Annotated in this window: 41 protein-coding genes and 1 tRNA gene (1 of these 42 only partly in view); 9 read left to right on the top strand and 33 right to left on the bottom strand. The window is 55.7% G+C overall.

Going from position 1 to position 57,671, the window contains the following annotated elements:
- The 9 genes from rffC to trxA form a co-directional block, all read right to left on the bottom strand.
- Nucleotides 1-533 carry the 5' portion of a dTDP-4-amino-4,6-dideoxy-D-galactose acyltransferase gene (gene rffC / locus ACJY2L_RS14680; protein ID WP_439214000.1) on the bottom strand. It extends 157 nt beyond the left edge of the window, so only the first 533 of its 690 coding nucleotides appear in the window; it begins with the start codon at nucleotides 531-533; its stop codon lies beyond the left edge, outside the window.
- On the bottom strand, nucleotides 511-1,392 hold the full coding sequence (rfbA, locus tag ACJY2L_RS14685) for a glucose-1-phosphate thymidylyltransferase RfbA (RefSeq protein WP_439213999.1): 882 nt from the start codon (nucleotides 1,390-1,392) through the stop codon (nucleotides 511-513). The genes rffC and rfbA overlap by 23 nt, the downstream gene beginning before the upstream one ends.
- A 20-nt stretch (nucleotides 1,393-1,412) precedes the next feature.
- The gene (gene rfbB, locus ACJY2L_RS14690; RefSeq protein WP_439213998.1) at nucleotides 1,413-2,486 is read right to left on the bottom strand and encodes a dTDP-glucose 4,6-dehydratase; all 1,074 of its coding nucleotides are present in this window, start codon (nucleotides 2,484-2,486) and stop codon (nucleotides 1,413-1,415) included.
- Nucleotides 2,483-3,745 (bottom strand): UDP-N-acetyl-D-mannosamine dehydrogenase, encoded by a 1,263-nt coding sequence (gene wecC, locus ACJY2L_RS14695; protein ID WP_439213997.1) that lies wholly within the window; start codon nucleotides 3,743-3,745, stop codon nucleotides 2,483-2,485. The genes rfbB and wecC overlap by 4 nt, the downstream gene beginning before the upstream one ends.
- On the bottom strand, nucleotides 3,742-4,872 hold the full coding sequence (gene wecB / locus ACJY2L_RS14700) for a non-hydrolyzing UDP-N-acetylglucosamine 2-epimerase (RefSeq protein ID WP_439213996.1): 1,131 nt from the start codon (nucleotides 4,870-4,872) through the stop codon (nucleotides 3,742-3,744). Before wecB ends, wecC begins: the two co-directional genes overlap by 4 nt.
- Nucleotides 4,873-4,882: 10 nt before the next feature.
- Nucleotides 4,883-5,932 (bottom strand): ECA polysaccharide chain length modulation protein, encoded by a 1,050-nt coding sequence (gene wzzE / locus ACJY2L_RS14705; protein ID WP_439213995.1) that lies wholly within the window; start codon nucleotides 5,930-5,932, stop codon nucleotides 4,883-4,885.
- A 33-nt stretch (nucleotides 5,933-5,965) separates the two neighbouring features.
- Nucleotides 5,966-7,048 carry a UDP-N-acetylglucosamine--undecaprenyl-phosphate N-acetylglucosaminephosphotransferase gene (gene wecA / locus ACJY2L_RS14710; RefSeq protein WP_067434656.1) on the bottom strand — a complete coding sequence of 361 codons (1,083 nt, stop codon included), beginning with the start codon at nucleotides 7,046-7,048 and terminating at the stop codon, nucleotides 5,966-5,968.
- A 316-nt stretch (nucleotides 7,049-7,364) separates the two neighbouring features.
- On the bottom strand, nucleotides 7,365-8,624 hold the full coding sequence (gene rho, locus ACJY2L_RS14715; RefSeq protein WP_067434659.1) for a transcription termination factor Rho: 1,260 nt from the start codon (nucleotides 8,622-8,624) through the stop codon (nucleotides 7,365-7,367).
- A gap of 341 nt (nucleotides 8,625-8,965) precedes the next feature.
- Nucleotides 8,966-9,295, bottom strand: a complete 330-nt coding sequence (gene trxA / locus ACJY2L_RS14720; protein WP_067434661.1) for a thioredoxin TrxA — start codon at nucleotides 9,293-9,295, stop codon at nucleotides 8,966-8,968.
- Between the two features lie 132 nt (nucleotides 9,296-9,427).
- Between trxA and rhlB the strand changes: the two genes are divergently transcribed.
- Together rhlB and gppA are read left to right on the top strand one after the other, a co-directional pair.
- A complete protein-coding gene (gene rhlB, locus ACJY2L_RS14725) occupies nucleotides 9,428-10,717 on the top strand; it encodes an ATP-dependent RNA helicase RhlB (RefSeq protein ID WP_067434664.1) in 1,290 nt (429 codons plus the stop codon).
- A gap of 6 nt (nucleotides 10,718-10,723) precedes the next feature.
- The gene (gene gppA, locus ACJY2L_RS14730; protein ID WP_439213994.1) at nucleotides 10,724-12,208 is read left to right on the top strand and encodes a guanosine-5'-triphosphate,3'-diphosphate diphosphatase; all 1,485 of its coding nucleotides are present in this window, start codon (nucleotides 10,724-10,726) and stop codon (nucleotides 12,206-12,208) included.
- Between the two features lie 102 nt (nucleotides 12,209-12,310).
- Here the strand turns inward: gppA and rep are convergent, their stop codons facing one another.
- Entirely contained in the window at nucleotides 12,311-14,335 is a 2,025-nt protein-coding gene (gene rep / locus ACJY2L_RS14735) for a DNA helicase Rep (protein ID WP_439213993.1), read from the bottom strand.
- A 105-nt stretch (nucleotides 14,336-14,440) separates the two neighbouring features.
- Here rep and ppiC point away from each other — a divergent pair, with 105 nt between their 5' ends.
- Complete coding sequence (gene ppiC / locus ACJY2L_RS14740) at nucleotides 14,441-14,722, top strand: peptidylprolyl isomerase PpiC (protein ID WP_187486604.1); 282 nt, start codon at nucleotides 14,441-14,443, stop codon at nucleotides 14,720-14,722.
- A gap of 1 nt (nucleotide 14,723) precedes the next feature.
- Here the strand turns inward: ppiC and ACJY2L_RS14745 are convergent, their stop codons facing one another.
- Together ACJY2L_RS14745 and pdeH are read right to left on the bottom strand one after the other, a co-directional pair.
- The gene (locus ACJY2L_RS14745; RefSeq protein ID WP_439213992.1) at nucleotides 14,724-16,760 is read right to left on the bottom strand and encodes an AsmA family protein; all 2,037 of its coding nucleotides are present in this window, start codon (nucleotides 16,758-16,760) and stop codon (nucleotides 14,724-14,726) included.
- 61 nt (nucleotides 16,761-16,821) lie between these two features.
- Nucleotides 16,822-17,589 carry a cyclic-guanylate-specific phosphodiesterase gene (pdeH, locus tag ACJY2L_RS14750; protein WP_439213991.1) on the bottom strand — a complete coding sequence of 256 codons (768 nt, stop codon included), beginning with the start codon at nucleotides 17,587-17,589 and terminating at the stop codon, nucleotides 16,822-16,824.
- Between pdeH and ACJY2L_RS14755 the strand changes: the two genes are divergently transcribed.
- From ACJY2L_RS14755 to ACJY2L_RS14765, 3 genes are all read left to right on the top strand, one after another.
- The gene (locus ACJY2L_RS14755) at nucleotides 17,569-17,733 is read left to right on the top strand and encodes a hypothetical protein (RefSeq protein ID WP_439213990.1); all 165 of its coding nucleotides are present in this window, start codon (nucleotides 17,569-17,571) and stop codon (nucleotides 17,731-17,733) included. The genes pdeH and ACJY2L_RS14755 overlap by 21 nt on opposite strands.
- 112 nt (nucleotides 17,734-17,845) lie before the next feature.
- Entirely contained in the window at nucleotides 17,846-18,778 is a 933-nt protein-coding gene (locus ACJY2L_RS14760) for a sugar kinase (protein WP_439213989.1), read from the top strand.
- A gap of 467 nt (nucleotides 18,779-19,245) precedes the next feature.
- Nucleotides 19,246-20,115 carry an alpha/beta hydrolase gene (locus tag ACJY2L_RS14765; protein WP_067434683.1) on the top strand — a complete coding sequence of 290 codons (870 nt, stop codon included), beginning with the start codon at nucleotides 19,246-19,248 and terminating at the stop codon, nucleotides 20,113-20,115.
- Between the two features lie 32 nt (nucleotides 20,116-20,147).
- Here ACJY2L_RS14765 and ACJY2L_RS14770 read toward each other — a convergent pair whose 3' ends face one another.
- The 8 genes from ACJY2L_RS14770 to bcsR all read right to left on the bottom strand — a co-directional run bounded on the left by ACJY2L_RS14770 (nucleotide 20,148) and on the right by bcsR (nucleotide 34,831).
- On the bottom strand, nucleotides 20,148-21,641 hold the full coding sequence (locus tag ACJY2L_RS14770) for a M16 family metallopeptidase (RefSeq protein ID WP_067434685.1): 1,494 nt from the start codon (nucleotides 21,639-21,641) through the stop codon (nucleotides 20,148-20,150).
- 226 nt (nucleotides 21,642-21,867) lie between these two features.
- Nucleotides 21,868-23,154, bottom strand: a complete 1,287-nt coding sequence (locus ACJY2L_RS14775; RefSeq protein WP_439213988.1) for a dicarboxylate/amino acid:cation symporter — start codon at nucleotides 23,152-23,154, stop codon at nucleotides 21,868-21,870.
- Nucleotides 23,155-23,394: 240 nt separating this feature from the next.
- Nucleotides 23,395-25,401 carry a biofilm formation regulator HmsP gene (gene hmsP, locus ACJY2L_RS14780; protein ID WP_439213987.1) on the bottom strand — a complete coding sequence of 669 codons (2,007 nt, stop codon included), beginning with the start codon at nucleotides 25,399-25,401 and terminating at the stop codon, nucleotides 23,395-23,397.
- A gap of 143 nt (nucleotides 25,402-25,544) precedes the next feature.
- Nucleotides 25,545-29,018, bottom strand: a complete 3,474-nt coding sequence (gene bcsC / locus ACJY2L_RS14785; protein WP_439213986.1) for a cellulose synthase complex outer membrane protein BcsC — start codon at nucleotides 29,016-29,018, stop codon at nucleotides 25,545-25,547.
- Nucleotides 29,011-31,272, bottom strand: a complete 2,262-nt coding sequence (bcsB, locus tag ACJY2L_RS14790; protein ID WP_439213985.1) for a cellulose biosynthesis cyclic di-GMP-binding regulatory protein BcsB — start codon at nucleotides 31,270-31,272, stop codon at nucleotides 29,011-29,013. Before bcsB (ACJY2L_RS14790) ends, bcsC begins: the two co-directional genes overlap by 8 nt.
- A gap of 15 nt (nucleotides 31,273-31,287) precedes the next feature.
- On the bottom strand, nucleotides 31,288-33,906 hold the full coding sequence (gene bcsA, locus ACJY2L_RS14795; protein WP_439213984.1) for a UDP-forming cellulose synthase catalytic subunit: 2,619 nt from the start codon (nucleotides 33,904-33,906) through the stop codon (nucleotides 31,288-31,290).
- Nucleotides 33,903-34,634, bottom strand: a complete 732-nt coding sequence (gene bcsQ / locus ACJY2L_RS14800) for a cellulose biosynthesis protein BcsQ (protein WP_439213983.1) — start codon at nucleotides 34,632-34,634, stop codon at nucleotides 33,903-33,905. Before bcsQ (ACJY2L_RS14800) ends, bcsA (ACJY2L_RS14795) begins: the two co-directional genes overlap by 4 nt.
- Entirely contained in the window at nucleotides 34,634-34,831 is a 198-nt protein-coding gene (gene bcsR / locus ACJY2L_RS14805; RefSeq protein WP_439213982.1) for a cellulose biosynthesis protein BcsR, read from the bottom strand. The genes bcsQ (ACJY2L_RS14800) and bcsR overlap by 1 nt, the downstream gene beginning before the upstream one ends.
- A 169-nt stretch (nucleotides 34,832-35,000) precedes the next feature.
- On the opposite strand from bcsR, the gene bcsE reads away from it, so the two are divergent.
- The 3 genes from bcsE to bcsG are packed head-to-tail and all read left to right on the top strand — an operon-like array spanning nucleotide 35,001 to nucleotide 38,376.
- On the top strand, nucleotides 35,001-36,539 hold the full coding sequence (gene bcsE / locus ACJY2L_RS14810) for a cellulose biosynthesis protein BcsE (RefSeq protein ID WP_439213981.1): 1,539 nt from the start codon (nucleotides 35,001-35,003) through the stop codon (nucleotides 36,537-36,539).
- A gap of 5 nt (nucleotides 36,540-36,544) precedes the next feature.
- Complete coding sequence (locus ACJY2L_RS14815) at nucleotides 36,545-36,724, top strand: cellulose biosynthesis protein BcsF (protein ID WP_439213980.1); 180 nt, start codon at nucleotides 36,545-36,547, stop codon at nucleotides 36,722-36,724.
- A complete protein-coding gene (gene bcsG / locus ACJY2L_RS14820) occupies nucleotides 36,724-38,376 on the top strand; it encodes a cellulose biosynthesis protein BcsG (RefSeq protein ID WP_439213979.1) in 1,653 nt (550 codons plus the stop codon). Before ACJY2L_RS14815 ends, bcsG begins: the two co-directional genes overlap by 1 nt.
- Nucleotides 38,377-38,537: 161 nt before the next feature.
- Here bcsG and ACJY2L_RS14825 read toward each other — a convergent pair whose 3' ends face one another.
- From ACJY2L_RS14825 to ACJY2L_RS14885, 13 genes are all read right to left on the bottom strand, one after another.
- Nucleotides 38,538-39,545, bottom strand: a complete 1,008-nt coding sequence (locus ACJY2L_RS14825; protein ID WP_439213978.1) for a glycosyl hydrolase family 8 — start codon at nucleotides 39,543-39,545, stop codon at nucleotides 38,538-38,540.
- A gap of 12 nt (nucleotides 39,546-39,557) precedes the next feature.
- The gene (bcsD, locus tag ACJY2L_RS14830; RefSeq protein WP_439213977.1) at nucleotides 39,558-40,001 is read right to left on the bottom strand and encodes a cellulose biosynthesis protein BcsD; all 444 of its coding nucleotides are present in this window, start codon (nucleotides 39,999-40,001) and stop codon (nucleotides 39,558-39,560) included.
- Nucleotides 39,998-43,804: a cellulose synthase subunit BcsC-related outer membrane protein gene (locus ACJY2L_RS14835; protein WP_439213976.1), complete on the bottom strand. Its 3,807-nt coding sequence runs from the start codon at nucleotides 43,802-43,804 to the stop codon at nucleotides 39,998-40,000. The genes bcsD and ACJY2L_RS14835 overlap by 4 nt, the downstream gene beginning before the upstream one ends.
- A 13-nt stretch (nucleotides 43,805-43,817) precedes the next feature.
- Nucleotides 43,818-46,562: a cellulose biosynthesis cyclic di-GMP-binding regulatory protein BcsB gene (bcsB, locus tag ACJY2L_RS14840; RefSeq protein WP_439213975.1), complete on the bottom strand. Its 2,745-nt coding sequence runs from the start codon at nucleotides 46,560-46,562 to the stop codon at nucleotides 43,818-43,820.
- On the bottom strand, nucleotides 46,559-48,661 hold the full coding sequence (gene bcsA, locus ACJY2L_RS14845; protein WP_439213974.1) for a UDP-forming cellulose synthase catalytic subunit: 2,103 nt from the start codon (nucleotides 48,659-48,661) through the stop codon (nucleotides 46,559-46,561). Before bcsA (ACJY2L_RS14845) ends, bcsB (ACJY2L_RS14840) begins: the two co-directional genes overlap by 4 nt.
- Before the next feature lie 89 nt (nucleotides 48,662-48,750).
- A complete protein-coding gene (gene bcsQ / locus ACJY2L_RS14850) occupies nucleotides 48,751-49,548 on the bottom strand; it encodes a cellulose biosynthesis protein BcsQ (RefSeq protein ID WP_439213973.1) in 798 nt (265 codons plus the stop codon).
- The gene (gene bcsO / locus ACJY2L_RS14855; protein ID WP_439213972.1) at nucleotides 49,539-50,144 is read right to left on the bottom strand and encodes a cellulose biosynthesis protein BcsO; all 606 of its coding nucleotides are present in this window, start codon (nucleotides 50,142-50,144) and stop codon (nucleotides 49,539-49,541) included. Before bcsO ends, bcsQ (ACJY2L_RS14850) begins: the two co-directional genes overlap by 10 nt.
- Before the next feature lie 268 nt (nucleotides 50,145-50,412).
- Nucleotides 50,413-51,417, bottom strand: coding sequence for a dipeptide ABC transporter ATP-binding subunit DppF (dppF, locus tag ACJY2L_RS14860; protein WP_067434741.1), 1,005 nt, complete (start codon nucleotides 51,415-51,417; stop codon nucleotides 50,413-50,415).
- Nucleotides 51,407-52,393: a dipeptide ABC transporter ATP-binding protein gene (dppD, locus tag ACJY2L_RS14865; protein WP_439213971.1), complete on the bottom strand. Its 987-nt coding sequence runs from the start codon at nucleotides 52,391-52,393 to the stop codon at nucleotides 51,407-51,409. Before dppD ends, dppF begins: the two co-directional genes overlap by 11 nt.
- An 11-nt stretch (nucleotides 52,394-52,404) precedes the next feature.
- The gene (gene dppC, locus ACJY2L_RS14870; RefSeq protein WP_067434747.1) at nucleotides 52,405-53,307 is read right to left on the bottom strand and encodes a dipeptide ABC transporter permease DppC; all 903 of its coding nucleotides are present in this window, start codon (nucleotides 53,305-53,307) and stop codon (nucleotides 52,405-52,407) included.
- Nucleotides 53,308-53,316: 9 nt separating this feature from the next.
- Nucleotides 53,317-54,336: a dipeptide ABC transporter permease DppB gene (dppB, locus tag ACJY2L_RS14875; protein ID WP_067434750.1), complete on the bottom strand. Its 1,020-nt coding sequence runs from the start codon at nucleotides 54,334-54,336 to the stop codon at nucleotides 53,317-53,319.
- Between the two features lie 167 nt (nucleotides 54,337-54,503).
- Nucleotides 54,504-56,114, bottom strand: a complete 1,611-nt coding sequence (gene dppA, locus ACJY2L_RS14880) for a dipeptide ABC transporter periplasmic-binding protein DppA (RefSeq protein WP_439213970.1) — start codon at nucleotides 56,112-56,114, stop codon at nucleotides 54,504-54,506.
- A gap of 1,467 nt (nucleotides 56,115-57,581) precedes the next feature.
- Nucleotides 57,582-57,658, bottom strand: a tRNA-Pro gene (locus ACJY2L_RS14885).
- Nucleotides 57,659-57,671: the final 13 nt, after the last annotated feature.

Raw genomic sequence — 57,671 nt, forward strand, 5'->3', positions numbered from 1 at the left:
ACGCCGCTGCGCTGCGCCGTTGGCAGCACGGCCAACAGGCCCACGCGCGCGTCATCGGACAGCTCGCGCAGAGTGACAAAGCCCTGGAGTTCGCCTTGCTCATCCACCGCCAGCAGACACTGATGATCAAACGTGCCGCGCACCGCATTTTCCAGCCATCGGGCATAAAAGCGGGCGCTGGCGTCAGCAGGGAACCAGGGTTCACGGAAGCGGCTGAAGGTAAAAGCGGCGGCGGCGGCATCGCGCAGCAGCGAAATCTGGCTTTCACGCGCGATGCGCATGCCAGGCTGGCGGGTGGTCCGTTCCACGCTCAGAACAAAATCGGCTTCACCTTCAACCACGCGAAAACCCGCCAGCTGCAGCGCATCCAGCCGATCGATATCTTCAGCGCTGACCTTAGCCTGTAACAGCGAAAATGGGCTCGATGCTGAAGCATCCAGCGGTGTGGGCGTGCTGAAATCAAGCAGGCCGGTTGAGAGCGAAAAGAAGTCACTCTCCCACTGCAACGGCTTAATACTGGCGAGGACGGGCATGCAGGATATCCAGTAAGTATTGGCCGTAGCCCGTTTTGGTCAACGCTTCGGCTGAATGTCGTACGTCATCGTCGCTCAACCAGCCGTTTCGCCAGCCGATCTCCTCGAGACAGGCAATTTTAAAACCCTGCCGTTTTTCAACGGTTTGCACAAAGGTGCTGGCTTCGATCAAACTGTCATGCGTGCCGGTGTCCAGCCAGGCAAAACCGCGCCCGAGCAACTCAACCGTCAGGGCATCGCGTTCCATATACATTTGATTGATTGAGGTAATTTCCAGTTCACCGCGTATCGACGGCTTAACCTGACGCGCAAACTCAACCACTTGATTATCATAAAAATAAAGGCCGGTAACCGCCCAGCGAGATTTCGGTTGTGCCGGTTTTTCCTCCAGCGACAGCGCCCGAAAGTTATCATCAAATTCCACGACGCCGAATCGCTCTGGATCCATGACCTGATAGCCGAAAATGGTTGCGCCCTGCGTTCTTTCCGCCACCTTACGCAGCTTGGGACTGAAACCCTGACCGAACCAAATATTATCACCCAGCACCAGACAACAGTTGTCGCCGCCAATAAAGGATTCGCCAATGAGAAATGCCTGAGCCAAACCCTCCGGACGTGGCTGAACCGCATACTGCAGCCTTACCCCAAATTCACTGCCATCGCCTAACAGACGTTGAAAATGGGGTACATCATCCGGCGTGGAAATAATCAGGATATCGCGAATACCTGCCAGCATCAGAACCGACAATGGATAGTAGATCATCGGTTTATCATAGATCGGCAGCAGCTGCTTTGAGATGCCACGCGTGATGGGATGCAAGCGCGTTCCTGAGCCGCCAGCCAGCACAATACCTTTCATATTATCTCCGATGCGGGAATTTAGCGGCCATCGTTCAGGCCCAGTCGCTCAAGGCGGTAGCTACCGTCGAGGATAGCCTGCCACCAGGTGCGATGCGTCAAAAACCAGCTGACCGTTTTTCGCATACCGCTTTCAAAACTTTCCTGAGGGCGCCAACCCAGCTCGCGCTCAATTTTGCTGGCATCAATGGCATAACGCTGATCGTGACCTGGGCGATCGGCAACGGACGTGATGAGATCACGATAGTGAGCAATACCTGCGGGTTTTTGCGGTGCCAGTTCTTCCAGCAGCGCACAAATAGCAAGCACAACATCGATGTTGCGTTGCTCGTTATGCCCACCAATATTGTAGGTTTCACCCACTTTACCTTTACTGACTACGCAATAAAGTGCCCGGGCGTGATCGTCAACATATAGCCAATCGCGAATCTGTCCGCCATCGCCATAGATGGGCAGCGGCTTACCGGCGAGAGCATTAATAATCATCAGCGGAATCAGTTTTTCGGGAAAATGATAAGGCCCATAATTATTCGAACAGTTAGTGACGACCACCGGCAAACCGTAGGTTCTGTGCCAGGCGCGCACCAGGTGATCGCTGCCGGCTTTGGTCGCAGAATAGGGGCTGCTTGGCGCGTAAGGCGTGGATTCGGTAAAAAAGGCCTGGCTGTCCGGCAAGTCGCCGAATACTTCATCCGTCGAGATATGATGAAAAATAAATTCTTTCTGGCGAATGCTATCCAATTTTTGCCAGTAATGGCGTGCGGCTTCCAGCAGGTGATAGGTGCCGACGAGATTGGTTTCTACAAAAGCAATGGGGCCGTCGATAGAGCGATCAACATGACTTTCTGCTGCCAGATGCATAATGCGATCGGGCTGATACTGGGCCAGAACGCGATCTAACGCTGCGCGATCGCAAATATCAACCTGCTCAAACGCGAAGTCTGGATGGTGCTTTATCTCCGCGAGTGATGCCAAATTACCGGCATAACTAAGCTTATCGACCACAACCACCTGATGGGTGGTTTCCTGCAGGAGAAAACGGACTAATGCAGAGCCGATAAAACCAGCGCCACCGGTGATCAGAAATTGGCTCATTGCCAGACGCCTCGCGTATCCACCCGCCATGGCTGAGCGATAGCGGTGCTGTCGATATCGCGAAAGGCCTGATGATCCACCAGCATCACCAGCACATCCGCCTCGGCCAGTGCCTGCTCCAGCGAAACCAGCGTTGCCAGCCCAGTCAGTTTCTGCGGCAGTGATTTTACGTGTGGTTCAACCACCCAGTTGGTGCCGCTGTGCCAGCGCGCAATGAGCTGGGCGACTTCCATTGCCGGGCTTTCGCGCAGATCGTCAATATTGGGTTTAAACGCCAGCCCGAAGCAGGCGATGGTGATGTCGCTGGCACGCTTGCCGCTGGCTATCAGACAATCTGCCAGCGTCTGCTTAACCTGATCCAACACCCAGTGCGGCTTGGCATCGTTCACTTCGCGCGCCGTACGAATCAAACGCGCCTGCTGTGGATTCTGCGCGACGATAAACCAGGGATCGACCGCAATACAGTGTCCGCCTACGCCAGGTCCCGGCTGCAGAATATTGACGCGCGGATGACGATTCGCCAGGCGAATCAGCTCCCACACATTGATCTGCTGCTCGGCGCAAATCAGCGAAAGCTCGTTGGCAAAGGCGATATTGACGTCGCGGAAGCTGTTTTCAGTGAGCTTGCACATTTCGGCGGTGCGCGCGTTGGTTTCCACGCAGGCCCCCTCAAGGAAAATACGATAAAGCTCGCTGGCACGCGCCGAACAGGCGGGCGTCATGCCACCAATCACCCGATCGTTTTTAATCAGCTCGGCCATAATATGGCCAGGCAAGACGCGCTCGGGACAGTAGGCGATAAAGATATCGGGCTGTTCAGCCTCGTGCTGAGGGAAACGCAAATCGGGCCGGGCATCAGCCAGCCAATCGGCCATCTGCTCGGTGGTGCCGACCGGTGAGGTCGATTCAAGAATCACCAAATCACCTTTTTTCAGCACCGGGGCAATCGACAATGCCGCGGCTTTGACGTAGCTCAAATCGGGCTGATGATCACCCATAAACGGCGTTGGCACAGCGATCAAAAAGGCATCCGCGGCGACCGGCGTGGTGCGGGCAGAAAAGTTGCCTTGCTGCACCGCCGTTTGCACTACGTGATCCAAATCGGGTTCCACAATATGGATTTCACCACGATTGATGGTAGCAACCGCCTGCGGATTCACATCGACGCCGATAACCTGCTTGCCCCGGGAGGCAAAAATCGCGGCGGTGGGCAGGCCGATGTAACCGAGGCCAATAACCGAAAGGGTGTCAAAACTCATAACGTTACTCTGTTCTCTTTTAGTGCCTGTAAAATTCGGCCACAGGCCTGACCATCACCATAAGGATTATGCGCGCGGCTCATCTCCTGCCAGGCGTTATCGTCGTTGAGTAAGTGGGTGATGCCAGCAACGATTTTTTGCGTATCGGTACCCACCAGGCGCACCGTACCGGCGGCGATCGCTTCCGGCCTTTCAGTGGTATCGCGCATCACCAGCACCGGTTTACCCAGCGACGGTGCCTCTTCCTGAATACCACCGGAATCGGTGAGAATCAGCCAGGCATGATTCATCAACCAGACAAACGGCAGGTACTCCTGCGGCTCGATCAGGATGATGTTGTCGATGCCGCTCAAAATGCGGTTGACCGGCTCCAGCACGTTGGGATTGAGGTGCACTGGATAAACAATCTGCACCTCAGGATGCTGACGGGCAATCTGCGCCAGCGCGCTGCAGATGCGCTCAAAACCACCGCCAAAGCTTTCCCGACGATGGCCGGTAACCAGAATCAGCTTTTTATCGGCGCGCAGGAAAGGATACCGTGCCGCCAGCTGTTGATTAAGCACAGCATCGCCAACGACCCGATCGCGCACCCACAGCAACGCATCAATCACCGTATTTCCGGTAACGAAGATGCGTCGATCGTCGAGGTTCTCACGCAGCAGATTCTGCCGTGCCTGTTCGGTCGGGGTAAAGTGCAGACGTGCAAGATGTCCGGTTAAGGTACGATTGGCCTCTTCCGGCCACGGCGATGACAGATCGCCGGTACGCAATCCAGCCTCCACATGCCCCACTGGAATACGGTGATAGAAAGCCGCCAGGCTGGCCGCTAACGTTGTGGTGGTATCACCATGCACCAGCACCACGTCGGGCTGAAAATCGGTAAGCACCGCCTTCATGCCTTCCAGAATGCGGCTGGTGATTTCCGTCAGCCCCTGCTCCGGGCGCATGATATTGAGATCATAATCGGGCGTGAGGGCAAACAGATTCAGCACCTGATCGAGCATCTCGCGATGTTGGGCCGTCACGCAGAGGCGCGATTCGAAGGCGTCATCCTGCGCCAGTGCTTTCACCAGCGGGGCCATCTTGATGGCTTCCGGACGCGTACCAAAAACTGTCAACACTTTCACACGGATACTCTTAATTTAAAGGCTGAATGGCATGGCGAGGACGGCGCAACAGAGCAATACCCGCACCGATAAGCGCACCCACTGCGCCCCACATAATCATCAGGAACAGGCGACGCGGGCTGTCGCGTTTCACCGGCTCTTCAGGCGTGCGCAGATAACGGTAGCTCTGGAACTGTTTATCGGGATGTGGTCCGGCCTGCAACGTGGTCAGCATCGCCCTGTTCTGATCATAGTCGATATCATAAGCCGGGCCGTTTACCTGCAGGCTCTCCAGCCGCGCCTGCAACAGAGGTCGGCCTAACATAAAGAGTTCTGAATCGGGCAACTGCTCAGAGGGCGTGGTGGTTTTGGCTTCATTAATGCCCTGCTCGCTGGCAATTTTTAACGCCTGCGTCACGCTGCGCAGCTGACGTTGATAAACCGTATTAGCCACGCTTTCCTGGCGAGCAATTTGTGCCTGCAGTTGTCCTGCACGAACCTGCCAGGCACCATCCAGTTCATCATTCAAATGGCGGGCGGCGCGCTCGCTGGCGAAAGCAACATACTGCCGCAGCAGGTTATTGGCATCCGCCGCGGTTTCTGCCGTTAACCTGACGCTGTCATGCGGATTGCGGGCCGCATCGGCCGGTGCCAGCTCAATATGGCTAATCAGTTCATCAAGCAGAGCAGCATCGTTATGCGCATTACCGCTTTTTCGCTGCTTGTAATAGTCCGTTTGCTGCCAGAAATCGCGACGTGTATCCCATGACGCGAGCTGCATCACAAACTCCTGATACGCCTCATCCATCGCCGTCGGCAAGGGCGCGGTGACGCTCACCGGCGCATTACGCATATCGAGATAATGCAGGAACTGTTGCTGCGAATAGTAGCTGCCCAACATGTTAACCGTTGGGCGATCGGTAATGGCGGTGGTGCTCCACGCCTGCTTCACCAGCAATGAATAGACATACGCCGACAGCATCAGCAGTACAGCACAGCCGATAATCCAGTGCTTACCACGCCAGAGTTTGCAGCACAGGCCACGAATATCCAGTTCGTTATCTACGTGGGAGGAGGTCATACAGCGCATTCCTTTTTCACAGAGTCAAAAGTGCTATCTGGCTTCATTGTTTTTGCCGCCGTGGCGCAGACGTCGTTTGATACGTTTGACCTTACGCGCCACACGCCATGCGTGCTTCAGGCAGTAACCGTAGAGGAAAAATGCCAGCAGAAAGAGCGCCAGCATGACCCACTCCGGAATAAACGCGAGGTATTCTCCCAGCACACCGATGGCGGCCAGCAGCGCGGCGGCCAGCGTAATCAGCATAAATGCCTGACGCGACGTGAAGCCTGCACGCATGATCAGATGATGAATGTGCTGCCTGTCGGCGGAAAAGGGACTCATGCCTTTGCGCAGGCGGCGGTACATAATGGCGACCATGTCCATCAGAGGAATGGCGATCAACCACAGCGCGGTGACAGGGGTAATGGGATGACTTAAACCCTGGGTAGTTTCCAGCAGGATCCAGATAATGGTGAAACCAATCAGCGTGCTGCCCGCATCGCCCATGAAGACTTTATAGCGACGGCCAAACACGCCAAGGTTAAGCAGAATGTAAGGTAGCGTGGCGGCAATCATGGCAAAGCACCACATCGCCAGGCTCAGCTGGCCATCAAAGTAGAGAATAATGCCCATTGCGCCGAAAGTGACGCAGGAGAGACCACCCAGCAGGCCATCAATGCCATCGACCATATTAAAGGCGTTAATGGCAGCCCAGACGGCAAACAGCGTCAGGACGTAGCCGAACGGGCCAACGATCAGCTCCATTGGACCTACAATGAACCCGAGGCTTAGCAGATATAATTTGGCGCCAACCATCATCACCACGGCAATGGCAGCTTGCACCACCGCCCTGATTTTGACGCTGATATCAAAACGATCGTCCAACGCACCGACCAGAACCAGTACGCCAGCACAGGCGAGATAGAGCAACGCGTGAGGCAAATAGTAATTGGTTATCGCGAAGGTAAAACAGATTCCGGCAAAAACCGAAATGCCGCCCACCAACGGGATCATGCCTTGATGACGCTTACGATAATTAGGTTGATCCACCAGACCAATTTTTTTAGCCGCTTTACGAGCAAAAAACAGGAAAGCTAAGGAAAAGACAAAAATTAACGCAAGCTCAGTACTCATATCGAGTAAATTCACATTCACAGCTCTCAGCTAAAAGACTGGAATACTATAAGCAATTATTATGCCCGATTAAGCATCCCGATTCCGAATTCTGCTTTTTGCCACGAATTTTCCAGCCTGTGAGCCAGAGCATTCCGTGCCATTGTCCGCAGTAAGTATAAGACTCCATCAACCTGATAATCGTATAGCCCATAAAAGAAAAACGCCACGTGTTAACGTGGCGTTCCTGCGTTTTTATCCGCTTTTGGCGCAGAAAAAAATCAGGATGTCATAACCTTCTCTTTTTCGGCGCTTTACGTACGGTTGTCCGCGCGTTTTATGAACGCTTCATCATATCGAAGAATTCATCATTGGTTTTGGTCATCGCCAGCTTATTAATGAGGAATTCCATCGCGTCAATTTCACCCATTGGATGGATGATTTTGCGCAGAATCCACATTTTTTGCAGCTCTTCCTGCGTAGTGAGCAGCTCTTCTTTACGCGTACCAGAACGGTTGTAATCGATCGCCGGGAACACACGTTTTTCAGCGATTTTACGCGCCAGGTGAAGTTCCATGTTACCGGTGCCTTTAAATTCTTCGTAGATAACTTCATCCATTTTAGAACCGGTATCGACCAGCGCAGTCGCGATGATAGTCAGGCTTCCGCCCTCTTCCACGTTACGTGCAGCACCAAAGAAACGTTTTGGACGATGCAGGGCGTTAGCATCCACACCACCCGTCAACACTTTACCGGAGGCCGGTACGACGGTGTTGTAGGCACGCGCCAGACGCGTGATGGAATCGAGCAGGATGATGACATCTTTTTTATGCTCAACCAGGCGTTTTGCCTTCTCGATAACCATTTCGGCTACCTGCACGTGGCGCGATGCTGGCTCATCAAAGGTGGACGCGATAACTTCGCCTTTCACCAGACGCTGCATCTCGGTCACTTCTTCTGGGCGCTCGTCGATCAGCAGCACCATCAGCACGCAATCCGGGTGGTTATACGCGATGCTCTGCGCAATGTTCTGCAGCAGCATGGTTTTACCGGCTTTAGGCGGTGCCACGATCAGGCCACGCTGACCGCGACCGATTGGCGATGCTAAATCCAGCACGCGAGCGGTCAGATCTTCAGTTGAACCGTTACCACGCTCCATGCGCAAACGTGAGTTCGCGTGCAGCGGCGTTAAGTTTTCAAACAGAATCTTATTACGCGCGTTTTCCGGCTTATCGTAGTTAACCTCGTTCACCTTCAACAGGGCAAAATAACGCTCACCCTCTTTCGGTGGACGGATTTTACCAGAAATGGTGTCACCAGTGCGGAGGTTGAAGCGGCGGATTTGGCTGGGGGAAACGTAGATATCATCGGGACCGGCGAGGTAGGAGCTGTCACCAGAACGGAGAAAACCGAAACCGTCCTGCAATATCTCCAGCACACCATCGCCGAAAATATCCTCGCCGCTTTTCGCGTGCTGTTTAAGGATAGCGAAGATGATGTCCTGTTTACGCATGCGCGCCAGGTTTTCCAGCCCCATATTTTCGCCGAGAGTAATTAACTCAGATACAGGCGTATTTTTTAATTCGGTAAGATTCATAATGGTGGGTTCTTAAACTCGGGGTAAATCTCGAAGTGATTGTCGTAAGTGGTATGGCAAAAGATCCATGCCTGTTAATGGCGTTACTTTCTGTCTGCTCGACGATCATTTAAGGAAAAGCGATCTGACACGAGGAGACGGTTTAAAAGCGTTGCCGGAAATTTGGTGCTGACCGTCAGATTGCTGAACGATGGAAACTGGAAAGGAAATCATTCAACAAGGGAAAAACTTGGAATCAAACTACAGGTAAGTTCGTATTGCAGTTAAATCAACATAGCATGGCTGAAGCCGGGCGTCCAGCGGTCAGCGTAAAATCGTTGACCGCCAGCGCCGGCAGAGGATCAGCTCAGATTCGCGTTCAGAAACTCTTTCAGCTGACCTTTGGAGAGTGCGCCCACTTTGGTAGCGGCGACTTCACCGTTTTTAAACAGCAGCAGCGTTGGAATACCGCGAATACCGTATTTAGGCGCAGTGCCCGGGTTTTCATCGATATTCAGCTTAGCAACGGTCAGCTTACCATCATACTCAGTGGCAATTTCGTCAAGAATCGGGGCGATCATTTTGCAAGGACCGCACCACTCAGCCCAGAAATCGACCAGTGTTAAACCTTCAGCTTTCAATACATCGGTTTCGAAGCTGTCATCGGTCAGATGAACAATTTTATCGCTCATGTTCTACTCCAAAGGATTATCTTTACCTTGATGATGTAGCATTAAGCAGCATCAGGTTAACTTAATTTCTCCGCTTTTATTTCAGCGGATATGCTTTCGTAAAGCAACAGGAAGCTGATATTCTACCACACTATGAGCAAAACACACTTAACCGAAAAGAAGTTTTCCGACTTCGCCCTGCACCCTCAGGTCGTTGAAGCCCTTGAAAAGAAAGGGTTTCACAATTGCACGCCTATTCAGGCGTTAGCATTACCTTTTACGCTCTCCGGACGTGATTTAGCAGGTCAGGCGCAAACCGGTACCGGCAAAACGATGGCGTTTTTAACGTCAACGTTTCATCATCTGCTTACTCACCCGGCCCCTGAAGGTCGTCAGGTGAATCAACCCCGTGCCTTAATTATGGCACCGACCCGCGAACTGGCGGTACAAATTCACGCAGACGCTGAGCCACTGGCTGAAAGCACCGGCCTGAAACTGGGTCTCGCTTACGGCGGCGACGGTTACGACAAACAGCTGAAAGTGCTGGAAAGTGGCGTCGATATCATTATTGGTACCACCGGTCGTTTGATCGATTATACCAAGCAAAACCATATCAACCTCGGCGCGATTCAGGTGGTTGTGCTGGATGAAGCCGATCGCATGTTCGATCTCGGCTTTATTAAAGATATCCGCTGGATGTTCCGTCGTATGCCGCCGGCTACCCAGCGTCTGAGCATGCTGTTCTCAGCAACGCTGTCGTGGCGCGTACGCGAGCTGGCGTTTGAGCACATGAATAACGTTGAGTCGGTTGAAGTGGAACCAGACCAGAAAACCGGCCATCGCATTAAAGAAGAGCTCTTCTATCCGTCTAACGAGGAGAAGATGCGTCTGCTGCAGACACTGATCGAAGAAGAGTGGCCCGATCGCGCCATTGTGTTTGCCAATACCAAACACCGTTGTGAAGATGTCTGGGGCCATCTGGCTGCCGACGGTCACCGTGTCGGCCTGCTCACCGGCGACGTGGCGCAGAAAAAACGCCTGCGGATTCTGGATGATTTCACCAAAGGTGACATCGATATTCTGGTAGCAACCGACGTGGCAGCACGCGGCCTGCACATTCCGGCGGTAACCCACGTCTTTAACTACGATCTGCCTGACGATCGCGAAGATTACGTGCACCGCATTGGCCGTACCGGCCGTGCTGGCGCCAGCGGTCACTCAATCAGTCTTGCCTGTGAAGAGTACGCTCTGAACCTGCCGGGCATTGAAGAGTATATCGGCCACGGTATTCCGGTCAGCAAGTACAACAGCGACGCGCTGTTAACGGATTTGCCACCGGCCAAACGCCTGGCGCGCCGTACGGGTAGCGCACCGCGTCGTGGTGGAAACAACAATCGCCGTGGCAGTGCGCCACGTAACAACAACCGTAAACGTTCGGGTTAGCCATCTATGCCAGGCGCATCGACACTGTATGCAGCAATTGATCTCGGTTCAAACAGTTTTCATATGTTGGTGGTGCGCGAGGTGGCAGGCAGTATTCAGACTGTCGCCCGAATCAAACGAAAAGTGCGCCTGGCTGCAGGATTAGATGCCGACAGCCAGCTTTCGCATGAAGCGATGGAACGCGGCTGGCAATGCCTGCGGCTCTTTTCAGAGCAGCTGCAGGACATTCCAGCCGATCAAATTCAGGTCGTCGCCACCGCGACGTTACGCCTGGCCAAAAATGCCTCCCGCTTTATCGATCACGCGCAACAGCTGCTCGGCTGTACTATCAACGTTATCAGCGGTGAAGATGAAGCACGCCTGATTTATCAAGGCGTGGCGCACACCACCGGTGGCTCCGATCGCCGTCTGGTGGTAGATATTGGCGGCGGCAGCACCGAGCTGGTTACCGGCGAAGGGGCAAAAACTACTGCGCTATTCAGCCTGTCGATGGGCTGTGTGACCTGGCTCGAACGCTTTTTTGGCAACCGTAATCTCGGTAAGCACAACTTCGAGCAGGCCGAACTGGCGGCCAGAGCGATCATCGCGCCGGTAGCGGAACGGTTGCGCGCCCATCACTGGGATGTTTGTGTCGGCGCATCGGGCACGGTGCAGGCGCTACAGGAGATCATGGTGGCGCAGGGCATGGATGAGCGCATTACCCTGAACAAGCTGCAACAGCTCAAACAGCGCGCCATTCAGTGCGGTAAATTGGAAGAGTTGGAGATTGAAGGCCTGACGCTTGAGCGCGCACTGGTTTTCCCCAGCGGGCTCTCTATTCTGATCGCCATTTTTCAGGAACTGCAGATCGAAAGCATGACGCTGGCCGGCGGCGCACTGCGTGAAGGGCTGGTTTACGGCATGCTGCATTTGCCGATCGATCGCGATGTTCGCAGCAGAACCCTGCAAAACGTGCAGCGCCGTTTCAATATCGATGTGGAACAGGCTGAACGCGTTAGTCAGCTGGCGGTGCTGTTTTGCGATCAGTTAAATGACACATGGCACCTCGATAGCCGCTGTCGCGATTTGCTGGAAAGTGCCTGCCTGATTCATGAGATTGGCCTTAGCGTCGATTTCAGGCGTGCGCCGCAGCACGCCGCCTACCTTGTTCGCCATCTTGATCTGCCGGGTTTTACGCCAGCGCAGAAGAATTTACTGGCGACGCTGTTGAAAAACCAGAGTCAGAACATCGATCTTGCCCTGCTCACCCAACAGAATGCCGTTCCGCCGCGCATGGCCGAGCGGATGTGCCGCCTGCTGCGCCTGGCCATCGTGTTCTCCAGCCGTCGTCGTAATCACACGCTGCCTGACGTGCGCCTGCAGGCTGACGACGATGCGTTAAGCGTTACGCTGCCCGCTGGCTGGCTGGACGCGCATCCGTTGCGGGCTGAGCTGCTGCAACAGGAATGCGATTACCAATCCTACGTGCACTGGCCGTTGAGGGTTAATTAGCCAGCCGGTTTTATCCGCCGCGAGCATCAGTTGCAGGCGCCGTACTGTTGATTAACCCATTTTCCTGCGCCGACAGCGCATTTCTGCCGCGACAGGCAGATGTCACTCGCTCTTTTTCGATTTTTCCAGCATGGCACGCAGCCCGGCAACCCGACTCTGACCGGTTTTCATGCGCTCTTCGGCGCTGACCACCTTACGCTCGGTTTCCCATTCCACATCATCCTGCGGCAGTTCCAACAGAAAACGACTCGGCTCGGGACGCACCAGCTCGCCATACTGACGGCGTTCGCGGCATAGCGTGAAGGTCAGTTCCTTTTGCGCACGCGTGATGCCGACGTAGGCCAGCCGCCGCTCTTCCTCAACGTTATCTTCATCGATGCTGCTTTGGTGCGGCAGTAATCCCTCTTCCATACCCACCAGATAAACATAGGGAAATTCCAGCCCTTTTGAGGCGTGCAACGTCATCAGCTGCACCTGATCCAGCTCTTCATTACTTTCTCCACGCTCCATCATGTCGCGCAGCGTAAAGCGCGTGACCACCTGCGTCAGCGACATCGGCTCATCAATATCGCTGCCTTCCAGCATTTCAGTCATCCACTGAAACAGCATATTGACGTTCTTCATGCGCATCTCAGCCGCTTTTGGGCTGGTTGAGGTCTCGAACAGCCAGCTCTCATAATCGATGCCGCGAATCAGATCGCGCACGGCGTTGATCGGCTCGCGCTCCGCCAGCTGCGCCACTTCGCGCAGCCAGCCGGTAAAGCGCTGCAGATGCTCAAGGCCGCGCCCGGTCAGCGTCTGTCCCAGCCCCATATCGAAGCTGGCGTTCAGCAGGCTTTTATTACGCCCATTCGCCCATTCGCCCAGCTTTTGCAGCGTCGCCGGGCCGATCTCACGACGCGGCGTATTAACGATGCGCAGAAAAGCGCTGTCATCATCGGGGTTAGTCAGCACGCGCAGATAGGCGAGCAGATCCTTGATTTCGGGGCGCGAGAAAAATGACGTGCCGCCAGAAATACGGTAAGGAATGCGGTTCTGCATCAGGAACTTTTCAAACACCCGCGACTGATGATTGCCGCGATAAAGAATGGCGTAATCTTTGTACTGGGTTTTATTAATGAAGTGGTGCGCAATCAGTTCGCCGGTGACCCGCTCCGCCTCATGTTCTTCATGATTGGCGCTTAACACTTTTAACGCGCTGCCGTATCCCAGCTCGGAAAAAAGCCGTTTCTCGAACACGTGCGGGTTGTTGGCAATCAGGATATTGGCCGATTTCAGGATACGTCCGGTGGAACGGTAATTCTGCTCCAGCTTGATCACCTGCAGCGCCGGAAAATCTTCGCTGAGCAGCACAAGGTTTTGTGGCCGCGCGCCGCGCCATGAATAGATCGATTGATCGTCATCGCCGACAACGGTAAAACGCGCCCGCGCGCCTACCAGCAGTTTAACCATTTCATACTGGCTGGTGTTGGTGTCCTGATACTCATCCACCAGCAGATAGCGAATGCGCTGTTGCCAGCGTTCACGCACCGTTTCGTTGCGCTGTAGCAGCAGCGTCGGCAGGAGAATAAGATCATCAAAATCAAGTACGTTGCAGGATTTCAGGTGCGTATCGTAAAGCCCGTAGCAGTGGGCAAACAGCTGATCGCGTTCCGATCGCGCGGCGGCGGCGGCCCGCGGCGGATCGATCAGATCGTTTTTCCAGTTGGAGATCGTTGATACCAGCAGCTGCAGCAGGTTTTTATCACCCTCCAGCCACTGCTCGGTTAAATCTTTTAACAGCGCCAGCTGATCCTGATCGTCGAACAGGGAAAAGTTCGATTTCATGCCCAGCGCGGCGTACTCCTTTTTGATGATCTCCAGTCCCAGCGTATGAAAGGTGGAGATCAGCAGGCCGCGCGCTTCTTTGCGTCCGAGCGTTTGCGCCACGCGCTCTTTCATTTCACGCGACGCTTTGTTGGTAAAGGTGACGGCGGCAATATGGCGCGCCTGATAGCCGCATTCGCGGATCAGATGGGCGATTTTGTTGGTGATCACGCGCGTTTTACCGGAACCGGCCCCCGCCAGCACCAGGCAAGGCCCGGTGACAAATTCGACCGCATGTTGTTGGCTGGGATTAAGACGCATAAGAAAATAACTCGTGAAATGGCGCAGGAATGGAAATAATGGCGCAGTATACGGCGGCTTGCTGCCAGGCAGCAACCGCAGCTCCCACAGATAAAAGGTCACATCATGGCAAAAACCGCATCAGCGCTGCACATTCTGGTAAAGGAAGAGAAACAGGCACTGGCCCTGCTGGCGCAGCTGGAAAAGGGCGCCAACTTTCAGCAGTTGGCGAAAAAACATTCCACCTGTCCGTCGGGTCGCAACGGCGGCGATTTGGGTGAATTCCGCAAAGGGCAGATGGTACCGGCGTTTGATAAAGTGGTTTTCACCTGCCCGCTGCTACAACCTGTCGGGCCGGTGAAAACCAGCTTTGGTTACCACATCATTAAAGTGCTTTACCGCAGCTAACTCATTTCTGTTTCATCTGCTGCAGTACGTTGGCGCACTGATTGTCGTCGTTGTCACTCGGCGAGATCAGCGCCAGCAGTGCCGCAGCCGGTCCTACCACGGCACCAAGCGCTACGGCGGCCGCACCGCGTGCCAGCAGCGGACCCGCTTTCACACCCGCATCTGGATTTTTAAAGGTGCCGCGCACGTAAAGCGGCGAGCGCAGCGTGATCACACGTGCGCCTTTGCTCTCAGGATTAATGGTTAAGTTCAGCCGTTCACTGGCGAAATTGGTATCGCCGGTAATATTGATAATGGCGTTCTCAGTATCAAACACAAACAGTCGAGAAGCCGCCACGCCGTCACGCACGTCGAGATTGGCCGCTGCACAGTTGATGCGCACCTGATCGTCACCAAACAGCTTGCCGACCACGTAGTTACCGACGTTAAGGCCAACGATTTCCATCAGGCTGCGGCTAATCAGGCCGTTGTTCATCAGCAGCTTGAGATTGCCATCGCTGGTCGCCAGCAGATCGGCCACCGAGTTGCCACGGCCGGTCAGGGTGGCATCGCCATTCAATTGGCCCATGCTGTTTTGCATCGCCTGTACTTCCGGAAAGAGCTGCTTCAGCTGCAGTTTACGCGCGTGCATATCGATGCGGCCGCGCATCGGCGACTGGCTGCCTTCCAGACGCAGCGTCGCATTCAGATTGCCGCCTGCCATCCCGAAGCGCAGCGGATCGAGCAGCAGATCGCCTTTTTTCAGCGTCAGATGGGTATACAGATCGCTTAACGGCAACGATGAGCTGTGTTCGATACGGCGACCACTGAACTTAATGTCAGCATCCATCGTATCCCAGCTTTTGGTATCAAACTTGTCGTGCGGCAATACGCGATCGGCAGGCTGCGTTTTAGACGCGGCTTTTTTACCGCTGCCTTTGCCAGAATCGACGCCAATCAGCGGACCGAGATCGGCCATACGTAATTGTCGGGATTCCAGCTCACCGGTGAGCTGCGGGCGCGGTTTGCTCTGAATGTAGGTCACCGTACCGTGAATATCGCTGTCGCCAATATGGCCGTTGAAATCCTGATAGCGATAACGTGCGCCGCCTTTCTCCTGGAACCGCGCCTGTAACCGGCCATCGGTTTCATAAGGCGGTGTGTCAGGCAACAGCACGCCGGTCAGGCCATAGAGGTTGGCCAGCGTGTCGCCCGAGAAACGCAGTCGCAAATCCAGGCCGCCAAGGTTCATCGGATCCTGCAGGCTGCCGGTCAGGCGGACGCGCGTGGTGCCGTTGCGAATATCAGCCTGCAACGGGAAAGGGGTGTTTTTACTGCGCAGCGACAGCATGCCGCCCAGCTTGCCTTCGCCGGTTAACTTCTCGTCGTTGTAAGTGCCCTTCGCCTGCCAGCCGAAAACAAAATCAGCGGCACCTTTCTGCCGATCGTCGCCGCCTGCCAGTTGGCCATAAGGCACCGGCTTGCCGAGCGGATCGACGGTAATCTGCACATCGGCTTTATTCACCGCGTCACGATAGAGGATATGGGCTCGATCAAACTTCACGTTATCCAGCTGAAATGACCAGCTGGAAGGCGCTGCCGGCGTGGCGGTATCGCCGTCGTCTGCCAGCTCGAAAGTCCAGTTGTTCTTTTTATTGGCGGTCTGAATCAGCCGCGCATCGGCCTGCTTCAGGCTGATCCACGGAATATAGATTTGCTTGTGCAGCAGTGCCAGCGGCGACAGCGTGGCGTCGGCCCGCTGCAGGTGCACCATGGTTAAATCAGCGATATCTGGCGGATTGCCCAGCATGACATCTTCGGCATGAATATGCGGCCAGGGAATCCAGCTGCGCCAGCCCGCTTCATCGCGATGACGCTCCCAGGCTACGCCGAGATCGCCGCGAATGGCAAAAGGCCGCTGCAGTTCAGCAGAGACTTTTTCATTAATGGTGGGTTTGAGACGATTCCAGTCAAAAGTGGCGATAACCACCACAATGACCACAATCAATAACGCTAAAATACCGCCGATCCAACTTATAATTTTTCCCGGGCGTGACATCGCCAATTCTCCTTGCCAGTGCTATCTCCATTAAAGATAGTCGAGGCGCGGCAGTTCGGCATTACGGTAGCTGTCGGGGGAGATCTTTTAGATGCTCAAAGCTTAGCGGGCGGGAAAAATAGTAGCCCTGGGCGGCGAACGCCGGCGAATTACACACCATTGCCCACTCTTCCGCGGTTTCCACGCCTTCCACAATCACACCGTTACAGTAACGATTTATTAATGCCAGCAGCATAGCGAACAGATTTCGTCCCTCATCACTTTTACGCAGCAACAGAAAAAGTTCGCGTGAAAGCTTAATAACATCGTATTTCAGTTCGGTCAGGGCAGAGAAATTGGCCATGCCTGAACCAAAATCATCCAGCCACAGCGCATTCAGTTCCGGCATCTGCGCCACAATCTCTTCTTGCGGTAACGCATAATGCTCGACCAGTTCAAAACGCACGCAGGGCAAGCGGGCAATCAGCGCACGGATTTCCGCTTCGTGGCGAATAGCCAACAGAGTGGGACCGTCGATATTGACTGAAGCGACCAAATCGTCATGAATAAAATGATCCTGCCATTGTGCCAGCTGAACAAGCTGTTCTTTAATAATATCAAGCCGCTGCGGGACGGTTAAGGCAGCAAAATAGTCTTCCGGCGATACTTTGGTTTGCGGCGCGGAGGGATGCGTCACCGCGGTAAGCAGTTCAATTGCCACTAATCTTCCGGTGACCCGATAGATCGGTTGAAACGTATAGTGTCGCTGGCACTGCTGCCAGAAAAGATGCGTATCAACCGGTTGAGCGTCAAGTGAACAAGGTCGCCGATGAGTGAAATCCTTCATCATCTGGTGGTGTTCCTGGTTATTGAAGAGTGCCTTCAACTGGCATCCCGTTCGGCAAGTATCGGCCAGCGCAGGGATAACTTTATCCAGCGCGCTGATTTCGTCACGTTATTCATTTTATCCACCGTGATGGTTTCTGTCGGGTGAAACAACGTGGGGTTTGGGCCGCCTAAGATAACTAAAACAGCGTTTTAAATCATTGACGATCGCCAGGTGAACGCAGAAACTGAAGGCAAACATCAACGCATGGGTGAAGGTTATGACACACAAGAAAATCGCCGTTATCGGCGAATGTATGATTGAACTCTCCGAAAAGGGCGAACATCTCAAGCGCGGATTTGGCGGCGATACGCTGAACACCGCGGTCTATCTTGCACGCCTGACCGCCGCATCGGCGCTGCGCGTCGATTACGTTACCGCACTTGGTGACGATATCTTCAGTGAGCAGATGATCAGCGCCTGGCAGCAGGAAAATGTGCATACCGATCTGATTCAGCGACTCGAAAATAAAATGCCGGGGCTCTACTTCATTCAGACAGACCAGCACGGCGAACGCACCTTCTATTACTGGCGCAACGATGCGGCGGCGCGTTACTGGCTTGATGGCCCGCGCGCAGAAGCGATCTGCGAGCAGCTGGCGCATTACGATTATCTTTATCTTAGCGGTATCAGCCTGGCGATCCTCAACGACAACAGCCGCGAAAAGCTGATGCAGCTGCTTCAGCGTTGCCGCGCGAACGGTGGCAAGGTGATTTTCGACAACAACTATCGTCCGCGCCTGTGGCAAAGCCGCGAAGCGAGCCAGCACGCCTATCGTGCCATGCTCGCCTGCACCGATATCGCTTTTTTGACGCTGGATGATGAAGACGCACTATGGGGCGAGCAGCCGGTTGAAACGGTGATCGCGCGTACGCGCGATGCGGGCGTCAGTGAGATTGTGATCAAACGCGGCGCCGATTCCTGTCTGGTGGCGACTGACGACGCACCGCTGCAGGAAGTGGCGGCGGTTAAGCTGGCGAAAGAACAGGTGGTGGATACTACCGCGGCCGGCGATTCGTTCAGTGCGGGTTATCTGGCGCAACGACTGTGCGGCGGCAATGCCCAACAGGCAGCAGCGCAGGGCCATCGCACGGCCAGCACGGTGATCCAGCATCGCGGCGCGATCATTCCACTCAGCGCCATGCAGCACTAATTATTCGCCCACACAGCGGTCGCTCTGGCCGCTGTGCTATTTACGCTGAACAGGTTATTTCGGCACTGGTGCTACGCAATCAGAAATATATTTTTTGGCCTGGTTCACATTTATTCCAACTTCTGAAAAATTAACGTCAATTATCTGACAACTTTTCTTAATGACATCAATTTGCGTTAAGTCGATAAAATAATGCTTACATTTGACTTAGGGCATTAAAAACCCAATCCGCTGAATTTAAACCATTAAAAATAAAACAATTTACTTAACGCATTGCCTTTGCGGTTTTTTCTTAAAATTAAGTCTAACGTCCTGATTAAATATAAAAACATAAAGCCAGGCATATTCTGAAACCCTTATTTCGTCCCGTTAATTACTGGACGAAAGAATAAAAAAGCGCCATCTTTTATCTATTCGCAGCGTCCATTTTTTTAGCTGCCGCAAACAATAATAACGGACAGCCTGTCATGATAACTGAAATCATTAATATTTGGCCAAACGGCGATGCGCCGGGTGCCAGCGATTCACGCGCTCAGCCGCAAATTGTCGATTTAGCGAAAGAGTATGAGCCTTTTGATCGTGCCGCCAGCGGTGTGCGCTGCCCGGAACTCGCCTTCTGGTTCCCGGAAGAATCCAACGGAATCACCCTGCTGGTGGCGCCAGGCGGTGGCTATCAGCGCGTCATGATCGACCGCGAAGGCAGCGCGCTGGCGACCTTTTTCACCGCCATGGGTTATACGCTGGCAGTCATGACGTATCGGCTGCCTTACGACGGCCATCATGAAGGCGCAGATGCGCCACTGGCCGATGCACAGCGTGCGGTGCGCCTGTTGAGAGATCGGGCGCAGCGTGGGCTGAACGGCAAGTACATTGTCATGATGGGTTTTTCAGCAGGCGGCCATCTGGCCGCCAGTCTGGGAACGCGCTTCGCCGAGAAGCTTTATCCGGTGCAGGACCAGATCGACAGTCAGTCGCCGCGTCCTGACGCGATGGTGCTGGTCTATCCGTTGATCAGTATGCGCGACGGCCTGGCGCATGAAGGCGCCCGTACCCGGCTGCTCGGCGCGTGGCCCGATCAGAAAAGCATCGACGCCTATTCTATGGAAACCCGCGTTCATGCACAGACGCCGCCAACGCTGTTAATTCACTCAGCGGATGATGATTCGGTGCCCGTAAACAACAGCATGGTGTTCTTCAGCGCGCTGCGCGAGCACAACGTGCCGGCAGAGCTGCATTTCTATCAGAAAGGCGGTCACGGATTTGGCATTCGCGGTGTGGCTGACCTGCCACTGGCAAGCTGGCCGATGCTGGTAACCGAGTGGCTGCGGGCAAAATAAGCATCGGGCTCAAGAGTGAGCCCGATCGGGAGTTATGACTGCGGCTGTACGGGGATATCTGACGCTTCCGGCTGGGTTTCATCAACCGGCGCGCTGACTGCAGCGGGCGGTGTCATCACCTTTTCCCAGCTGTCGAACAGCCGTTTGACGTTGGTTTCCGCTTCGCCTTCCGGCTGCATCAGCATCATGGTCAACGACTGCGTCAACTGCTGGCGCAGTTCCTGATTCAGCATAGGCAGCGTCAGCGAGCTGAGAAACTGCTGACGCAACTTCTGATACTGTTCCGGCGCGATATCCACCACCGCATTTTGCTGCGAGCGCAGACGCTGGCTCATCAGCACATCGGTATTGGTGCGCGCATAGGTGGTAAACAGTTTGCCCAGCTCGGCGGTTTTCTGCGCCATCAGCGCATCAAACTCCTGCTGTGACAGGCCCTGATCGCGAATAGTTGCCAGTTCGCGAGCCACCAGATGCATATTCGCCTCCAGCGTGGCGTTATCGCTGTCCATGTTAATGCCGCACTGCGCATGCTGGTAAATCACCCGGCAATCGAAGCCCACCTGCACACCTTGCGCTTTGTTTTCGCTTAACACTTTTTGCAGATGCCAGAACAGCGCTTCGCGGGCCAGATCGCTCTGCCAGTAACGATTGAGGTTCTGCGAATCGCGTATCGGCTGCCACGGCGTATCCCACACCAGCGACAGCCGATCCTGCTTCGCATTGCCGCTGACCAGGTTGATCGGCTGCTGCGGCAGAGGCGCCAGCGTCGCAATCGGTGCAGGCGTCTGGCGTTTGCCCTCCAGCGTCGAGAAGGCCTTGTTGATCTGTTCGGCGAGCGTGCGGCTGTCAACGTTGCCGACGACAAACAGCGTCATCGCATCCGGCGTGTACCACTGTTTGTAAAAACTGTTCAGCTGGTTGCTATCAATCGGTGCGCGCGGCTGCTCGGCAGGATCGTGCGCCAGCAGCGCCGACCCTTTCAGCCGGTAGCGCCACCATGCGCTCTGCGTATTCGGCGGCCAGGTAGCAACGCTGTCGTCCGCGCTGATCGCGGTGTTCACCACCTGATCGGTAATGCTCATTTTGCCTGCGGTCGCGGCCAGCCAGTTAAGCGCTGATTTCAGCAGCTCAGGGCGATTGTAAGGCAGGCTGATATTGTATTGCGTAAAGTCGTACGACACGATGGCCGGTGGCAGTGGATGATCGGGATTAATTCCCTGCTGCCATAATGCGCGCTGCTGAGCCGGATCAAGCGTGGCGTTATGCACCATCGCCAGGCGCGGCAGTAAGTGGCTGTAACCGGTCTGCTGGGCACTTTCCACCAGCGAACCGGTATTCACCAGCAGACGCAGCTCAATGCGATCGCTTGGGCGTTGCGGCGTAGTCAGTAACTGCCAGTTAAAACCGTTATCCAGCTTTCCCTGCTGCCAGGCGGGATCGGGCTGCAGTGTTTCAGCCTGCACTATGCTGCTGGCCGCAGCCAGAATGACGCCACCAACGAGTAATCTTATTCTGGTGCCCTGCATGTGAACCCCTACTCAGTCCCAAACCAAAAATCATCACCCCGTCTTGCGGCCCGCTTCAATGCCAGAAGCCACGACGTCGGAAGAACAGGTTCTTAGACCGCGTAAAAAAGCAGATGTCGCGCAGTGGAGTGAAAAATCTTAAAAAACAGGGGGGATCATATGCAAATGCCCGCAGCGAGGGCAAGCGGCTGCGGGCATTTAACGGTGAAAAGCGCGGATTTTATGATTAAAGCGAAGTCTCAGACAGCTTTTTTGCCTTTTTTCCCGCTGCCAGCGTTTCCGTCATCTGCTTCTCATCCAGCTGGCCTACCCACTTCGCCACCACCAGTGTGGCAACGCCGTTACCCACCAGGTTGGTCAAAGCACGTGCTTCAGACATAAAGCGGTCAATGCCGAGAATCAGCGCCAGGCCCGCGACCGGCAGATGACCTACCGCCGACAGGGTTGCCGCCAGCACGATGAAGCCGCTACCGGTGACGCCCGCTGCGCCTTTGGAAGAGAGTAACAGCACCACCAGCAGTGTAATCTGATGGAAAATATCCATGTGCGCGTTGGTGGCCTGCGCAATAAATACTGCTGCCATGGTCAGGTAAATCGAGGTGCCATCGAGGTTAAAGGAGTAGCCGGTTGGAATCACCAGGCCCACCACCGATTTCTTACAGCCGAGCTTCTCCATCTTATCCAGCATGCGCGGCAGCGCCGATTCCGAAGAGGAGGTGCCCAGCACAATCAGCAGTTCCTCTTTGATATAGGCGATAAACTTGAAGATATTAAAGCCGACCACACGGGCAATCAGGCCCAGCACCACCACCACAAACAGCACGCAGGTAATATAGAAGCAGACGATCAGCTGACCCAGTTGCACCAGCGAACCGACGCCATATTTACCGATGGTAAAGGCCATGGCCCCAAACGCTCCAATCGGTGCCAGACGCATGATCATGTTGATGATGCCGAAAATTACCTTCGAGAAGTTATCGATGAAGTTAAAAATCAGCGTGCCGCGATCGCCAAGGCGATGCAGGGCGAAACCAAACAGAATGGCAAACAGCAGCACCTGCAGAATGTTGCCGCTGGCAAAAGCGCCGATAACGCTGCCGGGAATGATATCCAACAGGAACGGAATAATGCCCTGCTGCTCGGCCTGCTGTGCATAGACCGCCACCGCTTTGGCATCCAGCGTGGCGGGATCGACGTTCATACCCGCGCCTGGCTGAATCACGTTCACGACGACCAAACCGATAATCAGCGCGATGGTGCTGACAATTTCGAAATAGAGCAGCGCCACGGCGCCGGTGCGGCCCACGGCCTTCATGCTTTCCATGCCGGCAATGCCGGTGACCACGGTACAGAAAATCACCGGTGCAATAATCATTTTAATCAGTTTAACAAAGGCGTCGCCCAGCGGTTTCATCTGCGCGCCCAGTTCCGGATAGAAATGGCCCAGCAGCACGCCTGCGGCGATGGCTGTCAACACTTGAAAATAAAGGCTTTTGAACAGAGAAGTTTTCATAAAAGCGATTCCGTTAACGGCATGGAAGGCGACAGGCGTCACTGTAATTATTCCTGCGGCTGTTTTGCCCGATAAGCATCGGCGAACCGCAGTTTTCTACGACAGCGCGAAAGTAACACCCCGATAACAGAATTGATATATCCTGACACAGCCTGACATTGGCATAGTTAACAACTATGAACTGAAACGCTTCAGCGATGAAATTAATAACTTGTGGGACAATTACGTGAGTGATACTGCTCAGAATTTCCTGTGTTGCAGCCAGGGTCCAAATTTATCCAGCGGTAGCGGTTCCGCATAAAAATAGCCCTGAGCAATGGTGATACCGCGTGATAGCAGCCAGTCACGCTGCTCGGCGGTTTCTACCCCTTCCGCCACCACATCCAGCTCAATAATTTCCGCGATGGCCGCCACAATTTTGACCATGGTATCATCATCGGGCAAAGCAGAAACAAAGCTGCGATCCATCTTCAGCTTGCTGATCGGCAGGGACTTGAACTGATGCAGATAGTTGAGGTTGGCATAACCCATGCCAAAATCGTCCAGCGCCACGGCTACACCCACCGCCTGCAGCTGACGTAACAGCGCCTTTGCCTGCTCGGTGTCACCAATGTTCGCCGTTTCGGTAATCTCCAGGACAAAGCTGCCTGGCGCAATGTGATGTCGCTGAATGAGATCCTGCAGATGCGTCACCATCGTCGAATCGCGCAGCTGATTGGCCGAAATATTCACGCTTAGCGGCAGCATAATGCCGCGTTTTTGCCAGCCGGCCAGCAAACGACACGCCTCTTCAAACACCCAACGACCGATAGCATCAATCACGCCAATCTCTTCGGCGCTGACGATAAATTCTTCGGTTAACCCCCAGCTGCCGTCGGGCTGACGCATGCGCAACAGCGCTTCCGCGCCGACCATCTCACCGCTCTGCATATTAACCTGCGGCTGAAGATAGATGGCAAACTGCTCCTCCTGCAACCCCTGCAAAATGTCATGCTCCTGAGTCAGGCGCTTCTGTGCGCGTTCCGTCAGAGCGGGATCGAAAAACAGAATCTGGTTTTTGCCCTGATGGCGCGCCGACATCATGGCGGAGTTGGCGCGATTCAGGATTTCAGCGGCATTGAGCAGCGTGTCAGTTTCGCCCAGGCTCATGCCGATACTGACGTGCGGACGCAGCTGAATCTGCTGCAGGTTCACCGGCTGATTCAGGCGAATCATCAGATTGCGCGCCAGGCGAATGGCACGGAAAGGGTTATTGGCGTGCTTGGCCAGCAGCACAAAATCGCTGGTGCCGAGCTGTGCCAGCACGATGCGATAGTCGATCACGCTGCGTATCTTTTCCACCAGCGTCAGAATCAACGTGTCGCGCTGCGTATCGGTCAGCACGCCGTTGCCATCCAGCAGGGTTTCAATGCGAATTACCATCACGGTAAACGGTGTTTTACGCCCCGAATGATTAATAAACTGCTCCAGCAACGCGATAAACAACGTGCGGTTTGGCAGGTCGGTCAGCGTGAAGTGCGTGGTCAGGCGGCTCATTTCATCATGCACCGACTCCAGCACCTGCATGTTGCGGTTGTAGCTGCGCACCAGCATGCCAAATTCATCGTCGCGATGCCGACTTTGCAGCGACAGCTTGTGGGTCAAAATTGACTGCGGCGGCAGATCCTGCAGCTCGTGAGCCATATTACGCAGCGGATGCACGATCAGGCGATTTATGCACCAGCTGATCGCCACCGACAGCACCAGCGCCAGCAGCAAATAGGTGGTCAGCATGGTGGAGATGGTACTGAGAATAAACTGGTAGACGCGCCAGGAATCGGCTTGCAGCACCAGATAAGCCAGCGGCTTGGGCAACGCCGTTCGCTCCACTGAATAGAGCGGTACGGTGATCTGTACCGGCAGTTCAAACAGCCGGGCAATCAGCCGCGGAACCGGTCGCTCCACCTCAAAATCGGTATGCAACGCCTGAAACGCGTTGGGCAGTACCACATCAGCGCGGGTTAAAATCCCGGCAGGTTTCAGCGAGTTAAGAATGCGCTCCGCCTGCGGAATATCGGCCCGCAGCACCGCTTCTGACAGCGGCTGACGCACGGTATGCGCGATATTCTCCATCTGCTGGGCATAGTCAACCCTGCGCTGCTGCACAAAATGGAAAAGCTGTACCACGATAAATATACAGATGGTCACCACAGCAACCGCTGAAATAGTGGCCATCTGCTTAATCGTAAGTGATCGACTAACGCGCAAAATTATCTCCCGGCCCGCTATCCGGAACGTAACGGCCGCCCAGAGTATATCCTAAGGCACCCTTTTTTTAAGCAAGGTTAAGGTACGACAAAAAGGCTTTAAGTGTTTTCTGATGACGAACGGCGAATTTTCCCGTTTCAACGCTACTTAAAATCGGCGTACGGCGTCAGCGGCTGCGGAGGAATATCCAGATCGCCTTCCCACCCGGCCAGCGTATAACGGACATAAAGTAAGCCGTGGCTCGGCGTATAATCTTTTGCCTGTTGAATATCGACGCTGGCGCCCAGCGTCCAGTGCGCGGTTAGCCGACGTTCAATCGCCGCCTGCAACGTGTAGCCAAATCCGCTACTGGAGCTGGCAGTGGATGCAGGATTGCTTGCAGGCGTAAAACCTGGATTAACCGGATAGCGTGCCTGGCTGGCGCTGTGCGATCGCGACCAGCTCACTGCCCCGCCCACGTCTACCGACCAGTTGGTGGTGCGCTGACGCCAGCTTAGCGGTAGCGACAGCGAAAAGTATTGCTGCGGGCTGTAATAACCGCCCTGACCAAAAGCGTAGTCGCTGAGATCCTTCTGGTAATGCCACAGCATACTGTTCAGGCCAATCGTGGCGCGACGGTTATCCTCATTAATCAACTTATAGTAATAGCCACCCATTAACCGCTGGCGGCTGTTATCCGCTACGTTTTCACCGCTGAGTTGATGAGCGCTGAGATCGGCCCACACGCCGTTGGCTTCGCCACGATCGTAGCTAAAGCTAATGTTGCCGCCGGTGGCCACCACACCGCCCCAGGTTTTGCCGCCGTTGGCACTGGGATCGCGCGCGCCAGCATAGGCGAGCAGTGAACTTGAAATGGGCCGACGTGAGGCACCAAAGGTCAGGCCGAATGGTCCGACATCGGTTTGCCAGCTGGCGCCGCCCACCCAGTTAACCACCTGAAAACCCAGCGGCGTGGTGCCAATATCAGCTGACCAGCGATCGTTATTCCAGCCCGCGCCTGGCGCGACGCCTTCAGCCTGTTGATTAAAATCGCGGTCGCAGCCACCGCTATTGGCATCTGCACAGCTGCCAAAATTCTCACTGTGGCTGCCAGCAAATGTCCCTGCGGACACGGCAACGTGATCAAAACGGACAAAAGCGTTGCCCGCTGCCAACGGCGTTTCCGCCTGCAACATCGTCGTATGCGCCGTGAAATCAGAAATTCCCGGCGTGCCTTTGTTGCGCGAATAATCTTCTGCCAGCGTTAACGTTGTTTGCTGTTGCTGATAGCGGTCAGCTGCATCCCGGCGAATACTGCGTTTTAGCCAGTCATCACCTTCAGTGGTACGCATCAGCTGGGTAAAATGGACGTTATCTTTCGGCTCTTCGGTGGTGATACCGCTGGCTACCATCGCCTGACGATAATCCGCCAGCGCCTGTTGCGGCTGTTGCTGCTGAGCGGCAAATCTCGCCGCGTCACGGAACAGCAACGCGCTGCTTTGTGAAGGTGGCTGCCGCTGCGCCAGCATCTTGCCCTGCGTAAAGTGCGCCGCGGCGCGGTCAGGTTCGCCGACGCGCTGCCAGGCGTTGGCAATGCGCCGCTCGCGGTTTAGATCCGGCTCAACCGGGACGACTGTCAGGCTCTGCAGCGCATGTCGCGCCTTATCCTGCTGGTTCAATGCGATCAGCGCCTCAATATGGCCCAGCTGTGCATCACTGTTTCTGCTATCGCGATCGAGCACCTGTTGATAACGTGCCAGCGCCCGGGCGGCATCACCCCGTTCCAGTGCCCAATCGGCCAACGTTAAATCGCGGCGTGGTGAGAAAGGCAACTGGCGCAGCAACGCTTCAGCCTGTGGCTCACGGCCGCTGTTGCGCAGCGCGTCGGCGTGTTGATAGATTTGATCCTGTTGCAGCCGCGTCGCCAGATCGCGTATATCCTGGTTCCAGGCCACCTGCGGCAGGCTGTTGAGCGTTGCCAGCGCGGCGGCGGCTCGGCCACTACCGGAGAACCAAAGCGCGCTGGCGTACACCTGCGTGGCATCGTCAGGTCGTTGCCGGGACAGGATGGCAATCTGTTCGTCAGCTTGCTGCGGTTGACCGCTCTGGCGTAACGCGCCAGCCAGTCGATAGTTGAGCCAGACATCGCCGGGTGCGCCCTGCTGCGCCTGACGATATTTCTCTACCGCTTGCGGCCAGGCGCCCTGCTCTGCCAGCACGTCCGCTTCTGCGCGGACAATTTCACTGCGCAATGTGGTCAGGCTACCTGCCAGCGCCCGCTGCTGATCGGGAGGTAATTGATTGATGAATGCCAGCGCACGCTGCGGTGACTGTTGTTGATAATAGGCGGCCAGGCGACGTATGGCGGTGGTATTAGTGGCATCCAGCCGTAACGCCTGCTTCCAGGCCTGCTCCGCCGCATCATTTTGCTGGCGCGCAGCGGCCACGTCGCCCAGGCCAATCAGGGCATAGCTATCGCTCTTATCCAGCAATTGTGCCTGTTGATAATACGTCTGCGCCCCATTCACATCGCCTGCAGCCAACGCCTTATCGCCGTTTTCAATCGCCAGCCAGTAGCGATTGGTCTGCACCAATGACTGCCACTTACCAATTTGCGTGCTGGCTGGCCCAGCGGCTATCGCCTTTTCCAGCCAACGAATGGCAACGGCTCGCTGATTGTTGCGCGCCTGTGCCTGACCCATCGCCCCCAGCAAATCTGCATCGTCAGGATTGGATCGCAGTGCGGCTTCCAGTGCCGGAATGGCATTGCCGCCTCGTTCAACCAGCGCCAGCGCCCGTGAACGCTGCTGAAAAGCAGGATCGGCCAGCTGCTGCTGCCGTTTCGCCAGTTCTGCCTGCCCCTGCTTTTGCGCATCGCCGGTGGTAAAGAGGTCCAGGTACTGTTTCAGTGCCGTGATGCTCTCCGCCGTGACTGGCTGTGCCTGGATGTTTTGCAACCAGAGCTCGGCTGCCGCGTTTCGGCCAGCCGCATTACCTGCCAGCTGACGGATTTTTTCCTGCGCCCCGACGGCATTATTTTGGGCGAACTGAGCGCGCGCAATTTGCAGTCTGACGCCAACGTTGCCGGGATAACGCCGATCCAGCGCCTCCAGCTCCGACAGGGCTCGCGTTTCCTGCCCGGGAAGGCGCTGCACCAGCCGCCAATATTCCAGCGCCACATTGACGTCAGGAAAAGTTCCATGGAACAGTGCATCCCAGGCGGCACGCGCTTCAACCAGGCGACCAGACGTTGCCAGCAGCCGTGCCTCCTGCAATTTTTGCCTGCCTTCGGGCGAGCTCAGCAGCATGCCCGCTTGCGCCTCGCGCATTGCAGCAGAATCGGGTGCCACACGCCGCAGCGCAGTTAACAGCGTTTCGGCTGTAGCGCGATCGCCCTGACGCAACGCCATACGCAACCGGGCCGCAATGACCTGCGGATTGTCCGGATCGATCTTATCGAGTCGATAGAGTGACTGCTGTACCAAATCATATTTATTGGTCGCTTCACCGGCCCGCACCTGTTCCAGCAGAAAATCAACCGGTGCCACGCTCGAGGGTGCTGCCAACGCCAGCGGTAGCGGTGCAAAAAATAGCGCGCCCAGTGCCGCGCCGGACCAGTTAATCACGCGCTTAGTCATCGTGATCGTCTTCGCCAAGACGACGACGCGTCACCATACGCATTACTCGCCACATCAGCAGAGCAAAAATCACCACCACCAGCACGGCAAACGCGCCCAGCAGCAGCGGATGGGTCGCCAGCGCATGCCATACCCGCTCCCACCAGGGCAGATAACCGACATACCAGGTATCGCCAACGCGCAAGCTGTTTACGCCCGATTCACGAATGATGGAGGCGGAACCATAAATTGCGTTGCGCTTACCGGGATCCTGTAGCGCGTTATCCAGCATTTGCCAGGCCTGTGGGCTATCCGCCATCAGTGCTACCACGCTTCGCTGCGCATCAAAAGGTGACTGAAAGCCGATTACCGCGGCCATTGGGCCCTGCGCTGAAATCACGGTATGACCACCGACGCTACGCTCGTCCGCAGAGACACTGACATCATCAAGCAACGACTGACGTTTAGGCGTATTCAACGCCGTACGGGTTGCATCAATGAGCACGTTAATCTGGCGCTCGTCGCGCAGGCCCGGTGGCAACGTACCAATAACCAGCAAGTCATGAGCGCTATTTTTTACCTTGCTGCCATCATCGGTGAGTTCAACGCGCAGCGCCGGATAGCCCGTCTGAGCGCCAGTATTGCCCATCACGGTCAACAGCGTGCTCATCTGCTCAGGTGAGGGTTTAGCGCTGACCAATATTTGCGTCTGCGATAAATCCGCAAAGCGGCTAAACGGGAAGCCCGCGTTGGCAAAAGAGCGCAGCGATGGCATTTCGATGTAGTGACGGTAACCGGAAAAATCGATAGTGGAATTGGGATCGATCACCACGTGATTCGTAACCGGCGTGACGGTCTGGCAGTGACCATCGGCGGTGCCGCCGCTAAACGTATTGGCATAGTCGAAATTAAAGCGCAGCTGGTTTACTGCACCCAGCCGCAGCGCCGGAATCGTCAGTTGTCGATTACTGTCCTGCAAGCCCTGAATCAGTGGGATATGCAGCAGTTGCTTGTTGTCATCCGTTTTCGCACTCAGCGGATAATCCTGCATAAACTGATTATTCAGGTGGACGGCGAGCCGCGAGCCTTCATTTTGCAGCGGCGAGGTGTAGCGCCAGCCAACGTCCATCGTAATACCGCGTGCGCGAACCAGAAACAGATCCGGCGGCAGGTTTAGCGTCAGCGTAACAGGCGCAGGTTGCATGCCATCTGACTGCAGCTGGTTTTCATACTGCGTCAGCTCAGCAAAGGTAGTGGGGCGATCGGTATGCACCCAGTTCGGGGCGTCATAAGCCTGGCGGGGCGCCAGCAGGTCTACGCTTTCAATGATGGCACTGTCGCCACGCAGCAGCAGATTACCCTGAACCAGGCCCGCTACGGCGGTGCTCAGGTCATTGTCATCACGTCCCAGAATCAGCAACATTTTTTGCCAGGGATTGCCCGGCTGGCTCACCATACGCACGGTGGGTTTATCCACCGACGGCAGATCGCGCAGAAAATCGGGCCGCTGTGCGTTAGTGGCAAAGACAATGGCATGCTGCCCGGCGGGCAACTGGTTATACAGCACCGGGAATGACTGACCGCGCCACTGTGCCTTTACACCAAACCAGGAGGCAAGCACGGCGGCAGCGCGCTGCTGACCGATAGCGGGTTGACCGGCAAACACCATCGGCAGGCTCAACTTTTGCGTATCACGCGGGTCAAGAAAGGGCTCAGGGAAATGCGAAAGATCGTTTTTTAGCGCCAGTTTTTGCAGCGTCAGATGAAGCTGGCTCGCCTTACTGATATCGAGCCAGATGGTGCTGTTGGCCGGGTTTTCACAGACAGAGGTGTAATGCCCTACCAGCTCGAAACGCAGACGGTTAAAGTCACTGATAAAGCGCGGATCAAGGTCAAGATCCAGCGTATTTTCTTTACCAGACTGGTCAGGGGTCACGGTAATCAGATTAACCAGCTCATCGTTAAGGTAGATCTTCAGCTGGGACAGCGTGGGCGTCAGCGCGGGTGAAGGCCGGTAATGCAGCGTTAGCCGCGCCTGCGTCACCAGTTCATCACTGCGCACGCCGAACTCAATCTGTCCATCCGGACGCGTGCCGCTAAGCGTCATGCTGCCAGGTGGTGGTGCAATCTGCGTAAAAGCGCGCACAACATCGTGTACCGGTGCCGTTCCGCTATCCGCGAGATCGACTGTCGGCAACGTGCTTTGCGGCGCGGCCCACAGCGGGTTGGTCATGCCTAACATCACGGCTAACACTGCGCTTAATCGTTTATTCATCAGGTTTCATCACTATCAGGATTGTTCTGTCACGACGCGACCCGCAGGCGTCCTGCCGGTACCGTGCGGCATAAAAGAAGCCAGCCAACGCACCAGCTGCGTCAGGGCACGAAATAATTTGCGCAGCGGCACAGGCCCATATTCGGCCAGCCGCACATAGCCTTTGAACCCAAGCACCATGATATCGGCGAGGCTTTGTACCGGACGATCTTCCGGGAACCCGTCCTGCCATAGCGCCCAGGTATCCGCACGGGCAAAAGTACATTGAATAAAATCGATATGCTGTTCGGTGGTCAGTTCATGCAGCCGGATACCGGCACGATGTCCGAAGACGCGCTGCACATAGCAGGGAAACGTGAACTCCTGCTGACCCCGGCGTAGCAGCAGCGTCACTTTTTCCCCTTCAGGCAGGCTGTTCGCCTCTCGTAGCTCAATGCCAACACCCCCATCGGAGTAATCACGCAGCGTACAGGGCATCATATGCCCATCGCTGCGACCCAACGCCGCTGGCATCGCAATCTCAACGCGATGCGCCTCACGAATCTGCCTGGCCTCAACGGAAACGGCGACGGCTCCGCCCAGAATCACCATGTTATAGAGCACCCAGACCAGGCTAACCCAAACGGTGAGAACCTCATTTGCCGGACCGTATTTCATCCGCCAGAAGGCGAATAGCACACCCGCCAGGTTAATCAGCACCAGAAAAATATAGGGTTTAGTGATGACCCAATCGAGATGTTGCTCCTCTACCAGGCCGCCTTTGGCGGTGACATTGAACTTCCCTTTGTGCGGATTAAACAGCGCGACCGTGGTGGGACGGGCGATATACCAGGCGAGCACGGTTTCATAAACTTCACTCCAGAAAGAGTGACGCCAGCGCCCCTGAATACGCGAGTTGGTTAAGCTGGTATGCAGCATGTGTGGCAGTACATAGATAGCGATCGCCAGCGCCGGTGCGTAGATGATATAGGCATGGAACAGCAGGAAGGCCAGCGGCGACAGCAGGAAGATCAATCGCGGAATGCCCGAAAGGAAATGCAGCATGGCATTGGCGTAACAGAGGCGCTGCACCAGCTTCAGCCCTTTGCCAAACAGCGGGTTATCGAGCCGAAAAATTTGCACCATGCCGCGAGCCCAGCGAATACGCTGGCCGATGTGCGCTGACAAGCTTTCTGTTGCCAATCCTGCAGCCTGGGGAATGCGGATATAGGCGGAGGTATGTCCTTTGCGGTGCAGGCGCAGAGAGGTATGTGCATCTTCGGTAACCGTTTCTACGGCAATGCCGCCAATCTCATCCAACGCGTCACGGCGCAGTAGCGCACAGGAGCCGCAAAAAAACGTGGCATCCCAGGTATCGTTGCCATCCTGCACCAGCCCATAAAACAGCGAGCCTTCATTGGGTGTTCGGCGGAAACGGCCCAGGTTACGTTCAAAGGGATCGGGCGAAAAGAAGTGATGCGGCGTTTGCAGCATCGCCAGCTTTTTGTCCTTCATGAACCAGCCCATGGTCATCTGCAGAAACGATCGCGTTGGCACATGGTCGCAGTCAAAAATAGAGACATAGTCACTGCGACAATGGTGGCGCAGCGCATTATTAATGTTGCCCGCCTTAGCGTGTTCGTGGGTAGCACGTGCCACATAACCGATGCCGACAGCTTCAGCAAACTCGCGAAACGCTGGCCGGTTGCCGTCGTCCAGCAGCCAGATGTTAAGTTTGTCGCGTGGCCAGTCGATGCCCAACGCGGCGTAAATGGTCGGCTTAACCACGCTCATCGGCTCATTGTAGGTGGGTATCAGTAGATCCACCGTCGGCCAGCTTTCAGGTGAGCCGGGCATGCTAACCGGCTGACGATTAAGCGGCCAGATGGTTTGAAAATAGCCCAGAACCAGCACTACCCAGGCGTAGGTTTCTGCCGCAATCAGCAACAGACCAAAGGTAAGGCTTAGCGGGTCGTCCCAGTTCAGCGTTGAGGTATAGCGCCACCACAGATAGCGGCATGAAACGGTTAACGAGAGCACGATCAGCATCAACGTAGGCAGGCGGCCAGGAACCCGCTTTACCACCATCGCCATACTCCACAACAACAGCACAAAAATAAACTGTGTCAGCAGATCGAAAGGCTGGGAGATACAGAGCAGCGCCAGCAGACCGGCCAACAGCGATGCGGTTAAAAATAACAGGCGGCGCGTCAAGGGCGACAATTGCCGCAGTCGCCGCTCAACGCGTGCATGCGTGCCCTGCGATTCCACCTGTTGTGGCAGTTTATCGAGCCAGAGATAAAAACGCTGTCGCCAGCGAAACAGCGGTTGAAAGGCATTCACGCGCAGGCGTTGGCTACGCGGACTGCTGTCCTGCGGCAGCGTAATGATCAACCACAGGCTTTGTACCAGATAGCGCAACAGATCGAGTGGCTGCGGGCGCTCGGGAGAAATATGCGGCCAGAGCTGGCGACGTCGGGCAATAATCTGCTGCCAGCCAGGCGATTCAAAGCGCAGCAACGCCCAGCCAAGTGCGCACCACAGGCAGTGCAGCCACGACGCCAGTGACGAAGCACCGTGCGTCTGCGCCAGGTCATAACGCTTTTTAAGCGCCTGCCAGGCAGGCGGAACCAGCAGCCAGTGCAGCGGATTCATGCCACTTTTTCCTGTACATGCAGCAGCAGCCAGTTCGCCAGCGTCACCACTTCCTCAGCGATTAACGAACCAGGACGATACTCGCCAACCGGCTGTTTGTTGAGCAAGGCTTCGGCCATCGCCTCATCGCGATGCAGGATCAACGGGATCAGATTGCGCAGTGAGTCGATCCACAGTTGGTGCAGATCCTGTTGTAGCAAGCTGCCCGCGTTGAAATGATTAATCAGAAACCGGGAGTTATCGGCAAAATTTGACTGATGCAGTCGCAGATGGCAGTTAGCGTCGGCGGTGAGAATACGCAACTGACAATCGCACTGCGCCAGCAGCGGCGCAAAGCTCGCATCCGCTTCTGCCGGTACATCGAACAATATCCAGCGGTAGCGTGCCTTCAGGGCCACCAGGTCATCAACCATCGGTTGCTGCCATGCTGCCTTATTGAGCAGATAACGTTGATGTTGTTTATCATTTAACAGACCAAAGGGCACAAAATCGAGGCCGGGCTGATAACGCATGGCGCCCTGCCGCCAGTTCTCATCGATGGCCGCGGATAAGGCCCAGCCGCGTGCATGCTGAACCGGCATATTGAAATGAATGCGCAGCTGATTCACCGGTGACAGATCGACGGCGAGCACGCTTTCGCCCAGCGCATGCAGCGCCCAGCCCAATGCCGCGGTTATTGCTGTTGCGCCGGTGCCACCGCGTAACCCTTGTAGGGCAATCATCGACATCAGTGATTATTCTCAGAATGAAGCTGAGTTAATTCCGCCAGCAAAGGCCAGCGTTCGTTCATTTTTTTCAACCGCTCATGACGTGCTATATCAACATAATGAAAAGCGTGCAGAGAAAATGCCTTGCTTAGCGCACTGATATCATCCTGTGCCTCACCCGAACCGGCAACCACCGTAAGTGTATTTTCTTTTTTCATTACCTTTCACCCATTGCGTTTCTTTCCCGTACTTTTTCTATTATTTTCATTGAGGAAAAAAACGAGCATAGTGGCACAGGTTGCCTGCGCCAATAAGTAAAAATAACATTTACCAGGATGTGACTGTCTATAATAAACTAGCCTGGATCAATCGATTCGTGAAAAAAATATGAAAAAACCCTGGTCACTCGGCCTTCAACAGGTTCAGAGCGAATTTATCATGATGGATACGCCCGGTTGCTATTGGGTTACTGCCGCGCGTGAGGAAGATGGCCGCACCTTTATTCGTCAGGTAATTGCCAACCAGCAGGCATTAACGTTGATCAGCTCAGCTGAAAAACCACAGCGGCTACTTCAGCCGGTGCCAGCGGATGGGCCAGATCGCATCCCCATGTATTCGCTTAAAAAAAACCGAAAAGGCCTGCTACAGCTTAGTGATGACCTGATGCGCATTCACAACAGCAAAAGTGGGTTGATGGTGTTTTACTGTGATGTTTCTCACTGGAGCACATTATCCGGAAAGGAAATATCTGACTGGCTAAAAAAAACCAGACGACGGTTAATAACGCAAAAAATAACGCTATTAATAATCACCACCGGTTTAGAAATTAGTCACTTACGTAATCATTTACAGCATTGTCTTCGACAGCTGGATGGGGTCGCACATATCGATCATCAGCAGGATAGCTGGCAGTACCGTATTAGCTGGTGGAATTATAATACTGTTTTAATCGCTGACCGCGCGGTTCGTCTCACGCTAACGCAGGAACGTTTTACCGCGCTACCGCAAAGCGAGAAGAACCAGCCTTTATCGTTAAACGATGAAAACAATTATATTGCCGAGCAGCAGGTTCTGGAAGGAGCACCACCTTTATCAAAGCAGTGGTTATTATATGAAAGTAACGCACAGGTATTTTCTCGTGCGCAGCAAGCCAGCGCGGCCACCGTTATTTTTAGCCTTGCACGCAATGAGCAAATCAACGAGCTGGCAGAGTATATTCATGGCCTGCGTTTAACCCGCGGCAGTGGATTAAAAATTGCGCTGCGTGAAATGCAAACCAGTCTGCGTTATAGCGATGAGCGTCTGCTGCTGGCCTGTGGCGTCAACGTTATTGTGCCGCACGGCGCCAGTTTGTCACGTTTTCTGAGCGCGCTGGAAGGCATTCAGGGACAGATCTGGAGTCGCCATATTCCCAGTGATCTGACCCTGCTGAAAAACGCGATGCAGCCGCTGCAGGAGCGCGGCTACCTGCCACTCGACGCCTTCTGCAATGCGGTGAGGCGACTGGTCAGTAACACCGTGTTGCCTGAGAACGGCAAAGGACTTTTAGTGGCGCTGCGTCCGGTGCCGGGCATGAAAGCGGAACAGCTGATCGCCTTATGCAAGCCGCGTCGCTACGGCGATTTGGCGACCCTGACGGGTCAACGCATCTGTCTCTTCCTCTCATCTTGTCGCTACAGCGATCTGGATACCGCGCTGCGCTCAATCTTTCGCCTGCCGCACGATGAGATATTTTCCAACCGGCTGGTGTGGTTCGAGGATGCGCAAATTCTTACAGAAATCAGTCAGATGAACGATGCGCCCGGCGCCTGGCATGACCTGCCGCTACCGACACTGGCACCGGTGATAAAACAGCCGATCAGCCAGCAGCCACGTATTCATCCCCAGCCCGTCACGCTGTTGCAGAATGAGGTTGAAAGCGAATGAGCCTGATGGACGCCGTACAAATCCTTATCGTACTGCTGCTACTTCTTTTAGTTTTTCGACCGCTCTATGTCCGCTGGCTGCCTGCTGGCTGGCGCAACATTTCCTGGCGATTGTTAGCGCCACGCGCGTTGAAATATGAGGGAACCTGGCAGCGAAAAACCACCAAAATGGATGAAGATGATTAATGAATGATGTGAACGCGCCTGACGCACACTCGCCTTCCCGATGGTCTCACTGGCGCGGTTTAGGCGGCTGGAATTTCTATTTTCTCCTGAAATTTGCGCTGCTCTGGTTTGGTTATCTTAATTTCCATGCGCTAACCAACCTGGTGTTTCTCGCCTGGCTGATTTTTCCGTTGCCCAGCTTGCGACTGCATCGTCTGCGCCAGCTGATCTCCCTGCCCATAGGTTTTGCGCTGTTATGGCACGATACCTGGCTGCCGGGCTGGGAAAGCTTGCTCAGTCAGGGCAATCAGCTGGCGGGCTTCTCGCCAAACTACCTGCTCGATCTGCTTAACCGCTTTATCAACTGGCAGATGGTCGGCGCCATGTTCGTCATGCTGGTGATCTATCTGTTTGTCTCGCAATGGATCCGCATTACCGTGCTGGTGTCGCTGCTGCTACTCTGGTTAAACATTGTCAATCTGGCGGGCCCGGCCTTTTCGCTGCTGCCAACCAACAACACCACGCCGCCAGTGGTATTGAAAACCAGCGCGCCTGCGGGCGCAGTGCCTGACGCACTGGATGATGCCGCTCCGCCCACCAGTGCCAATCTCACCGCCTGGCTGAACCGTTTTTATGAGCATGAACGACAGCGCAATACGCACTTTCCGGCGACACTACCGGCTGATTCTCAGCCGTTTGATATTTTAGTTATCAACATCTGCTCGCTGGCATGGTCAGATATCGATTACGCCCAGCTGCGTTCGCATCCGCTGTGGAAGCATTTTGATATTCAGTTCAACAATTTCAATGGTGCCACCGGTTACAGCGGCCCTGCGGGGATCCGTCTGCTGCGCGCCAGCTGCGGCCAGATGTCGCACAGCGATCTTTACAAGCCTACTCAGGATAACTGTTATCTGTTTGATAATCTGGCAAAACTCGGTTTCAAAGAGCAGCTGATGATGGACCATACCGGCGTGTTTGGTAACTATCTGCAGGAACTGCGTGATTTTGGCGATATTCAGGCACCGCTGATGTCACAAAGCGGCATTTCGCCGGAGTTGACCTCCTTTGATGGCTCACCGGTGCTCAACGATGGGCAACTGATGCAACGCTGGCTGGACGATCGTCAGAAAAGCAGTGAGCCGCGCACCGCCACCTTCTATAACCTGATTCCATTGCATGACGGCACGCGTGAGCCTGGCACGACGCAAACCGCGCCATGGAAGCCGCGCGCGCAGGTGCTGTTCGATCAGCTGGATACGTTTTTGACCAATCTGGAAAAATCGGGCCGGCGGGTGATGGTGCTGGTGGTGCCGGAACACGGTGCCGCCCTGAAAGGCGATAAAATGCAGATGTCAGGCCTGCGCGATATTCCCAGCCCCGATATTACGCATGTGCCCGTGGGCATTAAGTTTGTGGGGATGAAAGCGCCGCATCAGGAACAGGCACTGGCCGTTGAAACGCCCACCAGCCTGCTGGCGCTTTCTGAGCTGATCTCGCGCGTGGTTGACGGCCAGGTATTCAACGCGCCTAACGTCAACATGTCGGTGCTCACACAAAATCTGCCGCAAACGCCAGTGGTTTCAGAAAACGATAACGCGGTGGTGATTATGTATCAGGGCAAACCCTGGATCCGCCTTAACGGTGGCGACTGGGTACCCTATCCCAACTAACCCCCCTTCTCCCGCCTCGCAGGCGGGAGAAGCGTCGGGTCTGTATCTCAATGAAGCATTACCGCTATCACGGTAAAACAGGTTCCAGGGCGCGCTACCGTCAAAGGCGCGCGTCCTGGGCCCTTACGCCTGCCAGCTTGTAAGGCGAAATATCACCGCGGTTACCGGCTCTCCTCATACGCCATATTGGTCAACAGCTGCAAACTGGCCGAGTAGTAATCGCTATCAGCAGGCAACCGATCGTTAATATAGGTTGTTTCACCCATCGTTAAATCACGCACCGCCAGCAGACCACCGTTCATGTTATAGCCCGCTGGCGTGTTGCTGAGCACATCGATCCACGCGGGTGTCGCCTGACGCGGATAGTGTTGCCAGAACGCCTGGAACGGCACCAGACGCAGGCTTTGCGCATCATACCAGGCGATATAAAGCGGCACACGAATCGCATCGTAGCTGAAGCGCGGCGGCCAGCCGGTAGCCGGGGCCATTGAACCATCGGCGTTCATCGCCACCCAATCCAGCGGCAGCCCACTGGTGCCAAAACGCATATCGCTGAGCAGCGCAAAGCTGTCGTTAATCAGCGTGGTCCACACTTGTAAATGGCTGCGCTTAGCAAACGCCTGAAACGCCGGAAACAGGAAGTAAGATGGATTCAGCACCACATAGCTGGTTTTATTGAATCCCTGCGCGCCCGGCAGCATAACCGTACGGCCCGCGTAGCGAATCACATCATGAGCAATAATCGCTTTCTGAATCGCATCGGACTGCTGCTGATACGCCGGGTTCTGCCATTTTTCCGCCGCCCGTTGCAGCGCCCACGCCACCAGAATATCGCCGTCGGAAGCGTTGTTCTTATCTCCCGTGGGATTCGCTGCGGCAGGGTTATAGCGCCAGATAAACAGCCCGTTCTGCTTGTCGCGCAGCGTGGTATTGGTCCACTGCCAGAGCTTATCGAAGGTGGCGCGATCGCTATAATGTACCGCCAGCAGCATCGCATAGCCCTGACCTTCGGTGTGGCTGACGTTTTTGTTAGCCGTATCGATAATGCGACCATCCGCCTGCAAAAAGCGGCTTTTATAGGTCTCCCAGCCTTCGCTGGCTGCGGCCTGCGCGCTACAGAGCATGATCATCATTAACGCTACCCACTTATGCCGGATCCATTTCTGCATGACGTAATAACCTTATTGATAGCGAAAAGTCAGTGTTGAATCCTGTGCGGTGCTCTCGCAGACCACAGGAACGGTTGCGCTGCCACCCTGCTCACGCAGCCAGCGCCCATAAAGCCCACAGAGCACGGCGCTCAGCGCCGCCTGAAACTGCGCCTGTTCCTGAGTGCCATCGCCGCCGGGCAGGCCGAGATGCTGAATCAGCATTGCGCCTTCCTGCGGCTGCAGGTCAGCGAATCCCCAGTTAAAGCGCGCCAGCACCAGGTTAATCTGGGTTTCCAGATCCTGCACGGTGCGCGCGGCAGGCAAGGGATAACGTTCCGCCAGCTGCTCGCCAATATTGTGTAAAAAGGCCTGGCTTTCCGCTTCTCCGGCATTGTCGATCATGCCGCTAATCATCAGATTCAGCAGATCAAACCAACCCGGCTGCGGCCGTGCGCCATAATCCTGTGCCATCATTTATCTCCGAACATATAGCGGAACCACAGATTCGCGGTACTTTCGTTGTAATCACCAAAGGTGTCATAGCCGAGCTGACCGCCGACGGTAACCTCTTTCGATATTTTATAATCTGCACCGGCGTGCAGGTTATAGCCGATGCCATTTTTACTGCCGCCGGAATAGTACGCCTCTTTGGCAAAGCCATTGGCCACGGCATTATCCATTGCCGACTGCAGATCGGGATTGTTCGGAAACATCGCGCTGCGATCCTGCGAATAGGATTGGTAGCCCACCGCGCCGCCGACATTCATTTTCAGATCGTCATAAGTGCGGGAATATTCCACCGGCAGCGACACGCTGATGTAATCCTGCGGGCTGAAGTATCCGCCCTGACCATAGCTGTAATAGCTGAGGTTCTTCGAGAAATCCATCCAGCCGAGGCTAATACCGGTTTTCAGTTCGCGATCGCTGCCATGGAAGGGACGCAGATAAACCCCGGCGTTGCCGTTGAGGCTGCTGTTGCTGGCAACGTTCTCGCCGAGATAGCTGTACGCACCGGCGCCGAGATAATAGCCCGCATCGCCGTTATCATAGCTGAGCAACGCGCTGGCACCATTTTTGGTGACCCGCCCCCAGGTTTTACCGCTGGTTTTGTCGGTGGCTCCCACGTAAGAAAGCAGGCTATCGGTCATTGAGCGCCGCTCACCGGTGAGCACCAGCGTCAGGAAGTCGGTTAGCTTCGGCGACCACTGAATGCCACCCACCAGCGTATTGAGATCCTGACCAAGCGGCGTGGAACCGAGATCAATTTTATAATTGTCGCTCTTCAGTGCCACCGCCACTTCAACACCGGATGCCTGCTGCGATTCGGTGGTGGCCGCAGGCACATCATTCAGCGTGGCGCTGCCGTTGGCCACCACCTGCGACTGCGTCAGGGCGTTGGTACCAAAGCGCTGCCAGGCGTTGCCCGCTGCGCTACCGGCATTCAGCGTCACTGGCGTAACGGTAAATTCAGCGCGTGAGTCGCCAAACGGCACGCTTGACCAGGTCAGTGGCGCTTTGGCTTCTGTGAGCTTGCTGAGGCCCGACTCACCATCGCGGCCGCGCACCTGCACGCCCGCCTGCGCCCAGCTGCCGGTGCGCGTTTGCAGATCGTCCATCATGCTGTCGATTTGGTGCAGCGTGCGGCCCTGCTGCGCCACGGCGCTGTTATCCGCTATCGCTTCACCTTCACCGCCGGTGGCCAGCGGTGTCTGCTGCCATGGCAATACGCTGCCGTAGCTCGACGGCGAAGCCTTCGCTACTGGCGTGCTGCGGTTGATAAACGGATTGTCGCTCAGCGCCAGGCCACCGATGGTCGGCGTTGCGCCATTCTGTGTACCCTGCAGGCCAATCAGCTGACCGCGTGCGCTGCGTAAGTAGGCCAGCGCCTGACTGTGATTGCCCTGCGCCTCTTCCACCCGTGCCAGCAGCAGCAGGCGATCCGGCGTCTGCGTCGCGCGCAGGCCATTGCGCAGGCGGGCCACTTTATCCAGATCGTGATTAGCCAGCGCCACATCGATAGCGCCTACGCGGGCATCCTGATTCGGCGTATCGCGCGTCATCAGATAGTCGTAGACCACGCCCGCTTCTTTGTTCATTTTGCCCGCCTGATAGAGGCGTGCCATGGCGAACATCAGCTCCGGGTTCTGCGGATCGTGCTGCAGCGCGCCCACCAGCTTATCGTAGGCCGCGGCATACTGTTTCTGCTCGCGCAGGCGGTCGGCTTCGTTGATCACGTAACCGTTACGCAAACTCGCCAGCTGAGACGGCGTGCTGTTTGCCTGCAGTTCCGGGCTGCTGAGGAAAGATTGCGCCTCGCTGCTTAAACCGGCCTGATTCAGCACCGTCATCTGTGCCGCATAATCGCCCGCGTTACCCTGCACGCCGCGCTGCATGTTGTTATGTACCACCGCGACGGCCGAAGTGAGATCGCCCGCCTTCGCCAGCCGATCGGCCAGATTACCGGCATCGACCGGATTAGCCGGAGGTGACATCGCCAGCGCTTTCAGCGTATTCGCCGCCGCGGCGTTGTCGCCCTGCGCCAGATAGCGATCGGCGGTGCTCATCTGTAAATTAAAATTCACCCGTTCTGCCAGTGCCCGCATCTCGCCGGTGCGGCTGGCAGCAGGAATGCGTGACAGCAGCGTGCTCGCCTGCTGCCAGGCACCACTTTCGCTGGCGTTAATCGCTGCGGCGTACCCTTCGTTAACGCTGGCGTTGTCACGCAACGCAGGCTGCATCACGCTGGCCGCCATAGCGCTATCGCCCTGCTGGCGATAAATGCGCGCCAGATCAAGACGCAGCCAGCCGTCGGCGGGAAAGCGAGCAATGCCTTGCTGCAACAGGGCGATCGCCTGCGTTGGATTACCGGCGGCCAGCGCTTTTTTGGCCTGCTGACGCAGCGGATCGCTGGTGGGGCTGCTGGGGCGTGGCGCCATACTTTGCCGCACGCTGTCGGGCAGCGACGCGAGCAGGCTGTTCGCCTCCTCGCCACGGTTCTGCTGGCGCAGCACGTAGAACAGCCCCTCTTTGGCATTGCGATTATCACTGTCGCTCTGTAATACCGCGCGATAGGTCTGCTCCGCGTCAGCAAATGCACCGCTGCGACGCTGCACATCGGCGCGAAACAGCTTCGCCGCCAGCCCTTTTTCTCCACTGACCTGCGCCAGCGGTTCGCTCAGGGTTAGCGCCTGCGCGTTGTCGCCGTTTTTCAGCGCCTGTTGCGCCGCCGCTAGCTGGGCATAGAAACGCGCATCGCCCGCCTGCTGCTGACGTGACTCGCCTTCCGTGCCGCCCTGTTTTGCCGACCGTTCCAGATAATCTGCCGCCTGCGCATAATTACCGCCGCGCTGCGCCACATAGCCCATACCGGCTAACGCATCCGCATCTTCCGGGTTGGCCTGCAGCACGGTAGAAAATGACTTCTGTGCGCCGGCGACGTCGCCGCTGTTCAGGGCGGTAAAACCCTGACCTTTTTCAGCGCCGCCGACATTTTTACGATAGTGCTCCATCACCGCATTATCCTGCGGGTGACGCTGCTGCCAGGTTTGATAGATCGCGGCGTCATCCGGCTGCGGTCCTAACCAGAGCAGCGCCTGACGCAGCGAACGATCGGCATCCTGATTACCGCTCGCCAGTTCGCCGAGCAACTGTAATCCTTCACGTCGGGTCGATTCCTGATAGGTCAACGCCTTGCCCAGAGCCAGCTTCGCGCCGGTGTCCTGCGGATGCTGACTGGCAAACTGCCTTAATGCTTCCACCGCCTGTGGCAGCAAGGTGCGATCGCCCGCCATGGTCAAATAATATTCTGCCGCCACGCTGGCCGGTGGTTCATTGCCGGTGAAGGTATTGCGCCAGGTTTGCAGCGCGGCCGCAATATTGCCGCTGCGCGCCTGCTGACGCGCCAGGCTGAGCTGCGCCTGGGGAATCGACTGCATCTGGCGGGCATTATCCAGCTCGCTGAGATGAGGATCGTTTGGCGATACCGCTTTCAGGCGCGAGCGCCACTGGGCAGCGGCGGTGTTATCACCGCCCTGTTGCGCATACAGAGACAGCAAATAGAGCGCCTGCGTATTGCCCGGCTCCACCATCAGCACCTTTTGCAGCGACTGCATCGCCAGGTCGTCATGGGCTTTTTGATGCCAGTAAGATGCCTGATCAAACAGCGCCTGCAGCGCCGGATTGCTGCTGTCAGCTGCCAGCACCGGTTGCGCCAGCGCCAGCGTACCGCCGAACAGCAGCGCCTGTTTGATACCGGCATTGAGGAAAGTGATTTTCATAATTAGGGTTTCCTTACTTCTTACCGGTCTGCTGGTTGTCGTTTTGCGATGGCAAACGACGACGCGCATGATGTTTCAACATAACCCAGGTGGCGCTACCGGCAATCGCTGCCAACAGCAACGCGCCCAGCGCTAACAGCACGCTGTGCTGGTTGGCATACCAGAACACCATCATGTACCAGGGCATTTCGCCGCGCGGCGACTGGGGGCCAACGCGGAAGCTGCGAATGCCGTTTTCATCGGTGATGATCGCGGTATCGCCGCGAATCCCGGCGTTAATCCCTGGTGCGTTCAGATCGCTGTGCAAACGCAGCAGTTGCGCATCGTTGGTAGCGATAGACATCACCACCAGCCGACCGGCGTTCCACGGCGAGGCGTAGCTGACAAAGCCGCGCCAGGCTTCGTTGGAAGAAAAATAGCGATCGGCATCGAGCTGCTGCCGTGACCAGTCGCCGGTGAGCCAGCTGCGCATCTTATCCAGCACGCCCGGCGCCTTGACGCCCAGCGTGGTGCCGCTGGCGTCATAATCGCTTTTAGCCAGCATGGCGCGGGTAAAGGCGCTTTGCTGCACGGTGGAGACCGCCAGCACATCGCTGTTCTTCAGGCGTGTCAGCGAGGTGCCGCCCTGCGGAATACCAAACAGCACATGGTTCTGATACAGCGCCACGCCGGTGGCGTTACCGGAACGGCTGGCCAGATCGAGCAGCGTGCTGATTTCGCTGTCGCTGGGTTTCTCCGGCAGCAGCAGCGTGGTCTGGGAATAGTCCGCCAGCTGGGAGAACGGGAAGGATGCGCCGACGAAATAGGCCAGGTTAGGCAACATCGCGAAGTGTCGCGTATGACTCAGATCGATAAACGAATCTTCCTCAATGCGGCTCTTGATATTGTTATTCAGCAGCACGCCGCACGGTGCGTCCGCTTTAGGCGCAATATTGAAGTACAGCGCCAGCTGGTTATCGCCGTAAATCAGATAGGGATCCAGCTCCAGACGATATGCTTCCTGTCGCGCGTCACCGCCCAGGCGGCGCCAGACATCTTCCAGTAGCCCGAGTTTGTTAACCGACAGGTTGCGCAGGAACGTGCCGTTGAGCATGACGTTAAGATACGAGTTATTTTCGTCAATCCAGGTTTCCGCCGGAAAGCGATAGTTGAGCTGCACCGGAATGGCGTCACCGTCCCACAGAAAGAGATCGGGCGCGGCGCGGAAGTTCACGCGCAGCGCATCGTGCCACAATCCGTTAGTGGTCATGCTCTGATCGCTACGCAGCAGTTCACTGAGGCGCACCGGCCGCGTGGTGTTGATCCAGCGCGGCGCATCATACGCCTGACGCTGCGGCACGTTAGCGGTCACCACGGTCAGCGACGCGGCATCGGTGGTCAGCGGCTGGCTGACCAGACGATACGCCGCCTGACGCAGCTGCTCATCATCACTGCCGATCACCAGCATCAGCTTGTAAATCGGGTTGTTGGGGTTGTCGATCATCATCAGCCTGGCTACGTTGCCCGCAGGCACGGTGAGCACGCCAATTTTGTCGCCGGGATGCGCAAACACAATGCCATTTTTCTCCGGCAGGCGATCGCGCAATACTGGAAAACGGGCGCCGCGATAATCCGCCTGAATGCCCAGCCAGGAAGCGACCATCGCCGCCGCGCTGACCTGCGCCGCATCGACTGCCGCTGGAAACACCATCGGCACGCTGGCTTCGGTCATCTGCATCGGATCGATAAACGGCCGCGGAAAATTACGCAGGCGGGTGCCGGTGTTGAGCTGTTGCCCTTCCAGCAACAGACGCGTGGTCGGCATAATGGTGACGCGGTTCTGCGTGGCGCTGTCGCGCTCGCACAGCAGCTTATCGGCATCGTTGATTTTGAAGCTGAGATTATTGCTGGACACCACCATCGCCGCCGGAATATCGAGTTGATAATCACTGACGTCGCTGTCGGCAGCGCCCAGCGGCAGCGTACCCAACGGCTGGCCATTAAGCATCAATTGCAGCGAGGTGTTGCGGGCAGCCAGCGCGGTAGAGACGCGCAGTGACAGCATCAGCCGGGCGTTGGTGATGACCTGATCGGCGGGCAGCGTAAAGACAATGCCTGACTGCAACTGGCCGCCGGTCAGCGTGATGCCACGCGGCTGGCCCATCTGCGCCACGCTGATTTCGCTGCTGGTTGGCTGAAACAACAGCACAGGAGCCATTATCGGCGTCTCGACCACGGGCAGCGGTGCAGGTGCAGGTGCAGGTGCAGGTGCAGGTGCAGCCGTTGTACTGTCGACAGCGGATGGCGCGGCATCAACAGCAGGCAGCGTAGCCTCGGCGGCAGCATCAACAGCGGGTGGCGCGGGTTCGGCGGCGGGCTGTTGCTGGCTGTCCGGGGCGATGTCAGTCATCGGCACAGCAGACGTCTCCGGTTGCAGTGCCGGTGGCGGCGAGATGGAAGGTGCTGCCGAAGCTGGCTCGCGGGTAGCAGGCGCTGTCTGCGCTCGGGACGGTTCAGTCGCTACCGGCGCGCTGACTGCACCTTCATCCGTGACATCGGGCGCGGTTTGCGTACCGGTGGCAGAGGTTGGCGCATAAGGTTCGGCGGCCACGGCGGCGCGCAGTTGCTGCTCTTCCGCACCGACGCCCGGCGGCGGCGGCACCTGCGACAGCGCCTCGCTGTCCTGCGTGACGGCGGTGTTCTCCGCCCATGCGTGGCTCAGCAGCAGACTGCCCGCCAGCGAGGTCGCCAGCAGACTTTTTATCAGACGTGGTTTCATGCTCCCTGATCCTCCTGCGCCTGACCGGCAACGGTTTTACGTTTGTCCCGTCGCCCTTTCCAGGTCAGCCAGAAGAGTTCAAACACGGTACGAATAATGGTTAACAGCGAGCGCAGCGGGCTGTCCGGCTTATATTGCGGCTGAATCCAGGCGTCGGCGCGCGCCAACACCACGCGTACCAGTTCACGGCGGCGCGACAGCGGCATCTGGCCGAACTTCAGGCGAATCACGTCGTCGTCGCTGGAGATGATGCTAACCGGAATAGTGATGGCGCCCGATTGCAGCAGAATATCAATTTCTTCAATTTCATCATGCAGATGACGTTGATCGGGCGCGATGATCTGCGCGCCGCCCATCGACAAATCGGAGGTCACCGTGCGTGACGAGATGCCGCTGGCGTAATGAATAATGGCCGGAATTTCGACCTCGATACGGATGGTTTTACGTACCTGCTTGGTCTCACGTGCCACGGCAATCGCCGCCATCAGAATCACCAGGCTGAAAATCGCCCAGCCAACGTTCAGCGCGATAACCCAGGGATCGACGCCAAAATAGTCATGCGCCACCGCGCGCACCACGCCTGCGGTAATGCCTGCGGTCAGCAGAAGTGCGGTGATGACATGCGGACGGACGATGTTGAAGTCAAAGAAACCCTGATCGAGCAGGCCACCTTTGTCGGTCACGTTGAACTTGCCATGCTTGGGTGAAATCAGCGTCAGCAACGTCGGAATAACCAGGTGAAATGCCATCACCGTTTCATAGATTTCACCCCAGAAGGTGTAACGGAAACGGCCGTTCATGCGTGAGTTAACGTACAGCGACATCACCAGATGCGGCAGCACGTAGGCGAAAATCAGCGATGCAGAAGAGTGAATAATATTCAGGTTAAACAGCAGGTAAGCCAGCGGTGCGGTCAGGAAGATCACGCGCGGAATACCAAACTGGAAATGCAGCATGGCGTTGAGATAACAGAGACGCTGTTGCCACTTCAGGCCGCGACCAAACAGCGGATTATCGACGCGGAAAATTTGCGTCATGCCGCGCGCCCAGCGAGTACGCTGCACCACGTGCAGGCCGAGACGTTCGGTTGCCAGACCCGCCGCCAGTGGGATCGCCAGAAAAGCCGAGCCCCAACCAAGGCGCTGCATTTTCAACGCGGTGTGCGCATCTTCAGTCACGGTTTCCACAGCAAAACCGCCAATCTCTTCCAGCGCCGCACGGCGGATCACCGCACAGGAGCCGCAGAAGAAGGTGGCATTCCAGTTGTCGTTGCCCTGCTGTACCGGGCCGTAGAACAGCGCACCTTCGTTAGGAATTGAGCGCGCCGCACGCAGGTTGCGTTCAAAGGGGTCGGGTGAATAGAAGTAGTGCGGTGTTTGCAGCAGCGCCAGTTTGGGATCCTTCAGGAAGGGCCCCACGGTGGCCTGTAAAAAGGTGCGCGTGGCAACGTGGTCGCAGTCAAAAATGCAGATCAGCTCGCCTTTGGTGATTTTCATCGCATGATTGAGGTTACCCGCTTTGGCGTGACGGTTATCGTCGCGCGTGATGTAGCCGACGCCAACATCGGCGGCAAACACCGCAAACTCACGACGCTTGCCATCATCAAGCAGATAGATTTTCACCTTATCGCGCGGATAATCGATGCACTGGGCTGCCAGCACGGTATCGCGCACCACGTCGAGGCTTTCGTTATAGCTCGGAATATAGATATCGACCGTCGGCCAGAGGCTAATATCATCCGGCAACGGCTCAATGGTGCGCTTCAGCGGCCAGGTGGTTTGCAGGAAGCCAAGAATTAAAATCACCCACACGTAAAGCTCGGCAATATAGAGCGCGATGCCGAACAGCGCCTCTATCTCCGAATTAAAATGCAGGGTTTCGGTGGTGCGCCACCAGATATAACGCGTCGACATTAATGCCGACAGAAATACCATCACCACGCTGACTTTTTGGCTTTTGCTGAAGCCCAATAAAAAGAGCAGACCAATACTGATTAAACCAAAAATATACTGCTTTTGGCTGTCCATGGGCGTAATGATGATCACCGTCGCAATTGGCGCTAATACCAATAGCAGCAGGTAGAACCAAATTTTTTTCATGAGGATCCTGGCAACGCTAAATGTTTATTATTATTTCGCTCGCTGGCGATAATGTTATCCGCAGGCCGCGCAGCGGCCCGCTTTCCGGCTTACCGCGAGCGCAGCGAACCGTGCAATTCTCCGTTGCCAACCTGGATGTCCAATAGCGAAGCGACACGCCTTGCGATCAGCTCAATATCAAAAGCCGCCGCTGAAACCGGACTAAAATCAAAAATAGACTGCTGTGAAGCATTGGCTTCTGCCACGCTCTCGTCGCGGTGCACCACGCCCAATAATTTATCGTCGAGGCGCTGCTGCATAAAAGCAGTCACGTCCCGGCTTATATTACGACGCGTATCACTTTGGTTCAGGATAAAATAGTGCCCGGCTTTATTATTTAACGCTTTGCCGATCATTCGGTTATTTTCAATATGCGGTAACAGTGATACCGAGGCGGTATCCGCTAACATCACCACCAGATGTAAATCGGCTAATTCGGCCACCGCTTTCAGCGCCGGATTCGGGCCGGGCGGAAAGTCAGCCACAATCACCAGGCCGGGATAATTCAGCAACGTGCTCAGGCCGCGCGGTAAAAAATGCGCATCCTGCGTGAGATGATCTTCGAAGCGCACCCGCTCCTCTTCCGTTACGTCGCCGTAGGGCAAGACGAAGACGTTGCCGCCAGTGGTCAGCACCGCCTGGCTCCAGTCCGGATTTTCAGCGGATCGCGCCACAAAGCCGCGCCCGTCAGATAAGGGAACGCCGAAGTGCAGGCGCAGCGCATTTTGTACGTCAAAATCGATTGCCAGTACTTTGCTGCCGGAGCGCGCCAGCGCCCAGGCGAGATTAGCCGCCATCGTGGTTTTACCAACGCCACCTTTCGGTGAGCAAACACAAACTAACGGCATAGGGCGATCTTCTCCAGTAACGGTTTGAGTAGCGTCTCTTTCGACAGCATTACCGGCTCAGCGGGACGCGTGCGGAATAATCCCCCAAAACGGCCATGCGCAGCAGGTGCAGAAGGCGGCGGCGTCGGCATGCCAACAGGCGGCAGTGCCGCAGCGGGTGCTGGCTGAGCCACCGGCGCAGGTGCAGCGGGCCGCGAAGGCACCGCGGTGGCTGAAATCTGCTGCAGCAGCGAACCGGTTGCGGGCGTAGTCTGCACCGCCGCCTGAGCACGCAGCGACGACAGCGGTGTCACTGGTTTTGGACTGGCCGCCACGCTGTCGAGCAGCAGGCTGCCGGTGCTGACGGTGCGCGCGCTTAACAGCTGCGCCACCACCGGCGCCGTAAAGGCGTCGCTTTTCACCGGCTGCGGCTGCGCACGATCGATGCGCTGCCCGGTTTCCAGCACGTCATGATGATTTGTCTCTTCAGACAGCTGCTGAATAATCGCCCAGCGCTGCTGGTCGTTTTCTAATGACTGGCCCGACATATCCCTGAAGTTGATATCCTGCGTCTGCGTTTTTTCCTTAAAACGCTGTAAATCGTCGTAATTTTTCATGCAAAATTGTCTGGCCAGTCAGAGAGAGGAAATTTTCGGCGAATATAGCACACTTCACGCAGACCGTGAGATTATTCTTATAAGTTTTTCAGAGGAAAGAGAAGGGAGTCTTGGACATTTTAAGGCATAAACGGGCAAAAAAGCGGCAATAAAGGTATTTTAGCAATTAAATTAATAAGTCAAACTTAAGTAAAATCAGAATTTCATCTGGTGTAGCCTGGTTATGAAAGCAAAAAAAACGGGCCAGCCAGTGACCCGTTTTACCTGTTTAGCCCGCCTGCTGTTGTTCATCCTGATCAACAGCAAAACAGGCGATTTGCTGGTCGCCATACTGTTTTAGCTGCGGCTGCAACTGAGTGCAGGGACCAAAGCGGCGCACGCAGCGGGCGTTAAACGCACAGCCCGGCGGCGGATTCAGCGGACTCGGCAGCTCGCCGGTGAGCTTGATACGCTCGCGGCGATCATCCGGATTAAGACGCGGCGTAGCCGATAACAGCGCCTGCGTATAAGGATGGCGCGGATTACTGAAAATCGCTTCTTTGGTGCCGCGTTCAACGCAGCGACCGAGATACATCACCATCACCTCATCGGCAATGTGCTCAACCACCGACAGATCGTGCGAGATGAACACATAAGACAAGCCCAACTCCTGTTGCAGGTCCATCATCAGGTTCAGCACCTGAGCACGTACCGATACATCCAGCGCCGATACAGGTTCATCGGCAATCAGCACGTCCGGATCGAGCATCAGGCCGCGGGCAATCGCGATACGCTGGCGCTGGCCGCCGGAAAACATGTGCGGATAGCGATCGTAATGTTCGGTTTTCAGGCCGACCTTCGCCATCATCGCCAGCGTTTTCTCTTTGCGCTCTGCCTTGCTCAGGCTGGTGTTAATCACCAGCGGCTCTTCCAGAATCTGGCTAATTTTTTTGCGCGGGTTCAGCGAGCCGTACGGGTTCTGAAACACGATTTGAATTTTCTGCCGACGCAATTTCTGCGCCTGCGGATCGTGCTTGAGCAGATCCTGGCCGTGCCAGTAAAGCTGCCCTTCGGTCGGCGTTTCAATCATGGTTAGCAGACGACCCAGCGTCGATTTACCACAGCCCGATTCGCCCACTACCGCCAGCGTCTTGCCGCGCTCAAGATTGAATGAGACGCCATCCAGCGCCTTCACCAGCCGCTCTTCACCAAACCACCCTTTTTTCACCGGGTAGTGTTTTTTCAGATCGATCGCCTGCAACAGATAATGTTGCTCAGTGGTTTCATGCTTCATAAGTTGGTCTCCCGGCATCATCCAGCGGATAGTGACATTTGGACTGACGCCCCGGAATATCACGTAATGGCGGCTCTTCCGCCCGGCAGCGATCGGTGGCATACGGGCAGCGCGGATTCAGCAGGCAGCCGTTGGGCCGATCGTATTTACCCGGCACCACGCCTGGCAACGACGCCAGACGCGCTTTATCGACCGCAAACTCCGGCAGTGCCCGCAGCAGCGCCTGCGTATAAGGATGGCGCGGCGCACGGAAGATATCCACTGCCTTGCCGGTTTCCACCACCTGCCCGGCGTACATCACAATAATGTGCTGTGCCGCTTCGGCCACCAGCGCCAGATCGTGAGTAATCAGGATCAGCGCCATGTTCTCCTGCTTTTGCAGCTCCAGCAGCAGCTCGATGATCTGCGCCTGAATGGTCACATCCAGCGCGGTGGTTGGCTCATCGGCAATCAGCAGTTTTGGCCGACAGGCGATCGCCATGGCAATCATCACGCGCTGGCTCATGCCGCCGGAAAGCTGGTGCGGATAGACATCAAGACGCGATTCCGCATCGGGAATGCCAACCTGGTTCAGCAGATCGACGGCGCGCTGGCGACGGGTACGGCGATTGCCGCCCTGATGCACCTTGATCGCTTCCATAATCTGATAACCCACGGTGTAGCAAGGATTCAGGCTGGTCATCGGATCCTGGAAAATCATCGCCACTTCCGAGCCCACCAGCTGGCGGCGCTCTTTCTCGGAGATTTTCATCAGATCGCGCTGATTAAACGCCAGCTTCTCCGCTTTTACCTTACCGGGATAATCGATTAATCCCATGATCGCCAGCGAGCTAACCGATTTACCTGAACCCGATTCACCGACAATGCCGACGACCTGGCCCTGTTCAACCTCGTAGCTGATGCGGTCAACCGCCTTGAAAGGTGCCTTTTCGTCGCCGAAATGCACCGATAGTTGATCTACATGTAATAGTGCCATCTCGGAGCCTCTTACTGCTTGAGTTTCGGGTCGAGGGCATCACGCAAGCCGTCGCCCATCAGGTTAAATGCCAGTACGGTAAGCAGAATAATGACGCCAGGAAACGTCACCACCCACCAGGCACTTTGCGCATACTGCAGCACGTCGGAGAGCATGGTGCCCCACTCCGGCGTTGGCGGTTGCGCGCCCATTCCGAGAAAGCCCAACGCCGCCATATCGAGAATGGCGTTGGAGAAACCCAACGACGCCTGCACGATCAGCGGTGCCAGACAGTTAGGTAAGATATTGATGAACATCTGGCGGATCGGACCGGCGCCGGCGACGTTCGACGCGGTAACGTAGTCGCGGTTAATCTCCACCAGCACCGCAGCACGCGTCAGACGAATGTAGTGCGGTAGCGCCACGAAAGTCAGCGCGATAGAGGCGTTAACGATCGACGGACCAAAAATTGCCACCAGCACCAGCGCCAGCAACAAGCTTGGCAGCGCCAGCATGATATCGACCAGACGCATGATGGCTGCATCAAGCGCACCGCCAACGTAACCCGCCAACAGGCCGAAGATCACGCCAAACACCAGCGACAGCACCACCACCAGACAGCCCACCAGCAGCGACAACCGCGCGCCGTACATCAGACGCGTTAATACGTCGCGGCCGACATCGTCGGTGCCGAGGATAAACTTCCAGCTGCCGCCTTCCTGCCAGACCGGCGGATGCAGCAGCGCATCGCGGAACTGCTCCGCGGGCGCATGCGGTGCCAGCACGTTGGCAAAAATAGCGATTAACAGCATCAGAACCACGTAAACCAGGCCAATGACCGCGCCTTTATTACGCTTAAAGTAGTGCCAGAATTCCTGAATTGGGGTCATCGGCTTGGGTGCAGCGGTGACGCTGGCTGGATCAACAATTGACATGATGCCCCCTTATTTCTTGTGGCGAATGCGCGGATTGACCACGCCGTACAACAGATCAACCAACAGGTTAACCACGATAATCAACACCGCGACCAGCAACACGCCGCCCTGCACTACCGGATAATCGCGGCGTTGCAGTGCTTCAATCAGCCAGCGACCAAGGCCCGGCCAGGAGAAGATGGTTTCGGTCAGAATAGCGCCTGCCAGCAGCGTGCCGACCTGCAAACCAATCACCGTGACCACCGGCAGCATCGCATTGCGTAGCGCATGCACAATGATGACGCGCATACGCGACAGTCCTTTAGCGCGCGCGGTGCGGATGTAATCCTCGCCCAGCACTTCCAGCATTGATGAGCGCGTCATGCGCACAATCACCGCCAGCGGGATGGTGCCCAGCACGATCGCTGGCAGAATCATGTGCATGACCGCGTCATGGAAGTCGCCTGGCTCACCCCAAATCAGCGTGTCGATCAGCATAAAGCCGGTAAGCGGTTGCGTATCATCAAGGAAAACGGTGTCGCCCACGCGGCCGGAAACCGGCGTCAGGTTGAGTTGCACCGAAACCAGCATGATCAGCATGATGCCCCACCAAAAAATCGGCATGGAGTAGCCGGTCAGTGAGATGCCTACCGCGGTGTGATCGAAGACAGAACCGCGTTTAACCGCGGCCAGTACGCCCACCGGAATACCCACGGCCACGGCGAAAATCATCGCGCAGAAGCCGAGTTCCAGCGTCGCCTGGAAGCGAGGCACAAATTCATCCCATACCGGGATGCGACTCTTCAGCGAAATCCCCAGGTCGCCATGCAGCACCCCGTTGATATAGCTGAAATATTGTTTCCATAGTGGTTGGTCGAGTCCCAGTTGGGCCATCAGTTGCGCGTGACGCTCGGGAGATATCCCGCGCTCACCCGCCATGATCAATACCGGATCGCCTGGGATCAAATGAACAAATGCAAAAGTGAGTAATGTGATACCGATAAACGTTGGGATAACAAGGCCCAAACGTCGGAGTATGAACTGCAACATAATCCGTTTCTCTCGTGACCAGGCAGCCGTAGCCGCAAGGTTAGTTATTGCTTACATCTGACGATCGGGTAGCCCCGACCGCGACGCAGATGGGCTGCGTCTCTACCGTTTCCAGTAAAACAGGGGATAAAACCGGGGCAACTCGCGCCGCCCCGGAAGCAGCAGGATTATTCCTTAATGTCTACCTGAGCAAAGTAGTGGCCGCCAAGCGGATCTACTTTATAGCCGGAGACTTTCTTGCTGACCGGTTCGTATACCGTTGAGTGCGCGATCATCAGCGCCGGGACCTGGTCATGCATCACAACCTGAGCCTGCTTATAAAACTCGATGCGCTTCGCCTGATCGGCGGTGGCGCGTGCTGGCTGAATCTGATCTTCAAACGATTTGTCACACCAGCGCGAGTAGTTCGAGCCATCTTTCGCGGCTGAACAGCTGAACAGCGTTGCCAGGAAGTTATCCGGGTCACCGTTGTCGCCGGTCCAGCCCATCATAACGGTCTGATGCTCGCCCGCTTTCGCACGCTTGAGGTATTCGCCCCATTCGTAGGTCACGATTTTCGCCTTCACGCCGACTTTCGCCCAGTCAGACTGAATCATCTCAGCCATACGACGCGCGTTCGGGTTGTAAGGACGCTGTACCGGCATTGCCCACAGATCGATAGTGAAACCGTCCGCCATGCCCGCTTCTTTCAACAGTGCCTTCGCCTTTTCAGGATCGTAAGCATAATCCTGCACCGCGTCGTTGTAGCCCCACATAGTGGGTGGAATCAGGTTTTTCGCTGGCTGACCGGCACCCTGATAAACCGCTTCAATGATCGCTTTTTTGTTGACCGCCATGGTCAACGCCTGGCGCACCTTCAGATTATCCAGCGGCTTTTTCTCAACGTTATAAGAGAGGTAACCGACGTTCAGGCCCGCCTGCTCATACAAATTGATGTTTTTATCCAGCTTCATGCGCGCGATGTCAGCCGGGTTCGGGTATGGCATCACGTGACATTCGCCTTTTTGCAGCTTGGCGTAACGCACGGAAGCATCAGGCGTAATAGAGAACACCAGACGATCGACTTTTGGCTTGGTGCCCCAGTAGTCGGCGTTGGCTTTGTACAGGATGCGCGAATCTTTCTGGTATTGCAGCAGCTGGAACGGGCCGGTGCCGACCGGATTCAGGTCAACTTTTTCCGGCGTGCCGGCTTTCAGCATGTTGTCGGCGTACTCTTTTGACAGCAGGGACGCGAAGTCCATACCGAGGTCAGCCAGGAAAGGCGCTTCCGGACGCGTCAACACGAAGCGCACGGTATTTTCATCGACCTTCTCGATTTTGCTGATCAGCTTCGGCATATCCATGCCTTCGAAATATTCGTAGCTGCCGCCAGAAACACCGTGATATTTGTTGTTTTTGTCGAGCTGGCGCTCAAAGGTAAACACGACGTCATCGGCGTTAAAATCGCGCGTCGGTTTAAAATCTTTGGTGGTTTGCCATTTCACACCTTTACGCAGGTGGAAGGTATAGGTTTTACCATCGTCACTAATATCCCACTTTTCCGCCAGCGCCGGATGCAGTTCGGTGGTACCCACCGTGAACTCCACTAAACGGTTATAGATCTGACGTGAGCTGGCATCATAGGTGGTGCCGGAGGTAAACAGTTGTGGGTTGAAGCCTTCAGGCGAACCTTCAGAACAATAAACCAGGGTTTTAGCCTGAACGCCTGCGGCTACGGTCATCGCAATCATGCTCAGACCGACCTTCAGCATCCTGGATTGAGCCAGGGATTTACTCATGCTTATGCTCCAATGTGTGATGTGTTGTTGTGTGCGTGTTGCATTTGCCCGACCTCTGGTTTTTTTATGCGGCCGGTGCAAGGAGAGGATGTGAGGTTGACGTGATGAAAAACTGACGCAATCGAATCCGTCAGATAAATCCGCTTTCGCACCCTTATTGACGCATCAATTTGTCAACAGTTGCAACTAACGTCAATACGGCGCAACGGTATTTACACAGAGTGTGAGAAAGTGCAAACAAACATAAAAAAAAGCGAAAAGATGATTTGCCAGTAAATTAATTCAATAAGTTGCCATTAAAGCAGCCATTAATCTGGTCAAACCAGCAATAAGCTAGTGGTTATCATTGCTAAAAAACAATTTCAAATTAAGGCTAAACGGCGATGTTATGACCGATTTCGTCTCTGTTTTGCACAACATTCAGCTAAATATGCTGCGCTTTTCGCATAAGAAACAGTCAAATCAGAGAGGAAGATCATAAGTTGGATGCGCTGCGAATTAAGCGTTCGAGGAAGAGCTGACAAGGCCTGCGGAGCATCAAGGCAATAAAAACCGTCTCAAAAATAACAGCGATGATTGGCAGGGTTAAATATGGCGTATTGCTGTTCCCCTAACGGAATACACTAAAGAGCGCAAAAAGGATTTTCTTATAGTTCATCGGCGCGATATCAATAAGGGCTTTACGTCGATAAAAAATAAAATCCTCTGATAATAAGCACTATTTTCGGCAAATTATCGCGCTATAGGGTTGTTTTATTGTCTTATTTATTTACATCAAAAACGACCCGCTCTCTTTCGACCAACGCTTTTGCCATTCCGGCATGACCCAATCCGTAACCGCTCTTAAGCGATTGCCATTACGCCCCCTTTCATCCCTTTTTTCACCTGGCCTCACCTGAGCGAAGATCCCAATCTGCACTCAATTTCCCCCACCTTGTTTTCCAGCTCTCACCCTTTCTGGCTCTGGCTTGAGTCGTGGTTCTGGTTCTGGTTGTGGCTCTGGCTCTGGCTCTGGCTCTGGCTCTGGCTCTGGCTCTGGCTCTGGCTTTGGCTTTGGCTTTGGCTTTTGATTTTGATTTTTGTCGTTGTGGTTTTGACCTGGGTTTTGACCTTGAGGAGGCATCACCACCGCCGAGGCAAAAGCGTTTTCCAGGGCGAGCCGCAGGGATGCGGCGAGAAGGTGCGTTGAGCCGGGAGCGAATTGCGCCTGGCCCGTCAGGAAAAGGGTTTTGCTGAGGGCACCCGCGCAGCGGGCGGTTGTGTTTGCCGGATAGCGTGGGTGCAGGGCCGGGGCGACTGCCGGCCCTGCTCGGGCAGGCTTTAGCCTGGACGAAATGGCTTTTGACCCTGACCCTAAGACGTTGACCTTAAAAGGCCGGCCGCCCACATCAGGCCCGAACACCCCCCCCCTCAAATTCCAGACGAAAAAAAGCCCGCTTTTTCAAGCGGGCTTCTTCTTCTTAAATGTGGTCGGCGAGAGAGGATTCGAACCTCCGACCCACTGGTCCCAAACCAGTTGCGCTACCAAGCTGCGCTACTCGCCGATGCGGGCGCATG

Origin of the sequence: Duffyella sp. Ts4 (assembly GCF_051851875.1) — a bacterium.
GTDB lineage: Bacteria > Pseudomonadota > Gammaproteobacteria > Enterobacterales > Enterobacteriaceae > Duffyella > Duffyella gerundensis.

Bases quoted from the DNA above. Each gene is read 5' to 3' on its own strand.
- rfbA (WP_439213999.1), bottom strand. From the start codon at position 1,392: ATGAAAGGTATTGTGCTGGCTGGCGGCTCAGGAACGCGCTTGCATCCC.
- rfbB (WP_439213998.1), bottom strand. From the start codon at position 2,486: ATGAGCCAATTTCTGATCACCGGTGGCGCTGGTTTTATCGGCTCTGCA.
- wecC (WP_439213997.1), bottom strand. From the start codon at position 3,745: ATGAGTTTTGACACCCTTTCGGTTATTGGCCTCGGTTACATCGGCCTG.
- wzzE (WP_439213995.1), bottom strand. From the start codon at position 5,932: ATGACCTCCTCCCACGTAGATAACGAACTGGATATTCGTGGCCTGTGC.
- wecA (WP_067434656.1), bottom strand. From the start codon at position 7,048: ATGAGTACTGAGCTTGCGTTAATTTTTGTCTTTTCCTTAGCTTTCCTG.
- rho (WP_067434659.1), bottom strand. From the start codon at position 8,624: ATGAATCTTACCGAATTAAAAAATACGCCTGTATCTGAGTTAATTACT.
- trxA (WP_067434661.1), bottom strand. From the start codon at position 9,295: ATGAGCGATAAAATTGTTCATCTGACCGATGACAGCTTCGAAACCGAT.
- rhlB (WP_067434664.1), top strand. From the start codon at position 9,428: ATGAGCAAAACACACTTAACCGAAAAGAAGTTTTCCGACTTCGCCCTG.
- gppA (WP_439213994.1), top strand. From the start codon at position 10,724: ATGCCAGGCGCATCGACACTGTATGCAGCAATTGATCTCGGTTCAAAC.
- rep (WP_439213993.1), bottom strand. From the start codon at position 14,335: ATGCGTCTTAATCCCAGCCAACAACATGCGGTCGAATTTGTCACCGGG.
- ppiC (WP_187486604.1), top strand. From the start codon at position 14,441: ATGGCAAAAACCGCATCAGCGCTGCACATTCTGGTAAAGGAAGAGAAA.
- ACJY2L_RS14745 (WP_439213992.1), bottom strand. From the start codon at position 16,760: ATGTCACGCCCGGGAAAAATTATAAGTTGGATCGGCGGTATTTTAGCG.
- ACJY2L_RS14755 (WP_439213990.1), top strand. From the start codon at position 17,569: ATGAGTGAAATCCTTCATCATCTGGTGGTGTTCCTGGTTATTGAAGAG.
- pdeH (WP_439213991.1), bottom strand. From the start codon at position 17,589: ATGATGAAGGATTTCACTCATCGGCGACCTTGTTCACTTGACGCTCAA.
- ACJY2L_RS14760 (WP_439213989.1), top strand. From the start codon at position 17,846: ATGACACACAAGAAAATCGCCGTTATCGGCGAATGTATGATTGAACTC.
- ACJY2L_RS14765 (WP_067434683.1), top strand. From the start codon at position 19,246: ATGATAACTGAAATCATTAATATTTGGCCAAACGGCGATGCGCCGGGT.
- ACJY2L_RS14770 (WP_067434685.1), bottom strand. From the start codon at position 21,641: ATGCAGGGCACCAGAATAAGATTACTCGTTGGTGGCGTCATTCTGGCT.
- ACJY2L_RS14775 (WP_439213988.1), bottom strand. From the start codon at position 23,154: ATGAAAACTTCTCTGTTCAAAAGCCTTTATTTTCAAGTGTTGACAGCC.
- bcsC (WP_439213986.1), bottom strand. From the start codon at position 29,018: ATGACTAAGCGCGTGATTAACTGGTCCGGCGCGGCACTGGGCGCGCTA.
- bcsB (WP_439213985.1), bottom strand. From the start codon at position 31,272: ATGAATAAACGATTAAGCGCAGTGTTAGCCGTGATGTTAGGCATGACC.
- bcsA (WP_439213984.1), bottom strand. From the start codon at position 33,906: ATGAATCCGCTGCACTGGCTGCTGGTTCCGCCTGCCTGGCAGGCGCTT.
- bcsQ (WP_439213983.1), bottom strand. From the start codon at position 34,634: ATGTCGATGATTGCCCTACAAGGGTTACGCGGTGGCACCGGCGCAACA.
- bcsR (WP_439213982.1), bottom strand. From the start codon at position 34,831: ATGAAAAAAGAAAATACACTTACGGTGGTTGCCGGTTCGGGTGAGGCA.
- bcsE (WP_439213981.1), top strand. From the start codon at position 35,001: ATGAAAAAACCCTGGTCACTCGGCCTTCAACAGGTTCAGAGCGAATTT.
- ACJY2L_RS14815 (WP_439213980.1), top strand. From the start codon at position 36,545: ATGGACGCCGTACAAATCCTTATCGTACTGCTGCTACTTCTTTTAGTT.
- bcsG (WP_439213979.1), top strand. From the start codon at position 36,724: ATGAATGATGTGAACGCGCCTGACGCACACTCGCCTTCCCGATGGTCT.
- ACJY2L_RS14825 (WP_439213978.1), bottom strand. From the start codon at position 39,545: ATGCAGAAATGGATCCGGCATAAGTGGGTAGCGTTAATGATGATCATG.
- bcsD (WP_439213977.1), bottom strand. From the start codon at position 40,001: ATGATGGCACAGGATTATGGCGCACGGCCGCAGCCGGGTTGGTTTGAT.
- ACJY2L_RS14835 (WP_439213976.1), bottom strand. From the start codon at position 43,804: ATGAAAATCACTTTCCTCAATGCCGGTATCAAACAGGCGCTGCTGTTC.
- bcsB (WP_439213975.1), bottom strand. From the start codon at position 46,562: ATGAAACCACGTCTGATAAAAAGTCTGCTGGCGACCTCGCTGGCGGGC.
- bcsA (WP_439213974.1), bottom strand. From the start codon at position 48,661: ATGAAAAAAATTTGGTTCTACCTGCTGCTATTGGTATTAGCGCCAATT.
- bcsQ (WP_439213973.1), bottom strand. From the start codon at position 49,548: ATGCCGTTAGTTTGTGTTTGCTCACCGAAAGGTGGCGTTGGTAAAACC.
- bcsO (WP_439213972.1), bottom strand. From the start codon at position 50,144: ATGAAAAATTACGACGATTTACAGCGTTTTAAGGAAAAAACGCAGACG.
- dppF (WP_067434741.1), bottom strand. From the start codon at position 51,417: ATGAAGCATGAAACCACTGAGCAACATTATCTGTTGCAGGCGATCGAT.
- dppD (WP_439213971.1), bottom strand. From the start codon at position 52,393: ATGGCACTATTACATGTAGATCAACTATCGGTGCATTTCGGCGACGAA.
- dppC (WP_067434747.1), bottom strand. From the start codon at position 53,307: ATGTCAATTGTTGATCCAGCCAGCGTCACCGCTGCACCCAAGCCGATG.
- dppB (WP_067434750.1), bottom strand. From the start codon at position 54,336: ATGTTGCAGTTCATACTCCGACGTTTGGGCCTTGTTATCCCAACGTTT.
- dppA (WP_439213970.1), bottom strand. From the start codon at position 56,114: ATGAGTAAATCCCTGGCTCAATCCAGGATGCTGAAGGTCGGTCTGAGC.